Source organism: Corynebacterium sp. UBA4397 (genome assembly GCF_002390965.1).
GTDB classification, from domain to species: Bacteria; Actinomycetota; Actinomycetes; order Mycobacteriales; family Mycobacteriaceae; genus Corynebacterium; species Corynebacterium flavescens.
In genome coordinates, this window is the sequence record NZ_DGRD01000025.1 from 1 (window position 1) to 57,671 (window position 57,671).

The following is a 57,671-nucleotide window of genomic DNA, read 5'->3' on the forward strand; positions in this document are numbered from 1 at the left end:
GGCCCCGCCACGCGGTACGACAATCCCCAACCCGCACCCAGTAAGGAAAACTGTGGATAACTCGCCCGCACCGCCCCGGTTATCCACAGCCGGGCCGCCTCGCCAGAATTACCCCGCGCGCTAGCAAGGCCATCCGGTCTATCCTGAATGATCGGGCTCAAGCGGCAACAAAATCAGTGGGCGTCCTCAGGCCGTGAAAGTTAGCGGAGACGGCGGTGTTCGTGTTCAAGACATAGTCGACATCGCTGTTTTGGGAAGCCCCGAATGATAGGTGACAGATCAGTCACGTCGTATCTGACACCATGAACAGCCCCAACCGCGGTGCCATCCGCATTGATTTGGTGCCAGGCCCAGGAGAGCTGCTGGTTTCGCGCGTCGCAGGCCTGTTATAGCAGCAGCTACAAGGCGCACAGAGTCAAAGCGCGGCCGCCTTGAAGCGTGTCCCCACGGATGCGGTTAAGCGGCGCTTAGAGCCCTAGCAGCCGCAAGAAAGACAAGGAAAGGGATTCCTCAACCCGCTCCAACAGATGAAATCTTGGTTCAGAAATGCAAATCCGGCAGCCACTGTTCTCAGAACAGAAACTGCCGGATTTGTCCACCATGTCGCGCTCATATGTCAACGATGACGCGACTGAGGACATTGGCGGAGACGGCGGGATTTGAACCCGCGGTGAGTTTCCCCACGCTGGTTTTCAAGACCAGTGCATTCGGCCGCTCTGCCACGTCTCCATATGCCGCGCGGTCCAAGGCAAGCCTCACGCGCAACAGTCATAGGTTACCCGAGTCGGCCTGTTCCTAGAAACCCGCCCCCGCTTTCCCTAAGCTGGGCGGGCATGAAAGCAATTCAACTCACCAATAATGATGACCCACACTCGCTCGCCCTGGTCGAGGTGGACACCCCCACCCCAGGCCCGGGGGAAGTACTTCTCAAGGTGCATGCCGCGGGAGTCAACCGCGCTGATCTGCTCCAGGCCCGGGGGCATTATCCGCCGCCGCCTGGGGCTTCGGAGATCATTGGCCTGGAATGCGCAGGTACTATTGTCGATTCTGGTGATACTGGGCGCAAGGTCGGCGAAAAGGTAGGAGCCCTGCTCGCAGGCGGGGCTTATGCCGAGTACGTGGCCGTGCCGGAAGGCCAGCTGCTGCCCATCCCCGCGAGCTATTCCCTGACGGAGGCGGCCTCCGTGATAGAGGTGGCCTGCACCGTGTGGTCGAACCTGGTGATGACGGCCAACCTGCACAGTGGGCAGAGGATTCTCATTCACGGCGGGGCGGGCGGCATCGGCACCTTCGCCATCCAGGTGGCCAAGGCGCTGGGCGCGCAGGTGGCCGTCACCGCTGGTTCGCCAGAAAAGCTGGAGGTCTGCCGCGAATATGGCGCCGATATCCTCATCAGCTATCGCGAGCAGGACTTCGCGGCGGAGCTGAAGAACTCCTGCGACGTCATCCTCGACATCATCGGCGCGAAGTACTTGAAAGACAACCTCAAGGCTCTGGCCACGGACGGCCAGCTGGTGACAATAGGGCTGCAAGGCGGCACGAAGGCGGAGCTGAACATGGGAGTGCTCTTGGCCAAGCGCCTGGCACTGCGGGGCACCACGTTGCGCTCGCGCAGCGTGGAGAAGAAGTCAGAGATCGTCGCGGAGACGGTGCGCCACGTGTGGCCGTGGCTGGCGGATGGCACGGTGCGTCACCATATCCACAAAGTGTTGCCGCTTGGCGAAGCCGCCCGCGCCCACACCCTGCTCGACTCCGGCGAGGTCACCGGAAAGCTGGTGCTCGAGATCGGCGAGAACTCAAGCGAGGGCTAGAAGGGTTTAGGCCAGGGAGGCCACGACGCGGGTGAGGTGCTCGATGTCGTGGCGGGTATTGAAGGGGCCGAGCGCGACGGTAACCGCCCCGCCGACCTCATCAACGCCCATCTCCGTGAGCAGTGGGGTGCGCGGGGCCAGGGTGGTCACCAACCCGTTGTCGAAGAGGCGCTGGTGCACGGTCTCAGCGGGCACGCCGCGCACGGCGAAGGTCAGGCGTGGTAGGCGGTCATCGGAGGCTTCGGCAGCGGCCTCCCCAGTAACCCCGAGGATGTGTACGGCCGGCAGCGTGCCCAGGTAGGTATAGAGATCTCCTCCGAGATCGTCGAGGTAGCCGCGCAGCGCGCCCATGGAACGATGCACGCGCACCCGGCGCGAACCGCGCTCCCCGCCGGCTAGAGCAGCGAGGTGATCTACCAGTGGCCCCACACCACCGGCCAAGCCGGAGGAAACAGGGGTCTCGAGCTTGGCAGCGATGTGCTCGCTGTTGACGGGGCTCAAGGCATCAAGCCGGCGGAACATGGCCGTATCGCGGAATACCAGGGCGGCGAGCTGTGGCCCGCCCAGCAAGCCGAGGTCAACGCCGAGGATATCGGCGCCGAGGTCATCGAAGGCGATGGGACGATAGGGGGCGAGCGCAGAGACGTCGAGCAGCGTCCAGGCGCGGGAGCGCGAACGGATGGCCTCCATGATCTCGCGCACCGGGGATACGGTGCCCAAAAGTTCGTGTGCGGCGGAGAAAGCCACGAGGCGCGTGGAACCATCCACCAGCTCGGAGAATTGGAAGCCGGGCAGCTCGCCCGTGCCCAGATCCGGCTGCGCCCAGCGCGTATCGGCGTTGACCTCGGCGAAGGCCGAGTAGAGTTCCGGCGGATCCAGCTTGGAGAGAACTACCGAGGAATTGCGCCGCAACAGCGGGCGCAAAGCGCGCGACAGTGAGCTATACAAAACGGGTAGAGAGGGACCCAGTACCACGCGGTCAGCTTGGGCGCCGACGAGATCCGCTACCGCCATGCGGGCGGCATCGTAGTGGGTGTTTCCCACCAGCCGCCGCGGGCCCGTCGGCGCGGAGTGCGCACCGCCGGAGGACTCGTGGGTGGATACAGCCGCCGACATGCGGAAAGCGCGGGAGACTCCCGCGGCCACACGCTCGGAGATCTGCGGGTCGGTGTGCGCGTTGAGGTAGGTCCAGCCATCAGCCAAGCCGGTGTAGAGACCTCGCACGCTAGCAACGTCATACTGAGGCGGCAAGCCTAGTGGCATCGATCTACCTTTCCCTCACGTTTTAGTTTGGACGACTTCTGCAGTCAATCGCTTATCTACTCTATACGCGTTTAAGCCCCGTTGCCTAAATCTGGATCTTCCCAGCACAGGAGTGTTTTCCCAGTATAGGCGGCGTGTAGATCCCCGTTTGTCTGCACCGCGCGCTAGGGTAATTGACGTGCACGATAACAATCAACAGCGCGCCGACGTCGCGCGCATGGTCGCCTCCACCGTCGAAGGCGAGGTCCCAGCGTCCCAATCCAAGACGTTCCGGGCCGCCTTCGCGGATCTGCTCCAGGGCGCACGTCAACGCGAGTTGTGGTTCATGCTGGGCATCCAAGACATCAAGCAGCGCTACCGCCGCTCGGTGCTCGGCCCCTTCTGGATCACCATCGCCACCGGTGTCATGGCTGCAGCCTTGGGCCTGCTCTATTCCATGCTCTTTCAGATTCCCACTGCACAGTTCCTCCCCCACGTCACGGTGGGCCTTATCATGTGGAACTTCATCTCCGGCGCGATCAAGGAAGGCTCCACGGTCTTCATTGAGAATGAAGGACTCATCAAGCAGCTGCCCGCGCCTTTATCGGTTCACGTGTACCGCCTGGTGTGGCGCCAAACCCTGTTCTTGGCTCATAACCTCATCATTTGGGTCCTGCTTATCATCATCTTCCCGCGTCACCTAGGCTGGGAGTTCCTCCTCATCATCCCGGGCCTAGCCTTGCTGCTTATTAACGGCGTGTGGGTAGCCATGTTCTTCGGCATCGTGGCCACTCGCTTCCGCGATATTGCTCCCTTGCTCGAGGCGCTGACGCAGCTGCTGTTTTATGTCACGCCAATTGTCTGGATGACGGATACGCTGGAAAACCAGGGCGGCGCGGTCTCTGAGCGTGCCAAGTTGGCTCAGCTCAACCCGCTCTATCACTACATGGAAGTCGTGCGCGCCCCCATGATTGGCCAGCCGGTTGAGGCTTATCACTGGTGGATAGTCATCGGCTGCACTCTCGCCGGGATCGGGCTTGCCGCCCTAGCCATGCGCCAATGGCGCTTCCGCGTGAGCTACTGGGTTTAGAAGGAGTTTTAAGCACATTATGGTTTCCATCGATACTTATAACGCCTGCGTTGACTTCCCCATCTTTGATGCGAAGTCCCGCTCCTTAAAGAAGGCCATGCTTTCCTCGGCCGGCGGCGTGATTGGCAAGAACTCCGATAACACCATCGTCGTCGAGGCCTTGAAGGACATCAACCTGCACCTGCGTGAGGGAGATCGCGTCGGCTTGGTTGGCCACAACGGCGCCGGCAAGTCCACTCTTCTGCGCCTATTGTCCAACATCTACGAGCCCACCCGCGGCGCTTCTCGGGTGCGCGGCCGCGTGGCCCCCGTCTTCGACCTGGGCGTAGGCATGGACCCGGAGGTCTCCGGGTACGACAACATCATCGTCCGTGGGCTCTTCCTGGGTCAGACCATCAAGCAGATGAAAAATAAGATGGATGAGATCGCAGAGTTCTCCGAGCTCGGTGACTATCTCGCCATGCCGCTGCGTACATACTCCACTGGTATGCGCGTGCGCCTGGCCTTGGGCGTTGTCACCTCCATCGAGCCAGAGATTCTGCTTCTGGATGAAGGAATTGGCGCGGTTGACGCCGCCTTCATGGCCAAGGCGCGCGTGCGCTTACAAGAGCTGGTCAAGCGCTCAGGCATCCTGGTTTTTGCCTCGCACTCCAATGACTTCTTGGCCCAGCTGTGTAATACGGCGCTGTGGATAGACCACGGCACCATCCGCTCGGCCGGTGAGGTTTCGCAGGTAGTGGGCGAGTACGAGGGCCCCGAGGCAGGCAAGTATGTCCGCGATCTGCGTGTGCGCTTTGCCAACGAGGACGACTCGGCCACTCAAGGTTAGGGCCGGGCTTGACGGGTGGCACAATGGAATCCATGAGTGCCACTTTGAGCAAGGCGGGGACCACCGCCGCCGTGATCGTTACCCACCAACGCGTGGAGCTTTTAGGCGCCTCCTTGGATCAGGTGGTGAACCAGACTCACCCGGTCCAATGGGTCATCGTGGTCGATAACGGCGCCGACCCAGCCGTGCAGGCTTTGGTAGAAGATCGCGCCGGAGATCGCGCGGTCTACATCGCCTCCCACACCAACTTGGGCGGGGCGGGCGGCTTTGCACTGGGCTTTTTGCATGCCTTGGCCTTAGGGGCTGATGCGGTGTGGTGCGCCGACGATGATGGCCGGCCGGCCGATTCCCACGTGCTCGAGGAGCTCTACCGGGTAGCGGAGGCGCATCAGCTCCACGAGGTCTCCCCCGCGGTATGCAATATCGCTGACCCAGGCCGCCTGGCCTTTCCGCTGCGCCAAGGCCTGGTATGGCGGCGGCGTATGGATGAGCTTGAGGGCGAGTTCCTGCCCGGTATTGCCTCTCTCTTTAACGGCGCGCTGATCTCGGCTGAGGCCATGGAAATCATCGGGGTGCCGGACTACCGCCTGTTCATCCGCGGCGATGAGGTTGAATATCACCGCCGCCTGCAGGGCTCTGGCCTCGCCTTTGGCACCGCGCTGACCACGAGCTACCTGCACCCAGATGGCTCTGATGAGTTCAAGCCCATTTTGGGCGGGCGGATGCACACGCAGTATCCGGAGGGCGAGTTCAAGCGTTTCTTTACCTACCGCAACCGCGGTTACCTGCTGTGGCAGCGCGGTATGCGCAAGCTTCTGCCCCAGGAATTCGCCCGCTTTGGCTGGTTCTTCCTGGTTCAGCGCCACGATCCGCGGGGATTTTGGCAATGGCTCAAGCTCCATAACCGCGGACGCACCGAGGATTTTCGCCGCCCTTAGTTAGTCTGTGACCTCGAAGGACTTACGCGTCGAGCGGAAGATCACCCAGCGCTGAATGAAGAAATTGACCAGCGTTGCCGTCAATTGAGCCACGGCAAAGGCTAAAGCCAGGCCGAGGTTGGGGTCCCAGCGTTGATGGGTGAGATGGTCGAAGACGACATCGTAAAGCAGCATGTTGATGCCGAAGGTAAGCGCGTAGGTCGCCGCCACCGCCAGGAAACGCCGGGTGGAGCCTCGGGCGTTGAAGGTCCAACGGCGGTTGAGCCAATAGGCGGTGCAGGTGCCCGCGACGAAGCCGACGGCGCGGGCCTGGGTCTTATCCAGAACCTCGAGGCCGAGCTGCAGGGTCCAGGTCAGTCCGCCGTCGATAAGCGCGCACAGGGCGCCGATGAGGGCGAATTTGAGGCCGTGGGCCTGCAAAGAATGCGAACGTCCCAGACGCCCGGCTACCCGCGCCAGACCTGTGGCCTCCTGCATCTAGTTTCCCCGTCTAATTCTCTCTATTTATCTTTGAAGATAAATATGCGCTGGATGACGAAGTTGGTCACGGTGGCCACCGCCTGGGCGATGACGAAGGCGACGGTGTCTTTGACAACACCGTCGAGACCCAGAGACAAAAGTGGCGCGTTGAGAACCCAGTAGAGGAAGTTCTGCACCACGAAGGTCGAACCATATAGAGCCGCCACGGCACCGGCGGTGCGCCCGGAGACCTGGGCGCCGAAGGTCCACCGCGCGTTGGCGATGTAGGCGGCGATGGTTCCCGCCACCCAGCCCAGGGCCTTGGCCGCGGAACGATGCAGACCGAGCGCGGTGAGGAGCAGCGTCAGGCTGTAGTCGAGGGCGGCGGTGCAGACCCCGACGGAGATGAAGCGGAAGAGCTGCGTCTTGAGCGAGGTGCTCGAGGCCTGTACCTCCACGTCTTCGGCGACGGCGCGCGCAGCGCCCTGCGAAGAATCTTCTGGTTTATCAGTCACGAGAAAGTACTCTACCCATGCAGCAATGCGCGGTACACGTCCAAGCGGTCCACCGGCGAGTCGGCTGCTGGGCCATAGGCGCCCACGCGTTCCAATTGGGACAGCGAAGAAGAGCACAGCGCGCGGATCTTTTCCCCGGTCAGGCTGCGGCCGTCATCATCAACCCAACCCAGCGCTTCCATGGCGGTCTCCACCACGGAATCAGTTAGCTCCTTGCCGCCCAAACACGAAAGAGCCAGCGCCATCGCCCAAAAGGCATCCTGGCCCTCGGTGGTGACCTCGCGGGGAAGGCTACGCAGGGTGTGCCGCGTTGGCCTGCTCACCTCTACCGGACGATTCAGATCCAGTGCTTGGAGGAGGGGAACGAAGTCATAGAGCTTCGTGCGCTCGATCATCCGGCGAACCGGGGGCGCGACCATGTTAAGCACCTCGGCGATGGTTTCCTGGCCGGTGAGCTCGGCGTTGATAGCCGTGAGATCGAAGTTGCGAAAGAGGGAGCCGGAGCCGCCGACGCAGAGGGCCCGCGGCGTGCCGCTATCGCGTGGGTAGATCTCCGCGACGACAATCTCGAAATCCCATAGCCCCCAGGAAAAGTCCACCTGGTCGCCCTCTCTCCACAGGAACTCCGAGATCTGGTGGCGCGGATCGATCCGTGCGCCACGGGCATCGACGTGTTCGAAGAAGTGCCACGGGGAGTCTTCCTTGGGCAGGCTAAAGCATATGCTGAGCACGCGATGCAGCTCGTTGAAGGTCAGTGCATCACTGAAACCAATCTGACGGTGGACTTCCGCATCGGCGCGGATATTGGCAACCTGGCAGATGATGGTCAGCGGTTCGCGCCGCAATTGGATAGGGGTGCCCGCTCGCCTGGCTCGCGCCCGCGCTAGATCGGTCACCCCGTAACTCATGCTGCCCACAATACGCAAAAGCTATTGCGCTAGTTTTTCAATCCGCCGCGCTTCCAGCTCGCTGGTGCTATAAACCACTGCCGCAGCAACGATTCCCAGCACCGTCCAGGGCTTGGCGAAGCCCCGCTTACGCAGGCCGCGCACCACCCGGCGCGATGCCGCCGTGCCCAACCATGTGCTCAGCACCCCGGCGAGCACGACGGCCGCGGACACGGCCCAGGCACCAGGAGCCTCGCCGCCCGTGACGGGCTCGAAGGTGCCTGGCTCGGCGCTGTCTTCCTCCTCGGCCTGGGCGTTGGTATAGGCCACGAGAGCACCGAAGCCGAAGAAGGAGAGCACATATGCCGCAATGCGCCCACGGCGGCTTTTAATCCAGTCCGGGTAGGAGGTGACAATCCCGGCCGCTGCGGCCTGGGTAATGCGCCCGGTTAGTGTGTCATCGAGCGCATAATTATCTTGGCGGTTGTTTGTTGCCTTCTCGGCCCCTGTAGTCATGGCATCTACTTTAAGCGGCGGTACTCTAGAGCGCATGTATGACGCGAAAAAAGAGCACCTCACGCCGGTGCAACAAGCCGCGCAAGATCAGCGCGATAATGATGACCGCCGCAACGGGCACTTCCTAGCCACCGAGCACACCGCGCTTCCCCTAGATGGTTTTATGACGAGGCTCATGGCCCAAGAGCTTCCCATGCTCGATTCCCACTCGCGCGGGAGGGTGTATCAGTTACTGCGTGAGTATGAGGGCCCAGAAATCACTTCCCAGGAGGAGCTCCCCGCAGAGATTCGGGAGCTGATGGATCTGTAGTAAACAACATATTCGGGCAGTACAAGCGTCCGTTTTGTTCCGAATGTCACTTAATTCGGTCCCCTCCCCGCGCCACCTACGTGAGTAGGCTAGGAGCGATACATCACGTCGAGCAAAGAGTAAGAGATGGAACTACATACCACCGAAAAGTCCCTGTACGGCTGGGGCCGCACCGCCCCAACAACCGCACACGTCGTCTCGACCGAAGACGTCGACGTCATCAAGAAGGCCGTCGCCCAGGTTGCTGACGATAACTCCACCAAACCAGGCCACCTGCGCCGCGGCGTCATTGCCCGCGGCATGGGCCGCTCCTACGGCGATCCTGCCCAAAACGGCGGCGGACTCGTCATCGACATGCAGCCGCTGAACAAGATCCACTCCATCGATCCGGAATCCGCCATCGTTGACGTCGACGGTGGCGTCACCCTGGACCAGCTGATGAAAGCCGCCATCCCTTATGGCCTGTGGGTACCGGTTCTGCCCGGCACCCGCCAGGTCACCATCGGTGGCGCCATCGGCCCTGATATTCACGGCAAGAACCACCACAGCGCCGGCTCCTTTGGCAACCACGTGGTTTCCATGGAGCTCCTCGTTGCTGATGGCCGGGTCCTGCACCTCGAGCCTGAGGGCGAGAAGTCCGAGCTCTTCTGGGCCACTGTAGGCGGCATGGGCCTGACCGGCATCATCCTGCGGGCGAAGATCCGCATGACCAAGACCGAGACCGCCTACTTCGTGGCCGATACGGACCGCACCGACAACCTCGAAGAGACGGTGGCCTTCCACTCCGATGGCTCGGAGAAGAACTACACCTATTCCTCCGCGTGGTTCGATGTCATCTCACCAGAGCCCAAGCTGGGCCGCTCCACTATTTCGCGCGGCTCCCTGGCCACCCTGGCGCAGCTCGAGGAGCTGGCTCCGAAGCTGGCGAAGGATCCGCTCAAGTTCAATGCCCCGCAGCTGATGACCGTGCCGGACATCTTCCCCTCATGGACCATGAACAAGCTCACGCTCATGGCCATCGGCGAGGCCTACTATGCCATGGGCGCGCCGGCCTATAACAAGGTCAAGAACCTCACGCAGTTCTATCAGCCCCTCGATCTCATCGGCGAATGGAACCGTGGATACGGCTCCAAGGGCTTCTTGCAGTACCAGTTCGTTGTGCCGACCGACGCCGTTGAGCCCTTCAAGGAGATCATTCGCGATATGCAGCGCTCCGGGCACTACTCGGCGCTCAACGTGTTCAAGCTCTTCGGCCCAGGCAACAAGGCTCCGCTGTCTTATCCCATGCCTGGCTGGAATGTCTGCGTCGACTTCCCCATCCGTCCCGGCCTCGGCGCCTTCCTCGACGATCTCGATCGCCGAGTATTGGAATTCGGCGGCCGCCTCTACCTGGCCAAGGAATCTCGTACCTCGCCGGAGACTTTCCATAAGATGTACCCAGGTATGGAAGGCTGGCTCAAGACCCGCAACGACATCGACCCGACCGGGGTCTTTGCCTCCGACATGTCCCGCCGCCTCGAGCTGCACTAATCGAAAGGACTACTAGACAATGCTTAACGCAGTAGGCCAAGCACAGCACATCTTCCTCCTCGGCGGTACCTCCGAGATCGGACTGGGAATCGTCGAGGAGTTCCTCCAGCGCGGCCCCGCCAAGGTGACCTTGGCCGCCCGCCACGATTCCCCGCGCATCGCTCAGGCCACCGCGGACCTTAAGGCCCGCGGGGCAGACGTCGAGGTCATTGACTTCGACGCCACCGATTTCTCCTCTCACCCGCAGGTCGTAGCCAGCGCCTGGGAGCGCGGCGATGTCGACGTCGCCATCATCGCCTTCGGCACCCTCGGTGACCAGGAAGAGCTGTGGCAGGACCAGGCCAAGGCAGTCGCATCTGCGGAGACCAACTTCACTGCTCCCGTCTCCCTCGGCGTCTTGCTGGGTCAGTACTTCAAGGAGCAGGGACACGGCACCATCGTGGCGCTGAGCTCCGTGGCCGGCATGCGCGTGCGCCGCTCCAACTTTGTCTACGGTGCCGCCAAGGCCGGCGTCGATGGATTCTTCATCAACCTTGACGAAGCCCTGCGCGGCACCGGCGCCAACGTCCTCGTTGTCCGCCCCGGTCAGGTCCGCACCAAGATGTCCGCGGAGGCCGGCGAGGCGCCGCTGACCGTCAACGTCTCCGACGTAGCCGAGGCCACCGTGAAGGCCGTCGTCGAGCACAAGCAAGCGATCTTCGTGCATCCGCTCTTCCAATATGTCTCGCTCGCCTTCAAGTTCATCCCGCAGGCGATTTTCCGCAAGCTGCCTTTCTAAGCTCAGGCGCTAGCGGATTTAAACGCGGGGGGCATGGTCGCCCAGCACAGAGTGTTTCTGTGCCGAGTGGCCGTGTCCTCCCTTCGTTTTCCCTCGTGCAGCAGGCGAGAAGTCTCAGGAATCTGGCGTGGAAAGCCCCGCTGGTTCTTAAACCGAACTGCATTTGTGGGAAACTATGGGACATGACAAGTCCAGCTGCCGACATCTTTGCACGCCCCACCCCTCCCGCGCTGCAGGAATACGCTCCCGACCGTCTACCGCTTAGGACCGCCCTCATCGGGATAGCGGTCACGGCTTTGGGCAGTGGTCTACTCACCTTGGCTGGTTGGTACATCTTCCACAGGATTTCTCTGCCTGCTTTCAATACCTCCATGGTCACCCGCGCTCTATGCACCGTAGGAATAGTGGCCACGGTTGTCCTCGTCGCTGTCTTGGCCACGCTATGGATCCGTGATGGGTATAAAGAAAAAGAGGGCGGCCGTGTCCCGCGTCCGCGCTGGCGCACGTGGCTGACTTATGTGGTCAGCTACCTCTCCCCCGCGCTTTTGATACTCGCCGCGCTCGGACTACCGCTTTCGGCAACGCGCCTGTGGCTCGACGGAGTCCAGGTGGATCAGGTCTTCCGCACGCAGTTCCTTACCCGTTCGGCCGACCAGATGGGCTACGCCGACATGAACTACGAGGGCCTGCCCACCTTCTATCCTCTGGGCTGGTTCTGGATGGGCGGGCGCCTAGCGCACCTGTTGGGAATACCCGGCTGGGAAGTCTTCCAGCCTTGGTCCCTCATCTCCATCGCGGTTGCTGGCTGTATCCTCGTGCCCATCTGGCAGCGCCTGACGGGCTCGCTGCCGGTAGCCACCGCCATCGCCTTGGTCACCACCGCGGTAACCGCGACCCTCGGTGCTGAGGAACCCTATTCCGCGGTCATCGCGATGGGCGTTCCCGCAGTCGCCGTGATGTGCGCACATGCTTTCGCCGGCTCCTGGGCCTCGACCATCGGCATCACCTTGTACCTGGGGATATCCGCCACCTTCTATACCCTTTTCACCGGTGCAGTTGCGCTGACCGTCGTGTGTTGGCTGGCGCTGCTTACCGCTATCTACAGGCGGCAGTGGCGCCCGATTTTCCGCACTATCATCATCGGGGTTGGCTCCATTGCCATAGCCTCCATAGCGTGGGGCCCTTATGTCTTGGCGGCGCTGCGGGCATCGACGCCGCTGGAATCGACCGCGCAGCACTACCTGCCCCAGGAGGGAACGCAGGTTCCGGTTCCCTTCCTCTCCTTCAGCATCATTGGCCTGCTCTGTCTTATCGGTCTGGTCTACCTGATGATAAGGCTGGAAACGCCGGAGATCCTCTCCCTGACCTGTGCTCTCATTGGTCTCTATCTGTGGATCCTGGCTTCCATGATTGTCACGCTCATCGGTTCTACTCTGCTGGGCTTCCGTTTGGAGATAGCCGTCGTTCTAACTTTCGCTACGGCGGGCATCCTCGCACTTGCGGAGCTTCGGCTGAGCGGGTTTAAGGCGCTCTATCCTCAGGTTGTCGATCTCAAGCTACGCCAGCGCCTCAACGCTGCCTTCCTCGCTGTGCTGGCACTGGGCGGGATCCATTACGCCCAGCAGATCCCCGAGGCCAATGAGTCTGCGCTCGACCACGCTTATTCCGATACGGATGGCTACGGCGAGCGCGGCGACCGTTTCACCAGTGATTCCAGCCGCCACTTCATCGACATCCGTGACTTCATTGATTCCCATGGTCACCCCGCAGATGACACCGTGGTGCTCACGGATGAGAAGCTTTTTATGGGCTATAACCCCTACTTCGGATTTAATGCTTTTACCAGCCACTACGCCAACCCCTTGGGCGAGTTCAGTGTCCGCAATGAGCAGATTCAACAATGGAGCAAAGACTCCTGGGAGCAAGACCCCGCACAGTTCCGGCAGGCCTTGGAATCTGCGCCATGGCGTGGGCCGGATGTGATGATCTTCCGCGGCAACCTGGAGGATCCGGGCGATGGTTTTAAGACTCACTTGGCCGATGACATCTACCCGAATCAGCCCAACGTGCGCTATCGCTCCGTGTTCTTTAACCCGGAGGTCTTCACGGAAGGCTGGGACACCAAGCAGATAGGCCCCTTCGTGGTCGCCGTGCGCAGTGACGCCTCTTGAGGCCCCAATAGCACTCAATAGCACTCAGTAGCACTCAGTAGCACTCAGTATTTCACGCTCCGCGCGGCGACGAGTCCCGAAAACCCCAAGCGGTGACGTAGACTATTCGCCGTGTCAGTTAGCCTCGCCTCGAAGAAAAACGAGCCTCGCCCAACCATCGCGGCATCCCCGCGTTGGCTGCGGCTGACGGCGATAGTTGCCGGAATCATCGGTTTTCTGTGTTTTGTGGCCACGCCACTTCTCCCGGTGAATCAAACGCAATCCTCCTTCGACTGGCCGCAGAATGATTCCCTGCAGTCAGTCAACGCGCCGCTCATTTCGGTGGCTCCGGAGGCGATTGAGGCGGACATTCCGCTTTCCGCGATAGCGGATCTGCGGGAGGGCCAAAACCTGCTCTACGGCACCGTCCCGCCGGAATCACCAAAGGCCTCCAATCGCGGCATGTTCGTGCGCGCTGATACGGAGGGCCTTTCGGTCACTTCCCTAGATGAGGTGCTCCTCGCGCTCAATGCCAAGGAGGTCTCCGAGCTTCCCAGCAACGCGATGCTGCATATCTCCGCGACTGGGGAAGAAACCTCCGTGAGCGTGGGCAAGCACAAGGAAACCACGGACGAGGACAAACGCCCGCAGGTCACCGGTATTTACACCGAGATCGATGACTCCCCGGCAAACGCCGCAGCTCTCGCCGCGGATGGAATGAACGTCCACGTCGAGGTCAATTCGCGTTTTACCTCCTCCCCATCAGTGATCAAGACTGCGGCCATGTGGCTGGGCATAGCGATGGTTATTCTCAGCTTGTTCTGCCTGTGGCGCATCGATCGCCTTGATGGCCGCCGCCTCGGCTTTATGCCTCCTACCTGGAAGCAAATTCGCCCCCTCGACGCGGTGGTTGCGGCCGTCTTGGGCTTTTGGCATATCTTCGGCTCCAATACCTCGGATGACGGCTTCATCCTCACCATGGGCCGTGTTGCTGATCACGCCACCTATATGGCGAACTACTACCGCTGGTACGGCGTTCCCGAGGCGCCTTTCGGCTCACCCTTCTATGACCTGATTGCCTTCCTCGCGGGCATTTCTAGCTCCTCGATGTTTGTGCGTTTGCCCGCATTGGTCTCCGCGCTCATAGTCTGGTTCATCCTCTCGCGCGAGATTCTCCCGCGCTTCGGCGCGGTGGTCAGTGATCGCCGCGTGGCCCAGTGGACCGCCGCTTTCATGTTCCTAGCCTTCTGGCTGCCTTATAACAACGGCACCCGCCCAGAGCCCATTGTGGCTCTCGGCGTCATGCTCACCTGGGCTTCTTTCGAGCGCGCCATCGCCACCCAGCGCCTTTTGCCCGCTGCATTCGGCACGCTTTTCGCCACCATCACCCTAGGCGCAGGCCCCACGGGCCTCTTCGCCGTCGGGGTGTTCTTGGTCTGCTTGCCGCGCCTTTTTGCCATCATGTCGCAGCGCGTAAGCGCAATGGGCGGCGGGGTCCGCGGCTGGCTGACCATGGTGGCGCCTTTCCTTGCTGTCGGCACCGCGATCATGGTCGCCGCCTTCGGGGACCAGACGCTGGCCACGGTCCTAGAATCCACCCGAGTGCGCTCGGAGGTAGGCCCTTCGCTGCCGTGGTACTCGGAGTACGTTCGCTACACCACCTTGTTCCAGCAATCGGTCGATGGCTCGATGACAAGGCGTTTCGCCATGTTCACCATGCTCTTCTGCCTGGCTCTCATTGCCTATGCCTTCATCAAGGATCGCCGCGTTGTCGGCGCCGAGGTCGGCCCGACCCAGCGCCTGCTCCTCATCGTGGCGCTGTCCATGTTCTTCCTGATGTTTACTCCCACCAAGTGGACCCACCACTTCGGCATCTACGCCGGCGTGGCCGGGGTCATCGCCGCGCTCGGGGCGGTGGTGCTTTCCCAGATTGCGATGCGCTCGCCCCGCGCGCGAACCTTCGCCATCGCCTCGGTGGTATTCCTCTTGGCCATCTCCTTCGCCGGCTGGAATGCCTGGTGGTACGTTTCTTCCTTCGGCATCCCGTGGTGGGATCGCACCGTGCAATTCAAGGCGGTGGAGGCGAATACGATCCTCCTCCTCATCGCCATTGTCATCCTGGCAATCGGGGTCGGCCAGTCCCTGGTGCACAATCACCGCAAATCCAAGGCCAGCGCCAAGGATAACATCGCGGAATTCGAGCGCTCCGCCGCCGCGAAGGCCTCGCGTTGGTCTGGTTTGATGTCCGCTCCTATCGGCATCGCCTGCGTCCTCATGGTGGCCTTCTCCTGCGCCTCCTTTGCCAAGGGCTACGTGGCCCAGGCGGATTCCTATTCGGTGGGCAAGGGCAACCTCGCTTCCTTGAAGGGAGACGTATGCTCCTTGGCGGATGCCACCATGGTCGAGACCAATACCAATGATTCCTTCCTCGCCCCGGTCCGCGGTGATCTCGGTGATTCCCTCATCAATCCGGACGAGGATTTCCGCGGCTTCGATCCCAATGGCATCCCTGATTCCATCGAGCCGGAGAACATGAACTCCGCATCCGTCGGCGCCATCGGTGGCGGCGGTGCTACCGACAGCGGCAGCGCCACCTCTGGGACCGATCCTTCACTGGGTGGCAACGTCAACCGCGATGATTCCACCGGTTCTGCAAACCAAAGCAACCAGGGTTCCGGCTCCGCTGGCGGCGCCACCAACGCGCAGGATTCGCGCGAGGGAAGCAGCAAGAGCGCCAACGAGTCCAGCGGCTCCAACTCCACCTCCGAAGGCGGGGTACGCGGCACTGAGGGCGTCAATGGCTCCCAGATGCACCTGCCCTTCAACCTCGATTACACCAAGGTCCCTGTCCTCGGCTCCTACGCTGCGAACCAGCAGTCCACCGCGGAAGTCACCACCCAGTGGTACCGTCTGCCCGAGCGCAAGGACAACGCGCCTGTGCTGGCCGTGTCCGCCGCCGGCGACATCTACCACCACGACGTCAACGGCGTCGAGCAGGAGGGCATGGAGCTGACCCTGGAGTATGGCACCGTGGACGCGCAGGGCAAGGCCTCCGACACCGGGGAGCTTGAGCTTTCCGACGTCGGGGCCACGCCCAAGTGGCGCAACCTGCGCATCGCCATGGATAAGATCCCCGCCGAGGCAAATGCGGTACGCCTCGTCGCCGTCGATGATTCGACTGATGAGGACGATTGGGTGGCCTTTACCCCGCCGCGCGTCCCTGAGCTCGCCGCCCTCAACTCCCAATTCTCCTCGGAGACCCCGGCCTTGCTCGACTGGTCAGTGGCACTGCAATTCCCCTGCCAGCGCACCTTCAATCACTACGCCGGCGTGACTGAGATCCCGCAGTACCGCATCCTTCCGGACGCGGCAGCGCAGACCTCGCTCACGGATTTCCAGTCCTTCTCCGGCGGCGGAGCCATGTCCACGGCTGAGGCAGTGAACTACTCCTACGAGATCCCCAGCTACCTCAACAATGATTGGGCGCGGGATTGGGGCGCCGTCGAAAAGTACGAACTGCGCACCAACTCCCAGGGCCAGGCGCCTGCCGACGCCGCCATCCAGCACGACACAATCTCGCGCGCCGGATGGTGGCAGGAATCGAAGATGAAGGTTCGCCCCGAGGGCTCCGACGACAAGTAGCTACACCGACTTGAGGAACTCCGCGGTATCGATGATGCGCTGCCGCGCCACAGCCGGGGTGGAGATACGGTGCTGGGAAACGTAGTCGGCGCGCTCGGCACTGGGTATGGTCACCGGGCTGGCCACCTCGTCATAGAGCGCGGTCTGCACGAGCGTGCGGGGATAAGAATCGACAGCGGGCAGCTCATAACCTGCACGCAGAGTATCGGGAAGATTACCCAGGGCGGCGAAGTCGGGGAAGGTAAGCGCGAGCGCATCGACGTCCTTCGATAGCAGCGCCGCCAAGGCACCGCCGGAGGAATAGCCCCACACAGTCACCGATTCCGCGCCTTGGGCTCGGGCATGCTCGACTGCGCGGCGCACGCTAGCCACCATTTCGTCGACGGTGTGCTCGGGCGCGAGCGGGTAATCGACATCGATAAGCGTGGTACCGGACAGCTGCGCTGCGGCGGCCACCTCGGGGCGCCACTGCATCTCCAGAGCCTGGCCATTGCCCCGCCACCAACCGCCAGAGTGCAGCGATACCGCCCAGCGCCCAGTCGGGGTGGGCGGTACAAAGATGGCACCGACCTCGCTGTCGTGGCGGGTTATCTCAGCGGTGAACTTAGTGCCCGGCAGGCTGTGATCTACGCCTGCGCCGAGGACCATCATGGCGGCATGCGTAATGCGGTCCGGCAGGAGTGCGCAATAGCGATCCGCCGCCGGCGAGCCTCCCCCGGCCCACGGCGGACGGAAATCCGGGAGCGGATAATGCGCCTCTAGGTAGGAGGCGAGCTGTTCTAGCTGCTCAGGCTCGCTGAGCTGGCGGTCACTGCCGCCGATGTGCCATTCCTGGCCCTCCTCGAGGGGGCGGTGCGGGTCATGAGCGGAAGTTTCTTCTTTAGCCATGACCCCGAGATTACCCGCGCCGCTTCTCTCGTTCCCGGAACTACCAGATGGTCACGCGGTTCTCAGGCGCAATGTACATCGGTGAATCTTGTGACACGTCGAAGGCCTGATAGAACTCGGCGACATTGCCGGCGATGAGATTGCAGCGGAACTCGGCCGGTGAGTGAGGATCAATGGCTAGGTACTGCGTAGCCATTTCCGGGCGGATGGCTGTGCGCCATACGCGTGACCAGGAGAGGAAGAAGCGCTGCAGGCCGTTCCATTCCTGGGCCGCCAATTCCGGCTGGGCGCCCTCGGTAACGAAGGGAGCCTCCGCGCCGGTGAGATCGATGCCGTTATCCGCGCAGTACTTCTTGTAAGCAACCACGGCGATCCCTAGTCCGCCAAGGTCACCGATGTTCTCCCCCAGGGTGAACTTGCCGTTGACCCCGGTAGATTCGATGCCCTTGTCGCGCAGGACGGTGGGCACCTGACCATTGAATTGCTCGACGAGCTTGGCGGTGAGCTTCTCAAAGGCAGCGCGGTCTTCATCGGTCCACCAGGAGTTGAGGTTGCCGTGTCCGTCATACTGCGAGCCCTGATCATCGAAGCCGTGCCCGATCTCGTGGCCGATGACGGCACCGATGGCACCGAAGTTCTCTGCGGCGTCGGCTTCTGGGTTAAAGAAGGGCGGGCGCAGGATCGCGGCTGGGAAGGTGATGTCATTGACCACCGGGTTATAGAAGGCGTTGACGGTCTGCGGGGTGGCAAACCACTCGTCACGGTCGGCAGGTTTGCCGATCTTGTTAAGCTCGAAATCGTGGGACCATGCACAACCGGTGCGCACGTTATCCACCAGATCCGCACCGCGGGGTGAGAACTCCAGGCCGGAGTAATCGCGCCACTTCTCCGGGTACCCGATCTTGGCCTTGAACTGCGAGAGCTTTTCCAGCGCACGCTCGCGGGTGGCGGGAGTCATCCACTCCAGCGTGCTGATGCGCTCGCGGTAGGCTGCGATGAGGTAATCCACGAGGGTGTCCATCTCGTCCTTGGATGAAGGCGGGAAGTACTTCTCCACGAAGACCTTGCCGGTTTCTTGGCCCACAAATCCTTCAGCCAGGGCGAGGGCCCGCTTCCAGCGATCCCTTTGCACCGTGGCACCAGATAGGCGGGTGCCGTAGAACTCAAAGTTCTTTTCCCCGACCTCTTCCGGCAGGTAGGCCGCGCGTGAGCGCAGGATGCGCCAGGTGGCCCACAGCTGCCAGTCCGCCATGCGCTCGGAGTTAAAAAGTCCTGCTAGGTGCTCAAGGTAGGAAGGCATCATGTTGACCACGCGGTGCTTGGGTAGACCGCCGCCGGCCAGCATCGATTGCACCAAGCCCGGGAGCTCAGCGAATTCGCTGAGGTTATAGGTCTTCACGGCATCACGGGCGGCCACAACGTCCCAGTGACCGGCAGCGAGCTCGGTTTCGAGGTTGACTATACGGGTGGCCGCAGCCTGCACGCCAAGCCCAAAGAGCCGTGCTGGATCCACGAACTCTAGCATTGCTGCGACGTGCTCGCGATAAGCAGCGAGGGTTTCCGCGTGGGCTTCCTCGCGATAATAAGCCTCATCGGGCAGGCCCAGTCCTGATTGGTGGATATAGGCCAGAGATTCTTCGGAGCCCGAGTCCTTTTCCACCCAGAAGGTGACCGGAGAACCCACGCCCTCCCTTTCCAGCGCGCCAAGGTTAAAGGCCAACTCTTCCGGAGTAGAGGCGGCGAGGCGATCGAGATCGGCGTCGAGCGGGGCTAGGCCCGCCGCGTTGACGCCCTCGGTATCCATGAAGGATTGGTAGACGGTTCCCGGGCGGCCCGAGTCTTCCTGAACGATGCCGTGGACAAGTTCCTCGGCCTCATCGCGCAGGGCGTGAAAAGTGCCGTCGATACCGCGGTCATCAGGGATAACGTGGGCCTTAATCCAGGGGCCATTGACAAATTGATAAAGATCTTTCATGCCAGCCACTCTAGGCTAAAGCTTGCAGTTAAGGTATGAGCTATGGCTTTTTATCGCTTCCCACCACCGACTCAGCGGGGAACCTTTCTCGCGGTCTCGGGCTGTGTCTTGGCGGTCCTCGCACTGCCAGCCTTGGTCAACGCCAACATGACTCTGCCGCAGCCCCAGCTCGAGAAGGTCACCCTCGCCGCCCCCGGCAGCAAGTGGGAAGTGCCCGTTCCGGATCTCTATTGCACTCCTAATAGTGACACCATGGCGACTTTGGCCTGGAATTGCGGGAAGATTACCGTGCAGGCCGTCCTCCAGCAGGGCGTAGATGCCGACTCGGAAGAGCTGGCATTGCGGCGCGCCATCCGCGGCTATGGCTTCGGATCCGTGTCCACCGCGCAGGTTTATTCCCCGGATGGTGGGCACCTGCTTTTCGACGAACCCACTGCCACCGCCGCACTATCTCGCGCCGGCGAGGGCGATTCAGCCAATGATGACTACTTGTTGCTCATTGGCCCAGACCCCATGGCAGCCACGGTCACCGTCGACGGACAGATGCTGGGAGATATCGAGCGCATCAGTCAGCGCCTGTGGAATGCCTTTGGCTCCGCAGAGTTACCCGCAGGCTTCACTGGGGATATCGAGGCGCCCTTCAACGGCCAGTTGCCCGCACCTGACTCGGATTCCCTGCTGCAAACGGAGGATGTCTAAGTGAATAAGCTATTCCGAATCGCCCTGTGGGTATGTGTCGTACTCGGCTGCTTAGCTCTCCTGCTCAATATTGCGAGCTTTCTTTTCGTCGCCCCCGCGCTCGTGGTGCCGAGTCTGATTCTGGCCGCCTTCTTCATCGCGGTATTCCTCTTTCTCATGCGGCTTAGTCCCATGTGGGCGCGTCCCGCCACAGGCTGGGTCGCCATGTCTTTGTTGTGGGGAAGCGGCACGGCAGTAGGCTTGGCCTTGCTTTCCTCGGGCTCGGTTCTCACCTTGGCCACCGCTTCGGGCTGGGAAGATTCGCTGATGTCCTGGGCTGGTGCTTATCCGGAGGAGATCGCCAAAGCCTCCGGAGTATTCTTCGTGCTTTTGGCCTTCCGCCAGCTCAACCGGCCATGGCATGGCTGGGTGGTGGGAGCAACCATAGGGATGGGCTTCGAGGCCTTAGAAAACATCATGTATGGAATCACCGGTGGCGTCATGCACCCGGCCTCCGATTGGATCGGCTTGTGGCAGACCTGGGGCATTCGCCTCATCGCCGGGCCGGGCCTGCATGTATTCCTCACCGGCCTGGCCGGATGGGGAATCGGCTGGGCAATCTTTGCTGCTTATCGCCCCCTGCGGTGGCGCTTAGCCATGATCTTTGGATTCCTCTTCTTGGCTTTTGCCCTCCACTTCGCGTGGAACTACACCTTCTCAAGCGAGGTGCTTCTCGTCATCAAGGCGGTGCTGGTGGCGCTGGTTCTTTACCCACTGAGCATCTATCTCATTATCCGCGGAAACCGCCTGGCCAAACAGGACTCAAGCTATAGCTACTCTCCAGGGACGGAGAGCCTGCGCACTGTAGTTTGATTGAGCGACGGCTTAGCCGCGCCTCTGCATCTCCCGCAGTTCCTCGGTATCCAGGCCGTGGCGAGACAGGTCAGCGCGTTCGCCGCGGTACGCAATCCCCTCTTCTTCCCACAGCGCGGTGACTCGCGCGGGGGCGTGGGTTTTTCCTTGGGCGTTGACCACTCGCCACCACGGCGCATCACCAGTGTGGTGGCCAAGTACCCAGCCCACGTAGCGCGCGCCGCAGCCAGCTACCTTGCCCACCTCGCCATAGGTGGCGACGTTTCCCACCGGAATGACGCGCACCACTGAGAGAACGGCGGCAATACGCTTGTGTGCAGGTGGCTGTGGCTGGGCGGGCGTCATCTACAGATCGAGGTTGAGCAGATTATCGGATTCGCGCGGCTCCTCCTGCGGGGCATCTTCTACCTCAGCGAGGGTGATCGTGGCTCCGGTGGAATCCGCCAGCAGGCACAGGCGCCCGAAGGGCGAGTCCCACGCAGGGCGGATGACCTCGCCGCCGAGGCTTACTGCGGCCGCGGCCGCCGCCTCGATGCTGCGCACGCCGAGATAGGTCTGCCAGAAGCTGGGCACCTGGGGGGGAAATGCACCCTCGGCATTCCAGAAGCCGGCGAAGGGAGCGCCCTCTTCCTCAGCCGTGGCATACTCGATGTGCTCGGCAGAGGACTGCCCTGAGCTGCTTTGTTCTGAGCTGCTTTGTTCCGTGTTCGCGGAAAGGGCGCGGATGTCCCAATTGAAAAGCTCGCCATAGAAATCGAGGACGCCACGAAAGTTCGCGGTGGCGCTCAGCTCGTGCCACACGGGCAGCCCGGGCTCGCCTGCAGCGACGAAGTGCTCGGCGCCGCGCGGTTGGATGAGGCCGAACATGCCCCCCGCGACATCGACAAGCAGGGCCATGTCCCCCAACTCGACGGACTGTGCCGGTGAGAGGACGCGCCCGCCTAGTTCCCGGGCACGGGCGCAATCGGTGTCGATGTCCGCGCTCAAGAAATAGGTGATCCAGGTATCTGGGCGCGCGGCCTCCGCCGGCTGCGGGATGAAACCCGCGACCGGCAGGCCCTGCACGCGGGCTAGGCGGTACTCCTCGCCGGAGACCTCCCAGCCCAGGACTTCGTCATAAAAGCGGGTGGACTTGCGGGGATCGGAGGTGGCCAAATCGATCCAATAGGGCATGCCGACCTCGGCCTGGAATGCGGGCATTTAGATATTCCTCCACTTTTCTGGGTCAAAATCATCATCGGCGGTGGCCTCGTCGAAGTAATCCTCATCCTCCGCCGCGGCATTGACGACCTTGGCGCAGGCATCCTCGATGCAGACGATATCGCCCGGGTGCACGAGCGCGCCGCGATGGGTTTGGGCATCACCGTTGACGGTGACTACGCCTTGGGCGATGAACTCTTTGGCCTCGCCGCCCGTGGCGACGAGGGAGGCCAATTTGATGAACTGGCCTAGCTTGATGGAATCACCAGCTATTGAGACTTCTAACATGGCCACTACCTTACCGAGCTACGCTTTTTACCCGCGCGAGTGGGTGGATGAGGGGATCAGGTGCCCTGCAAAGGTGCGCTGCGGGCAATCCCGAAGAAATCGAGGACGGTACTTGTGGCCCACTTTTGGGGCACAAGCCCACGGCTGTCCGAGAGACTGCCGTTCCACGTGTGCGTGCCGCCTACCACCTCATAGTGCTCGGTGGGAGCATCGCACGCGTGCCAGCGATACTTCTTGACTGCTCCGGTGGCTATGGGGCTGTTCACACTGTTGGCACTGCTAGCGCCGTTACGCTGCCTTTCGGGGAAGGGGTTGCAGCCATTGTGCTTGGCTATCTGCTCCATGTCCTGCGCCACGGATTCGTAGTGCTTGCCATGCGCGCTGCCGCCGTCATAGTGCATCACCACATCAGCCGTACCGTGAATATCGAGGTAGGGAATGGGCCCACGCTCACAGTCATCGTTAACGGCATCGTAGTTGGCGGCCGAGATGGCTGCCAGGCCGGAGAACTCCGCGGACCTCTGGCAGGCGAGCACGTGAATGAGCCCGCCACCGTTGGAGAACCCGGCGGCAAAGAAGCGCCCATCGGTGGCATAGACGGCGCGGGTATAGCTCAAGATCGCGTCGATATAGGCCAGATCCTCATCCACCGAGGTGCGCGCATAGGGCGCGGGCGCCCACGCCTTGCCTTTGCCGGTACTAAAAACGGTGAGTGCATCGGCCTCATAAAGTTTGGTATCAAGCAGCATCGAGGCGGCATTGCCCTTGTATCCGTGCAGCGCCAACACCACGGGCAGCGGATGCGAAGGCTGATAGCTATCAGGCACGTGAATGATGAAGGAGCGACCACTAGGCAGGCCGACTTCCTCGTAGTGCCCCGTCTTGGTGCTGCCTGAGCTAGGCGGGTACTTGTTTGCGGCTACCTCTTGCGCTCTGGCCGGCGGGAAGGAGCCATAGGCAGGTTCATCCACCCGCTTTCCCGCACCGGCATAGACGGTGGCAGCAATGAGTGCGGCCGCCACCAGCACTATCAGCACAATAATAAGCGAAGGCCGTGCGAGAATAAGCGTGGGCCTTGCGTGCGCTGTCCTCCCCCGAGTGAGCTTCATGTCTATTGAATAGGCCGAAGCTTAACGGCGGTGCCCGTTGCGGTCACCATGAGCATGTCATTGGTCTGACCCATGGGCGAGTAATCGAAGGAGATGCCCACGACGGCGTCTGCGCCGAGTTCCTGACCGCGGTTCCACAGCTCGTTGAGCGCGGCCTCGCGGGCCTTGACGGCCTCCTCCTCGTAACCTGCGGAGCGTCCGCCGGTGAAATTGCGCAGAGAAGCTCCTAGATCCTTCAGGAAGTTGATTCCGGTAACAGTCTCACCCGCTACGACGCGGAGGTACTGGGTAATCTCGTGTCCGTCAACGTTATTGGTGGTGGTAAAAATCATGAGACCAGACTACCCACGCTTGGCCGGAAGATCCTCCGGAGCAAAGCTTAGGCCCGCGCTTCCGTCCTCGCGCACGAAGGCGACCTTGAGGCCGTCCTTCTTTCCAAAGCCCACCAAGTGCCTGGCGACGACGTTTTCTAAGCCATCCAGATCTTCTTCAGCCGCATCGATGTCGAGCACCAAGGCGCCCGGCTCCACCGCCAAGTCGAGGGTGCCACGCGCACCTTCGCGGTCGAAGACGCAGTGTCCGGTCGCCGAATCAGCGTCCCACCAAGCCTCAATCTTGGCTGAGAAATGGGAGGCCAGCTGCTTGCCGTAGCGGCCTGGGCGTTCGGTGGAAACATGCGCAATAGATTTGGTCATGGCGGGTAGTCTACCCAAACTTAAAGAACTGTGCCCTCAGCCAAGTTAGGTGCCGCTCATGTGCACTGCCTGCCAGTGTCGCTCCAGTGCCGCATTGGCGCCGTGCCGGTGCCGTGCGCGGCCTAGTGAGCACCCTTGGTCGCCTGCGTGTGATCGCGCACGGCCTCACCCTCTGCATACAAGGGCATGTTTTGGCCGGCGCGGTAGAAGGCGACATCGCCAAGCGGGGGCAGCGGAGAGCGCCCCGCGATGAGATCGGCGGCCTTCTCCCCCACCATCATGGTCGGGGCATAGATGTTTCCATTGGTCACGCTGGGGAACACGCCGGCATCCGCAATATAGAGGCCTTCAATACCCCAGACCTGCATGGTCTCCGGATCGACAACAGCCATTGGATCCTCGACAGAGCCCATCTTGGTGGTGCAGGAAGGGTGCAGCGCGGTCTCCCCGTCTTTGCGCACCCACTCGAGGATCTCCTCATCGCTTTGCACCTGCGGGCCGGGGCTAATCTCTCGCGCACCTACGGCATCCATAGCAGCGGTATCGAGCAAGGAGCGCGCGACGCGGACTGCCTCGACCCACTCGCGACGATCCTGATCGGTGCTGAGGTAGTTGAAGATAATCTCCGGCTTAACGTGAATATCCGCGCTCTTGATGCGCACGTGCCCCTTGGTATCAGAAAACATCGGGCCGACATGCCACTGGAAACCATGCTTGACGTCCGCTTTCTGCCCGTCATAGCGCACGGCCATGGGCAGGAAGTGGAACATCAGGTTGGGATAGGCCTCCTTGTCATTGGAGCGCACGAAGCCGCCGCCCTCAAAGTGCGAGGTGGCCACGGGGCCCTTCTTGGTCAAAAGCCACTGCAGGCCCATTGCCGGCCAGCGCCACTTATCCAGGTAGGGCTGGGAGGAGTCGGTGGACTTGGTGGTCTCGTATTGGATATAGACCTCGAGGTGATCCTGGAGGTTCTCGCCCACGCCCGGCAGGTTCTTAACCACGTCGATTCCATACTTACGCAGCAGCGCCTCATCACCCACGCCGGAAACCTGCAAGAGCTGCGGCGTGTTGATGGCACCGGCGGAGAGCACGATCTTTTCCGCATAGACGCGGTGGAACCCACCCTGCCATTCATACTCCACGCCGACGGCGCGCTGGCCTTTGAAAAGAATCCTCGTGCTCAGCGCGCGAGTACGGATCTCTAAGTTGTCGCGGCCCAAGTTGGGGTGCAGATACGCCCGGGCTGCGGACCAGCGCCGGCCGTGCTTGATATTGCGATCGAAGGGTGCAAAGCCCTCTTGGCGGTAGCCGTTGACGTCATTGGTCAGTTCATATCCGGCCTCCTGAACGGAGCGGAACAGCGCCTGAAAGAGCGGGCTGGTGGCTGGGCCGCGGGAAAGGTAAAGCGGCCCGGAATGCCCGCGGCGGGGATCGTCATCCTCAGCAGCGGCCGCGGTCTCCATGCGGTTGAAATAGGGCAGGCAGTGGGCAAAATCCCAGTTCTCCATGCCTGGATTCTGAGCCCACTTTTCGTAGTCCAGGGGGTTTCCACGTTGGAAGATCATGCCGTTGACGGAGGAGGACCCTCCCAGCAGCTTGCCGCGGGCATGGTAGATCCGGCGGTTATTCATCTCCGGTTCGGCCTCGGATTCATATTGCCAGTCGTAGTTCTTGGCACCGATGGGAAAGGAGAATGCAGAGGGCATGTGGACGAAGAGATCCCAGAGTGAATCGGGCCGACCGGCCTCAAGGACGAGCACGCGAGTGTGCGGGTCCTCGCTCAGGCGCGCCGCCACAACGGAACCTGCGGAGCCGCCGCCGACGACAACTACGTCGCAGACTTCATCAGTGACGTGCTTGGCCTTCGTGGCCTTAGCGGCTTTCATGCCGAAGGCGCTGCGGAGGTTTTTGGGGGCGAGTTTCTGCCCGATTATTGCGGTCAATGCGTCCAGTTTTCCCATATACAAACTCCGTTTCTATGACTCAATTCATATTCCAGCCGCGCCTACGCGTGCGTGGAAATGTAAATACTATTCACTTATCCGTATTTTATTGTCTAGGTGCCACGTCCGGCATTGACCCAGCATACAGATTTCATTCGCAATTTGCCCTCATTAAGGTATGTTTGGAATGCCTGGGGGTTGGAATTATGGCCCCGCCGGACGCGGAGATTCCGCATACTCAACCCCGCAGTAATTTGCATCACACGGAGGGCTTCTCCCCCTGTGAGGCAGGAAATTGCCGCCCGCGCCCGCAAGGATTTTCTCATCTTTCATAGACGCAACGAGGAGTAAGTGATGGCGAACTTTGACCCGCACGACAGGGAAGGGCCCGACCCCGCTCCCACACCCCCACAACGGGGTAATGCTGGCGCTGCAGGTGACGCAGGCGAAGTTGGCACCGGAGGAGCTGCAGGCGCTGCAGCCACGGCGGCTCCTGCCCAGAAGAAGTCGCGGCGGCGCCCCAGCTATCAGGTCCACGCACTCGTGGGCAGCTTCAAGGCAGAGACCGGACCAGAAGTCGGCGCGGACACCGTGCCCGCCCCCAAGCCCAATTGGCCGGTTTTCGCCATCTCCGGCGCGCTCATCATCGCCCTTGTCCTCTACGCAGGGCTAGGGCGCGAGTCCGCTGCAAATACGTTGGCCAACGTCACGGGCTGGATTGGCACCAACCTTGGCTGGTTCTACGTTCTCACCGCCACCATCGCCGTGGTATTCGTCCTCTACATCGCTTTCTCCAACGTGGGCAATATCCGCTTGGGGCCCGATCATTCCCGCCCCAAGTTCAACACCTTCTCCTGGGCATCGATGCTCTTCGCCGCCGGCATCGGCGTTGACCTCATGTTCTTCGCCGTGGCCGAGCCCGTCACCATGTATATGTCCCCACCTGTTGGTGAAGGCGAGACAATGGAGGCCGCCAAAGAGGCCGTCGTGTGGGCTATGTTCCACTACGGGCTAACCGGCTGGGCGCTCTATGCACTCATGGGTGTGGCCTTTGGTTACTTTGCTTATCGCCTCAACATGCCCCTGGCCATTCGCTCGGCGCTCTACCCCCTCATTGGCAAGCGCATCCACGGCCCCGTGGGGGACGCGGTCGACGTCGCCGCAATGCTGGGAACGGTCTTCGGCGTAACCGCCTCGCTAGGCATTGGCGTGGTGCAGCTCTCCTATGGCTTCCACCTCATCTTCGGGGTCGAGCAGGGTATCGGGCTGCAGTCCGCACTCATTGTCATCGCCATTCTCATTGCCACCCTCTCCGCCGTATCCGGCGTCGACAAGGGCATCCGTTTTCTCTCCGAGCTCAACGTGTATCTGGCGCTGGCCTTGATGATCTACATCGTCGTCGTGGGCAAGACCGCTTACCTCTTCGATGCGATTACCACCAACGTGGGCGACTACATCTCCAAATTCCCCTCGTGGACCATGGAAACCTTCGCCTTCGCCGATGACCGCGCCTCCACCGCCGAATGGATGCAATCCTGGACCCTGTTCTTCTGGGCCTGGTGGATCGCTTGGGCCACCTTTGTTGGATTGTTCCTGGCGCGCATCTCTCGTGGGCGCACCCTGCGCCAATTCATCCTCGGCACCCTGACCTTCCCTTTCTTGTTCATCTTGATGTGGATGTCTTTCTTCGGCAACACGGCCCTCGATATGGTGCGCTCGGGCGATTACTCTGACTTCGCCGAAGCGGCGATAAACAATCCTGAACAGGGCTTCTACGATATGCTGGCCCAGTTCCCGGGCTCTGGCATCGTCATTTTGATCACCACCTTCATCGGGCTTTTGCTCTACATCACCTCCGCGGATTCCGGCGCGCTGGTCATGTCCAACTTCACCTCGAAGATCACCGATAGCCGCCAGGATGGGCCGCGCTGGATGCGCGTGTTCTGGTCCGTGACCGTCGGCGCCTTAACCCTCGCGCTGCTGCAGATAGATGGCATCGCCACCGTGCAATCAGCAACCGTGGTCATGGGCCTGCCCTTCGCCATCGTGATCTACCTCATCATGTACTCGCTGTGGAAGTCCCTGCGTCTGGAGACCATCCAGCGGGCCGCGCGGCAGACGGCGCTGCACGGAGCAATCTCCGGGCGCACGGAACTGGCACCGGAATCCGGGGAGCGCTGGAAGCTGCGCCTCGACCGCGTCAACGCCTACCCGGATAGGCAAAAGATGGATGACTACCTGCGGCATACAGCCACCTTTGCCCTGGAAAAGGTCGCGGTGCAGATGCGCGCTCGCGGCTACGATGCCATCCTCTTGACCAGCGAACTGCCAGATCTCAAGCTCCCACAGCTTGACCTGCAGGTGACCCTGGAGCACGAGCGAAAGTTCCGCTACCAGCTCTTCCCCGTCGCCGCCGAGCGCCCAGACTTTAGTGAGGGTGAGGAGGCGGAGTACTACCGCCTCGAGGTCTACGATCTCACCGGCTCACTGGGCTATGACGTCTATGGCTATTCCGAGAATCAGATCATCAACAACGTCCTCGACCTCTACGAGCGCCACCTGGCATTCCTCTACATGCAGCAAACCCAGCCCGGCGACTCAGACGTTTCAGACGGCGCCGAGCCCGAGCGCACCTGGCGCGAGGATAGCTAGGCTGGCGCACAGAGGACATCACCGTTTCGCGGTGGCACTGCGCCACCGTGTCACCGCTTCACGTTCGTTTACTTAAACAGAAAGGCAAGCTACTTCTTGAGCACCCCAGACAACCACAACACGCTCTTTGACCCCACCACCACCGAGTTCCTCCACGATGTGCACGCCGGTCCAGCCCCGCGTTCGCTGTTTATCAACGGGGAGTGGGAGGCCGCCGCCGACGGCGAGACCCGCACCATTACATGCCCAGCTGATGGCAGCACCGTCGGCGTGGTCTCGGAGGCCAGCGAGGCCGATACTCTGCGCGCCATCGCGGCGGCGCGGGAGTCCTTTGATTCCGGGGAGTGGGCCACCACACCGGCCATCGAGCGCGGCAAGCTGCTCATGGCAGTGGCCGCCTTCATCCGCGTCAACAAGGAGCTCTTTGCCAGTGCCGAGTCTGCCGATACCGGCAAGCGCTACGCGGAATCGCTGACGGATATGGATGATATCGCCGGCGCCTTCGATTACTTCGGCACGTTGGCCTCCCACCAAGCCGGCCGTGTGGTCGATCCCGGGGACCCGAACCTGCGCTCGCGCATCGACGCTGAGCCCATTGGTGTCTGCGGGCTCATTACGCCCTGGAATTACCCGCTTCTGCAGGTTTCCTGGAAGGTAGCCCCGGCCCTGGCCGCCGGCAACTCTTTCGTGCTCAAGCAGGCGGAGCTAACCCCGCATACCGCGATGTTGTTGATGTATGCCCTGCAGGACGCCGGTCTACCAAAGGGCGTGGCCAACCTGATTACGGGTGCAGGGGCGCGCTGCGGCAACCCCCTATCCCAGCACCCCGACGTCGACATGGTCTCCTTCACCGGTGGCCTGGCCACCGGCAAGATCATCGCCCGCAATGCGGCGGAGACCGTCAAGCGCACGGCCCTGGAACTCGGCGGCAAGAACCCGAACGTCATCTTCGCTGATGCCAACTTCGAGGTTGCTGTCGATAACGCGCTCAACGGCGCATTCTTCCACTCCGGCCAGGTCTGCTCTGCAGGTTCCCGCATCATCGTCGAGGAATCTCTGCACGATGAGTTCATCGCCGCGATCGTCGCACGTACCCAGCGCATCAAACTCGGCGGACCCAGCGATGATATGGCCGAGGCGGGTCCGCTCATCACGCAGGCACAGCGGGAGAAGGTCGCGGCCTACGTGGACAAGGCCCGCGAGCAAGGGGCGGAGATCCTCACCGGTGGGCGCGCCGCCACCTCCGCCGATACCACCGGGCCGCACGGCACAGGGCACAGCGATCTCGGCGCGGGTATCTTCTACCTCCCCACGATTATCGACGGCGCTTCGAGGGACATGGACTGCGTCCACGATGAGGCCTTTGGCCCCGTGGTTACGGTGGAGACTTTTTCCACGGAGTCCGAAGCCGTCGCTATTGCCAACGACACCGAGTACGGCCTGGCCGGAGCGGTATGGACGAGCGATGCCAGCAAGGCCGAGCGCATGGCGCGGGCGCTGCGTCACGGCACCATTTGGATCAATGACTTCCACCCCTACCTGCCGCAGGCCGAGTGGGGCGGATACAAGCAATCCGGCAACGGCCGAGAGCTCGGGCCCACCGGGCTGGCGGAGTATCAGGAGCACAAGCACGTCTACCAGAACCTGCAGCCCGCAGCCTGGAATCAGTTCGGGATGAAGGACTAACCCGGCGCACGCTGGCGCCGGTTGCTTGCACTAGCTCTGTATGNNTGGACTAACCCTGGGTGGACTAGCTCTGCGTGCGCGGCTTGATAGTCATGGTGTCGATGTTCGTGCGCGCGGGCAGGGAAGCCACCCAGCGCACGGCCTCTGCGATATCCTCGGCCACGAGGTTGACCTCGCCTTTATAGACCTCGGCGGCGCGCTCGGCATCCCCGCCGAAACGGTTGAGGGAAAACTCCTCGGTGGCCACGCGGCCCGGGTCAAGCTCCGTGACGCGGACATCGTGCTCTTCTAGGCGCAGCACGCGGGAGATAACCCGCACCGCATGCTTCGCGGCGTTGTAACCAGAGCCGCCAGCATAGGGTGCCCAGCCGGCGATAGAGCCCATGTTGATGATGAGGCCGGACTTATCCGGGGCGGCCTCCAGCTTGGGCATGAGCGCTTGGATCATGCGGACTGTGCCGAGCGCATTGACCTCGTACATCCAGCGCCAATCATCGATGGACGTATCCACGAGGGGCTCCATGCCTTTTGCGCCGCCCGCGTTATTGACCAAAAGATCCACGCGGTCCAGATGAGAAACGAACTCCGCCACCGATTCATCCGAGGTCACATCCAGCGCATAGGCCTCGGCGCCGATTTCCGCCGCGAGGGCCTCGAGGCGCTCCAGCCGCCGTGCCCCCACCACGACGTGCCAGCCATCGGCGGCCAAGGCACGCGCCGAGGCCGCGCCGATTCCAGAGGATGCTCCGGTTACTACTGCTACTTTTTTATCGCTCATAGTGGCGATGTTAGCCCTTGGCTCCCCGCCGCGGGGAAAGAAAAACGATTTAAGGCCACTGCAAATTCTGCAGTGGCCTTACTGTGGTGGATTAAGCCTGGACGGCGTCCTCGACCTCAGAGAGGAGATTCTCCACGAGGCCTTCCTTGAAGTCAGCCGGGGTGAATACATCATCACGCATATCGGTGATGAGGGAAATCTCCACCTGGTTGCGCAGCTGCTTCATCGAAAGGTTGGCTACTGCCAGGCGCCATGCCTCAACCGCGCGGACGCCACCGGAGAAACCGTAGCCAATGAAGGCGACGGTCTTGCCTACCCACTCAGAACCTAGGGAGTCGAAGGCATTCTTGAACGGGCCAGGGACGGAGTGGTTGTACTCCGGGGTGACAAAGACAAAGCCGTCGCAGGAATCGATGGCCTTCGACCACGCCTGAACGTTGGGATCGTCATAGCTCTTGTTGGCGGCCATGGGCACAACTGGGGAGTTGAGAATCGGAACGTTGAAAGCCTTGAGATCGATGAGCTCGAACTCGACTCCGGCCTCGCGGCCCTCCGCTAGGTCTGCGACCCACTTTGCAATGGCCTCGCCCGCGCGGTTCTCACGGGTGGAGCCGAGAATAATACCAACTTTTGCCATTATGAAACATCCTCTCGATTAATCCTTGTTGATTGATCAACATCGAATTCTACTCCAACTCTTCGCCGCCTGCAGCACCTCATCAGCCCCTTCTTAATTCACCCTTTAAGTTTATTACCGTCACTGACCTGGCGAATCGTGATATTTATCCTCCCCTCACGCAAGCCACAATCCGCGGGCAATGTGTGCTCATTGAGACGCACGATCCCGTGATAGGCATAGCGCTTCGGCCCGCCAAAGACAATGAGATCCCCCGAGCACAGCGTCACCTCATCCCAGGGCTTATTGCGATTTTGGCTCCCGCCAATCCGGAACAGGGCCTCATCACCAATGGATAAGGAAATCACCGGTGCGGCAGATTCCTCGAAGGCATCAACGTGCATGCCCATCGATGCCCCCGGCGGATAGTAGTTAATGAGAGCGGCCTCCGGGCTATAGGAATCCGCCCACGGCGCTAGATCCTCTGCAACAGCGGCAGCCGCGTGCAGGGCAGGAGCAGCAATATCACGCAAGGCCTGCGACATCGCCGGCACCCGCGTACCAGACATGACATCCACGTAGCGATGGCTGGCGTAGTCCCAGAATCTGCCCAGGTGCAGCTGATGGACGCTCATCTGCCCCGACTGTAGCTTCGGGCGCACCATCGCCATGGGGCTTCCCGCATAGCGCCACGCAATCTCTCGGAACTCCTCTAGCAATTCGCGCTGCTTGGCAGTGTCTAGCCAATTCGGGATATGCGCCACCCCCGGCGCTACCTGCACCGATGGCCGCGGAAGCGAATCAAAAAGCATGTGTCCACCGTACTCGGACGGGACGGCACAACAACAACATACAATGTCCACTATGGATTTAGGAAGCTACGGAACCTGGCGCAGAATGACAAGCGAGCAGTGGTTCCTGCCCGGGATGCCGGAGACAGATGATGAGCAGCAACGCACCTTGCTCTTGGTCAAGAAACTCAATGATCTGGGCAATACCGATAAGGAGCGTCGCACGGAGCTCCTGCGTGAACTACTGCCGGAAGGCTCCGAGATTCCCGGTCTCCATACCCCACTCAACCTCGAGTTCGGGGCCAACCTGCGCCTCGGCAAGAACGTCTTCATCAACTTTGGGGCCACCATATTGGCCCAAGCACCAGTTACCCTCGGGGATCACACAATGGTGGGGCCGAATTGCTCCTTCATCACCGTGGGCCACCCCATCGCCGACCATGAGATGCGCCGCGGGGGCTGGGAAATCGCCCGACCCATCACGGTAGGCTCCAATTGCTGGTTCGGAACGGGGGTCACGGTATTGCCCGGCGTCACCATCGGAGATGATTGCGTGCTCGGCGCAGGCAGCCTCATCACTCGCGACGTGCCGGATAAAAGCCTCGTACTCGGGGTCCCGGGACGCGTGGTGCGCACACTGGACATCGAAGATACGGCAGGCGGCGAGCCCTCCCGCCCTGGCTCAGGGCTAGAGCGCACGGACCTCGATGGTCCGGTGGAGGGATTCGCCGCGCAGTAATAGGCACCGAAAATAAGCAACGCTTAGTATTGCCCTCATATCATGTTTGACTTAGACAGCATCGGCGCCGGCCTGCCCATCGCCGCGACCATCGGCTCCCTGCCCACTACCGGCAACGTCGTTGTCCAGGCTCCGCCTGGCACAGGCAAGACCACGCTGGTCCCGCCCGCGCTGGCCAATCAATCCACCGGCAAAGTGCTGGTAACTGCGCCTCGCCGCGTGGCAGTGCGCGCGGCGGCACACCGGCTACGCTCCCTGTCGGGGCAGCCGGGGGAAGTGGGCTTTGCCATTCGCGGGGAATCGCGCCACGGCGAATCCGTGGAGTTTCTCACCCCTGGCGTGCTCCTGCGGAGGTTGCTGCGTGACCCGGAGCTCGAGGGAGTCTCCGCCGTGGCCATCGACGAGGTCCACGAGCGTCAGCTCGACACCGACTTGGTGCTGGGCATGTGCCTGGAGCTTGCCCAACTGCGCGATGATTTCCGCGTCATCGCCATGTCGGCGACGGTGGATGCGCAACGCTTCTCGCAGCTCATGGACGCGCCCATTCACCGCACCGAGGCCGTGACCTATCCCCTCGACGTCACCTATTCCCCTGTGCCCGGGCGCGCTGCGGGAAGTCCCGAGTTCTACCGCGGCGTGGCGCGCATCGCCGCCCGGCAATCCGAATCCACTTTGGTCTTCGTCCCCGGCGTCCGCGAGGTCAACCTGGTTTGTTCGGCTCTCTCCGAACAAAGCGAGGCACCAGTCTTCCCCCTGCACGGCCAGCAGACCTCCGCCGAACAGGATGCGGCGCTCTACACCGACGCCCGGCGCATCGTCGTTGCAACCTCCATCGCCGAGTCCTCCCTGACCGTGCCCGGCATTCGCACGGTGGTTGACGCTGGACTATCGCGGGTTCCCCGGCGCGACGCCCAACGCGGTATGTCAGGCCTGGTGACAGTCTCCACCTCAAAGTCGAGTGCCGACCAGCGCGCCGGTCGCGCCGGGCGTGAGGCTCCGGGCACCGTGGTGCGCTGCTATTCCGCCGAGGACTACCAGCACTTTAGCCCGCATATCACCCCGGAGATCTTAAGCGCCGATCTCACCTCGGCGGCACTCTTCCTCGAGTGCTGGGGCGCGGGCCCGGATTTTCCGCTGCTTGATACACCACCAGCACCCGCACTAGAGCAGGCCCAACAAACTCTGCAAGAGATTGGGGCGCAGGGCAAGACCGCTCAGCGCCTGGTGCTTTTGCCCACGGATCCACGCCTGGGGGCGGCGCTGCTCAAGTACGGTTCCCGCGCGGCGGCGACGGTGGCTGCGCTGGGGGACACTCCGCGTGGAGACATCACCCGCGCCCACCCGCCACGCCGCGAGGTCGAGCGCCTCTCCCGCCTGGTGGAGGACAAGGGACCAGCGGATCCCGGGTCAGTGGTCGCCGCCGCTTTTCCCAGCCAGGTGGCCAGGCAGGTCGGCCGGGAGGGCACAGAGTACCTGCTGGCCAGTGGCACCAGGGCCAAGCTTCTCGACGCCTCGGGGCTCACCGGCGCCCCGTGGCTGGCGATAGCGGAGGTATCTTTGTCCAACGCGGGAAACGCCATCATCCGCGCCGCCGCGCGCATCGATGAAGCTGCCGCGCTGACGGCTATCGGCGTGAGCGAAGAGGTCACAGCCACTCTAGAGGGCGGCAAGGTGCGCGGGCGCAAGATCCGCCGGGCAGGTGCCATCGAGCTTTCCTCCACCCCGGTCCAGATAAGCGGCGCGGCTGCGACTGCTGCTCTCGCCGCCGGCATCCGGGAAGAAGGCCTGGGGCTCTTCCACTTCAGCGAGAAAGCCCGCGCCTTGCGGGATCGCTTGCGCCACCTGCACAACTACTACGGTGCGCCTTGGCCGGACGTCGCTAAGTCCGATCCTTCTCAGTGGCTGGGCCCGGAGCTCAACCAGATAGCGCGCGGCACCCTGGCCAAGAAGATCGACCTCTACCCCGCCCTGCAACGCCTGTTGCCCTGGCCGGAAGCCACTCGCCTCGACGAGCTAGCCCCCACCCGCCTGCCGGTCCCCTCGGGGCGCAGTGCCGCCATTGATTGGTCCGGGGATCGCCCCGTCGTCAGCGTCAAGCTACAGGAGTGCTTCGGCCTTGCTTCCTCGCCCGAATACTGCGGGCAGCGGGTGCAATTCCACCTGCTCTCCCCCGCTGGGCGGCCGCTGGCAGTCACCGACGATCTCGCCAGCTTCTGGGATGGCCCCTACGCCGGGGTCCGCTCCGAGATGCGCGGGCGCTACCCCAAGCACCCGTGGCCCGAGGACCCGCGCAGCGCGCAGGCCACCGCGCGCACCAAGAATAGGCAGCACCGGCATTAGCCGGTCTCTCCTATCCCCACTGCTGGATGGAAAGATACACGCTCATCACCACCACCAACGCCAACAGTGCGTAGCGGATGAGCTTGGTTCCGCCGTTGAGGACGGTGCGAGCCCCCAGCTGTGCCCCAATAATATTGGCAATGGCCAGTGTGATGCCTAGCAACCACCACACATGTCCTCCCGCGATGAACACGGCCAAGGCGCCGAGGTTGGTGGCGGTATTGACTACCTTTGCCATGGCCGCCGATTTCAGGAAGTTCTGTTGAAAGACAAAGGTGAAGGCCATGATGAGGAACATCCCGGTACCGGGTCCGAAGATGCCGTCGTAGAAGGAGACCACCGCCACGGCTGCCAGCGCAGCCCAGGTGCGCCATCCCCCGCGCAGTCCCTCCGAGCGGGTGGTACCAAAGCTGGGCTTGAAGGCCACGAAGATACCCACCGCCACCATGAGCATGATGATGAGCGGGCGCATGATGTCCTTGTCGAGGCTGGCCGCCACGCTCGCGCCCAGCCCGGCGCAGAGGAGAGCCACGAGGACATAGCGGATGAGTTCGCCCGCCGGAGGGCGAACCTTGCGCACCAGGGTAAAGGCGGCAGAGGCAGTTCCGGAGACCGCAGCCAGCTTGTTGGTGGCGAGCGCTGCCGCCGGCGGCAGACCGGGCAGCACCGCCATGATAAGAGGAACCAAGATGAGTCCCCCGCCGCCGATGAGCGCATCGATCCAACCGGCACCGGCGGCCCCAATGAGCAAAATGGCCCACTGCCCTAGCTCTAATTCCATGGGTGACATCTTAAACCGCGTTAGACTCGGCAACGGTATTAGTTGGGAGATTGGTTTGGCAGAAGAATCGCATCGGCGCCCCTTTGATAGGAGCCTGGCGTTGCGCTGGGCCTTCGTTGTACCGGTATCGGTCTTGTTGGGATGGCTCTTTGATCGCTGGGGAGTGCCGGCAGCGTGGATTATAGCTGCAATTGTGGTCTCGGCGGGCGTGGCGCTGGTTACTCACCACGAGGTGCCCGTCAACAAGCACGTCTACTCTTTAAGTCGCGGCTTCATCGGCATCCTGGCTGCGCTTCCGCTCACCACGATGTCGATAAGCTCTTTGCTTGGCTACCTCCCCATCGGCATAGCCATCGCCTTGATCACCATCCTCGTCGGCATTGGTGGCGGCGTGCTCTTACACCGCGCGCAACCACGGGCGGTGGGGCGGGAGACGGGCATCTTGTCCATGCTGCCCGGCGGGGCGTCGATGATGCCGGTGTTGGCAGATGAGCTTGGCGCGGACTATCGCTACGTGGCGCTCACGCAGTACTTGCGTCTGCTGGCGGTCTCCATCAGCCTGCCCATGGTGGTCAGCTTTATGTCCACTCCTAGCGGCGGGGAGCACCTCAAGGCTGCCGACGCCGACCCGCACTGGTGGATGGTTCTCATTGTCCTGCTGGTGGCGCTAGTGGGAGAGCCACTGGGCAAACGCATCCACTTGCCGGTGGCAACGGTCATGGGCCCACTGCTGCTCACGGTGATAATCTCCGCATTCTTGCCCCCGGATATGACGATGCAGCCCATCGAGCCTTTCAGGATCCTGGCCTTCTTGAGCATCGGCTGGGTGTGCGGCGGCGGGCTTTCCATGCAGGCCCTCAAGAGCTTTAGCAAACAGCTTCCGGCCACGATCCTCTACATCGTGCTGGTCATCGGCGTCTGCGCGGCATCGGCAGTGCCCCTGGTGTGGATCATGGGCATCTCCTACTTCGAGGCCTACCTGGCCACGAGTCCCGGCGCGCTCGAGACGGTGCTGGCCTTGTCCTCAGAGGGTGGGGCAGGCCCGGCTGTGGTGGCGCTGCAGATAATCCGGCTGCTCTTGGTCCTTGGCATTGCCGGCTACTTGCCGAAGCTTATTTCCCTCTACGACCGCTTCCGCCGGCGCAGGGGCGGAAACGGTGGCAGTGGCGCTACTGAAGGCGCAGACTAGCTGAGCATGTTTTCGCGCTAGTTGAGGATGATGTCGCGCAGGATAGACATGGGCACAGAGCCTAGGGCTAGGGCCTGCGAATGGAAGTCCTTGACCTCCATGCCCTGGGCCACGGCGGAGTCCCGGGTGTTCTGCCACAGGCGCTCGCCGAGGGCATAGGAGGGGGCTTGGCCCGGCCATCCCAGGTAGCGGGTGACCTCGAAGTTGAGGTTGGCATCATCCATGGCGGTGTTCTCCCGCATGAAGGTCTTGACGTGGGATTTATCCCACTTGCCGGAGCTATTGGCATCCGGCAGCTTCTTGCCCAAGTGCAGTCCGATGTCGACCACAACGCGGGCGGCACGCAGGCGCTGCGAGTCGAGCAATCCCATGCGGAAGCCGGGGTCCTCGAGGTAGCCCATGTCCGCCATGAGCTGCTCGGCGTAGAGCGCCCAGCCCTCGCCGTGCCCGGAGTTCCACGTCACCGCGCGGCGCCACAGGTTGAGATCTTCTTGGACGAGTGCGGTGCCGATCTGCAGGTGGTGTCCGGGTACGCCCTCGTGGTGGACGGTGGTCAGTTCCTGCCAGGTGTGGAAGAGGTCTTGGCCTGCGGGCACAGACCACCACATACGGCCCGGCCGGGAGAAGTCATCGGCCGGTGGCGTGTAGAAGATGCCGCCGGTGCCAGCTGGATCGATGCAGCATTCGATGTCCAGGATCTCCTCCGGGATATCGAAGGCGGAGCCGTTGAGCTCGGTGATGACGTTATCGGCAGTTTCCTGCATCCACTTCACCAAGGCCTCGGTACCGCGCAGCTGGTAGCGCTCCTCTTGATTGAGGTTACGCATGGCCGCACGGGTGCTGCACTCCGAGCCATAAAGCTGGTGGGCAATGGCCTCTTGTTCAACGCGGATTTCCTGCAAGCGCTGTAGGCCCCACTCATAGGCCTCATCGAGGTTTACCGTGTCCCCGACGAAGAGCCGGGAGAAGCGCTCATAGCGCTCGCGGCCCACGGCGTCCTCCGTGGAGGACTGGGGCTGGAGCTCGTTGGAGAGCCAATCGGAGAAGTCGCCGAAGGCGGTCTTGGCGGAGTCGATCTCGCTGCCGTGGACGCCTAGGCCATCGAGCATGGAATCGGCGTCTGCTAGGCGCTCGCATTGCACGATGACCTCGGAGATCTGGCGCTGCGGGGGAATCATGCCGCGCGAGGCGGCCTCGACCAGGGAATCGCGGTAGCCGTGGAGCGCCGTTCCGACCTTGGAGAGGCGGGAGCGGATGGCCTCGTGGTCCTCATCCGTCTCCTGCGGCATGAGCAGCAGGGAATCGCGGATGGTCTGCACGGGCGAGGCAATATTATTGAGAGAGCGGATGTCCTCGCCGTGGTGGTGAAGGTCTAGCTCGAGACACAGGCGGTCACGCAGGACTGCGGCGGTGATGTAGTCGACGTCGTCGAAGTCATCCTCATCATCGGACTCATCGGTCGTGTCATCGAGTGCGTCGAGGTCCGCCATCATCTCCCGGGTGCGGTCGGCGACCTCCTCGAAGTAGGCGGGGGAAAAGTCCTGCAACTCACCCTCGTAGCCGCGGATGCCCCAGGCGGTGGCCTCGGTGGGGCTCAACTCTGCCAGATCATGGACAAAGTTGTCGCAGGAAGCATCGAGGAGAGAGGGCTGACGCTTCGCATTTTGCTCTGAACTCATGAGGGTGAAGTCTAACCACCAAACGTATCTCGGTGCCAGCCCCAGCCCGGTCTGTTGCCAGCTTGTTAACTAATTGTTGTCCCACTTATTGCCGGGGTGCCTCCAACCAGCGAATTTATCGAGCACTGTGGCTGGTGAACTGTCTAACACGATAGCTTCCACGAAGCGTTGTTGCACGAACCCGGCGCGCGCCATACCCGCGTACATCTCTAAAAAGGACTGCCAGAAGCCCCCCACATCGACCAGGCCCACCGGCCCGGCGATGGTGCCCAGCTGCTGCATGGTGAGCACCTCCGCCAATTCTTCCAGGGTGCCAACTCCGCCTGGTAGACACACAAATGCGTCCGCGAGTTCCTCCATCCGCGTCTTGCGCTCGGCCATGGTGGGGACCACCTCGAGGCTGCTGAGACCGGGGTGGGAGAGCTCAAGGTCTACCAGCTGCTCGGGGATCACACCCGTCACAGTTCCCCCGGCCGCCAGACAGGAGTCCGCAATGACCCCCATAAGCCCAATATTGCCGCCACCGTAGACCAGGTTGATGCCCCGCGCCGCCAGCTCGGACCCCAGTTGCCGCGCCGCGTCGACGTATTCTTCGCAATTACCCAACGCCGAACCGCAATACACAGCAACAGATTTCATGCCCTTCAGCATAAGACTCCAGTGAGCTAGAGTCGTGGTGAACAAGGAATAGGGTGAAGTCCACCGCATCCACTCATTAATTATGAAGCACAGCACACACCAATCCTCCGGCCCAGCGGCCGCGCGCGCCCGCGAGATCTTCGCATCAGCGCAGCACGTCGTGGTATTCAGCGGTGCCGGGATGTCGGCCGAGTCGGGGTTGAATACCTACCGCGACGCGGACAGCGGGCTGTGGGAAGGGGTGGATCCACTGGACATGGCCTCCATTGACGCCTGGGAGCGCGACCCAGAGCCGATGTGGCGGTGGTACCACAAGCGTCGTCGCCAAGCAGCTCAAGCCGAGCCCAACGCGGGGCACCTGGCCATTGGCGCCTGGGGCAACAAAGCCCAGGTTGTTACCCAGAATATTGATAATCTCCACGAGCGCGGCGGCGCCACATCCGTTGTTCATCTGCACGGTTCCCTCTTTGAGTTTCGCTGCGCGGAGTGCGCGCGGGCTTTTTCTGGGGACGTGGAGACCGAGGTTCCACCCCTTTGCCCGGCCTGCGGGGGTCTCATCCGCCCCGGCGTGGTGTGGTTTGGTGAGGCCCTACCCCAGCGCGAATGGGAGATGGCGGAGGAGGAGATTTCTCTCTGCGATCTCCTCCTTATCGTGGGTACCTCCGGCGTGGTCTACCCGGCGGCGCAGCTGCCCTTCCTGGCCGAAGAGGCGGGCGTGCCCATCGTGGAGATTTCCCCCCAGGAAACGGAGTTGAGCCCTCTGGCCAGCGTGTTATGGAAAAGCACTGCCGCGCGAGCCTTGCCCCAGCTTGCCACAGAACGGGATACACATTAGCCCAGGCAGCGCAGGAGCAACACCGCAGACCACGTGCATACCATGCGGTCTATAACTGGTATCACCCATTAGACAATGCAGTCTATCGAGTTTATACTCCTTTGCATGATCAAACCTGGCCCGGTATTCACACGCCCCCGAACACCTGCGGCCAAGTGCCTGCATTTAATCCGGCACAACCCCATCATCACCCGCAGCGAGTTGGTAGCGGCCACCGGTTTATCTCAGCCCACCATCACCCGCGCCACCGCGGCCCTCATCAAAGCCGGCCTCATCCGGCAACGTAACGAGTTCACCCAATCACGCGGGCGTGGCCGCCCCACCGTGCCGCTTGAAGCAGCGGACAATGATTGGGTGCTCGCAGGCATTGCTGTGGGCACGTCCGTGACCTTCATTGGGCTTTACGACGTCCTCGGCCGCACCATCAAGAACGGCGAATTCGCCACCCCTGTGGCAAAACTGAGCGAGGATGACTTCATCGAACACATCCTGGCCGGGGTCAACCGCCTGATGACGGGGCTAGAGCGCCCACTGGTATCGGTGGGAATTACCACCTCGGGCACCGTCGATTCCCAAGGCCTCGTCACCGCATCCAACTTGGGATGGGAAGGAGTAGACATCGCCGCACGCCTTGACTACCAATTCGGTGTGCCGGTCGTGGTGTCCTCCGCCATCCCTGCGATTCTGGGTTCCGAAACCCAAGCCGCCGAATTCGGCAGCGAGGAAAAGGTCTTGACCCTCTTTGCTGACGATTCCATCGGCGCCGCCTACTCTGCGGGCGATGAAGTCAGCCAAGTTATCCCACTTCCGAGCACAGATTCTGCAGTTTTTGGCTCCGGGGCATCTGAGGATCTGCTCACCACTGCAGCCGTGCTCCGCGAACTCGCAGGCCATGGTTTAAGCGCCTCTTCCCTCCCCGAGGCAGTCACGCTCGCGGAGCACTCCCCCGCAGCACGTAACATCCTCGACGAGCGCGTCCGCCAACTCGGCGCCATTACCTCTCGGCTCATCTCCTCGCATCGACCCGGGGCTGCAGTCATCTCCGGCGGTGCCTTCTTGGACGATCCGGCAGCCCCCCAGCTCTTCGCCGCCGCCGTCCGCGAATCCGTCGGCCGCTCCGTCAAGCTGCGCATGATCCCCTCCCATGAGGAAGTAGTGCGCGCCATCGCCCGCGCCGTGGCCCTCGACCCGCTCCTACGCACCCCGCTGGAGCTGGCCACCTCCCACGTCTAAGCAGCGGGTTTCCCCAGCTTAGGAGGCTAGGAGACGTCCGCTAGGACCCCGCGCAGCGCATTCACCCCAGTAAAAAGATGCGCGCGCAGGCCAGCCTTGGTGGCTGCAGTGACGTTATCGGCGCAATCATCGAAAAAGTAGGTAGCTTTTCCGCCCCCCAGGGCATCAATAGCCACGGCGTAGGCCTCCGGATCCGGCTTGGAGACGCCGATATCACAGCTAAAAACCACCGCCGCGCACTCCTCCAGCCATGGATGCTTCGCGCGCACCAACTCGGCAGCCGTGGCCGGGACATTGGAGAGAATGCCCACCGCATGTTCCCGGGCAATGAGCTGCAGAACCAACTCCACTATCTCCGGATCCGATTCCACGAGAGCGCTGCTATCAATCTCCACCGCGCCGGCAACGTTACATTCGGCGATTCCTGCTAGGGCCGCTACCTGCTCCCAATAGTGGGTGTCACTGAGCTCACCCACGTCATAGGCTGGGCGCAATTCCTCGTAGGCTTCCCAAAACTTCGCCGGTGAGGGTGGGGCGATAAAGCTCTCTAGCTGCTCCCGCGACTGCACCGTTGCAGGGCGCATGAGCACGCCATACATATCGAATAGAAGTTGCGCCATGAAACTAGTTTAGCCGCGGGCGCGGCAAGAGCCAGAAAAATCTCCCACCTGCCCGAAGTGGGGCGAGGTGGGAGATGAAAGAACTATGGCTTAGTGCTTAGCCCACTCGGCGTCTAGCTCTTAGTTGTCACGGGAACCGAGACGAGCATCGATGCGCAGCAGACCAGAGCCGTCATTGCCGACGAGCTTGATCTGGTCAATGATCTCAGAAACGGTGTCCTCTTCCTCGATCTGCTCGTTGAGGAACCAGTTGACCAGCGCGCGGGAATCGAGATCCTGCACCTCATCAGCCAGGCGGGCGATCTCCCGAATCTGACCGGAGACCTTCTGCTCGTGAGCATAAGCAGCCTCGAAGGCATCCAGCGGGGTGGCAGCCTTGATGGAGGGCACCGGAATGTCACCGAGCTCTACGCGGTAGCCGCGGTCAAGCAGGTGATCAGCCAGCTTCTGCGCGTGAGTGCGCTCCTCCTCGGCCTGTGCGTAGAACCAGTCACGCATACCGGGGAAAGAAAGATCATCCATCTCGTAAGCGAGCTGGGTGTAGACAAGAGCAGCGCCGTGCTCGTTGATGACCTGAGTATTTAGAAGGGTCTGTAGCTTCTCGTTCATAAGAAAATACCTCTCTGTGCGAGTGATTTATTAACAACTGCTATTTACTTTACAGAATTATTTGGCACACGCTAGCGAGGCTTGCTTAACCAAACCTGCATGTCAACCACCAATTCCGGTAGGCTCACCTTAGTTATGACTGCCTATATGCCGCCTCTGCCGGACAATTTCGCTCGACAGAAGTGCACTGAACTTGCAGGCCGTTGCCACCTCTTGCATGAACTGCGCGCGCTCACCTTCGCCCAAGCGCAAGGAATCAATCCAAGCAGATCCTGGCCCACACATAACCCCCACGGCAGAATCGCCCACACAGCGTGCACAATGCTGGGCTAAGACCTGCAGAGAAAACTCCGCATCAGCAGTTTCTTCGAGCCGCGCCACATAAGCTGCAGTGGCAGGCAGGAGCCTTAGACGCTCACGCCAGTTACCTCCCCAAGTGCCTTCCAGGTCCTGCTCAAGTTCCCTGCGGCTTCTACCCGCGTAGCCAAAGATGAGCGAACCAAATTCGGTACCAGCCACGGCCCTCGCCGAGCGCTCGAGCGCCTCGTAAATGAACCACAACTGGCCCCGATAGACGGACAAACCTCGATTGCCCGCACTATGCGGAGTCAAACCAAGGTGACTAACCCCGGCACCCATGTGTGCACGGACAGTCTCTTTATACAATGCATCCGACAGGGGCTGTGCCAGGCTGGTTCTTTCCATTGCGATGGTCATCATTCACCCTCCTACGCTTCATAGATATCCTGCAACAAAGTACTGCCAACAGAATAAAGTTAGCCTTACCTAAAGTGCAGCAGGGGGAATGAAAATTGGTTCGAAAGTACTACTCGCAGCTACTCCCCCATCGCCTTGCTCAGGCGCGCTAAACGCCTCTGGCTCGGACCATCGAGGCCGCGAAACTCCACGATGACTCCATGCTGGCTGTACTTCTGCCTCACCGAATCCAGCGCGGCAACGGCCGAAGCATCCCAGATCTCCGCCTTGGAAAGATCGATGATGACCGTGGATTCCGCAGCGCGGTAGTTAAAGCTATAGACCAGGTCATTCGAGGAAGCGAAAAACAGTTGTCCCAGCACTTGATACTTCCCTGGCGCGGTTTCCTCGACACTGACTAGGTGCGCCACCTTCTGCGCAAAGGCCAAGGTGGCGGCGATTACACCCAGAATAACCCCGATAGCAAGGTTCTTTGTCAGCACGGTTCCCACGACGGTGATCACCATACATAGGGTCTCCGAAAGCGGCATCAGCCGCAGCGTGCGGAGCCGTACCGAATGCCAATTCACGGTCGTTGCCGCCACCACGATCATCACAGCGACGAGCCCCGCCATGGGGATCCTGCCCACGAAGTCTCCCAGCCCGAGGCAGAGGATGAGGAGGAAGACGCCGGCGAGGAACGTCGACAAGCGCGTGCGTGCTCCGGAAGTCTTGACGTTGATCATGGTCTGCCCAATCATCGCGCACACACCCATGCCACCAATGGCTGCGGAAAGTATGTTGCCCACGCCCTGCCCCAGCGATTCGCGGGTCTTATCGGAGTGCACATCCGTGATGTCATCAACGAGCTTGGCGGTCAACAACGACTCCATCAAACCCACCAAAGCCACGGCGGCCGCATAAGGCGCAATCACTATAAACGTCTCCATGTTCCAAGGAATCTGCGGCAGAAATAGGCCGGGCAAGCCTCTGGGAAGCTCGCCCGTATCTGCAACTTCGGGGACACGCCAGCCCGCAGCCCACGCCACGGCGGTGACAACGACGATGGCGACTAGGGGTGTCGGAATGGCGGGGTTGAGGCGGGGCAATCCCAGCATCAAGACCAAGCCCAGGCCAACGAGGAGGTAGACCGTCCACGGCACATCGTGCAGGTAGGGCAGCTGCGCCAGAAACATCAAGATGCCCAGACCGTTGACGAAACCTATCATCACGCTGCGCGGGATAAACCGCATGAGCTTGGCAAAGCCGAGCAGGCCCAAAGTTATCTGAATAACACCGGCCAGAAGCACAGCCGCGACCACATAATCGAGGCCATGAGCCTTGGCCAAAGGCGCAATGACCAGCGCCACCGCGCCGGCCGCAGCCGAGATCATTGCTGGGCGCCCACCGGTAAATGCAATGGATATAGCCATGATGACCGAGGCATACAGGCCCGTGCGCGGATCTAACCCGGCCAAGATGGAAAAACTCAAGACCTCGGGGATAAGCGCGAGGGCGACCGCAATGCCGCCGAATACCTCCATCCGCAACCGTGCGGGGGAGGAAAAGGCATAGCGGAAGCTCGCGATGACGCCGGTGGGCGCGGCGTTAGCGTTCGAGCGGGCGGACGCTGATTGCTGTTGTTTAGGCACGCAACAGCAGTGTAGTGCGCTTTAGGCGCCTTCCCTAAAGGAGCCATCAGCGGTGATGACCGGCAGGACCGACCAAGCAAAGTTGATCCACTTATCCGTCTTCAGCCAGGAGAAGTCCGGCTCGAAGATGGTGGTCGGCTTGGTGTAAATCACCGCGGAGCGTACCTCGGACGCGGTCTCCTCTAAGAAGTTGACCACCAAGTCGAGCGTCTTGCCTGAATCCGCCACGTCATCGATGATGAGGACCTTCTTGTCGCGCAAAGAGGCGGTATCTAGCTGTGGGTCGAGGATGACCGGATCCGGGAGAGTCTGACCAATATCGGTATAGAACTCCACGTTGATGGCGCCCATGGCCTTGACACCAATGGCATAGCCAATGGCGCCGGCCGGGATGAGACCGCCTCGAGCAACGCCAACGATCAGATCCGGAAACCACCCCGAGTCAATGATCTGCTGAGAGAGGTTGCGGCTGGCTTCGCCGAACGTCTCCCACGTTAGGTTCTCGCGTTCTGGGTGAACCCACTCCGGGGTGTTATTGACGCTCACGATGCAGCTGGCTCCTTAGAAGAATCCTTTTGGCTTTCCCATAGTGTAGCGAGGCCACGCGTCATGGGAGAAAAGAGCGTCAAAAACTGCCCAAAAGAGTGGCAGGTAGGTACCGGGCGAGTATCAGACGTTTAGCGGAAAGGAACCTCACCCAAGGTTCGGCGCAGCTTGCGCGTGCGCAGCCGCTCCGGATTCTCCGCCAACTGTTCCATCGCGCGTACCGCACACATGACGTGGGCTTCTTTGGAGTTGGAGTAGAATGCTTGGGCTTGGGCGGGCAGCTTCGGCACCGCATGCAAGGGTAAATCCGAGACCGAAAGCAGTGTTCCATAGGGAATGCGATAACGATAACCGTTGGCAGCCAAAGTGCAGGATTCCATGTCCACTGCCACCGCCGTCGAATGCTGGAGCCAACCCCAAAGGTCACGGTTGGTGCGCCACTCCCAATTGCGATCATCGGTGGAAAGCACTGTGCCCGTGCGCATCAGCGGATTGTCACTGCCATAGACCTCGTCCACAGAGGCTTCCAGCATCCGCTGAATCTCCGGGATAGCCGGAATGGGATTCCCCGTGGCCACCCGGTTATCGAGAATATGATCCTCACGCTGATAGGCGTTGCCCAAGATGAGGTCACCGATGCGCATGCGCCCATCCAGGCCTGCACAGTGCCCGATCATGATCCAAGCCTCGGGGCGCAAGACCGCTAGGCAATCCGTGATCGTCTTGGCATTAGAGGGGCCGATGCCAATATTGATCATGGTGATTCCATCCCCTACATCGGTGATGAGATCGAAACGTGGCATCTGGAAACGGGACGTTAAAGTGAGCTCATCAATATCGAGCGCCACCGCATCGTTGGGATGAATGGTCTCCCCAGTGGGCAAGACTAGCGCCTTATACCGAGAGTCTTCCTTCGTTAGCTCGCGCAGCCCGAAGGATACAAACTCGGTGGTATGCATGGCGTAGTTGGTGAAGAGGATGTACTTTTGCACCGAGTCCACCTCAATGCCGGTGTAATGCTCGATGCGCGCGCAAGCAATATCAAAGCGCTGGGGCCCAAAGGGAAAGAGGGGCTTTTCCTCTCCGTGGAATGCCTCCCATTCCCCGTCAATGATCGCGTCATTGACCTCATCGAGAGTGGGGCGCGGAATCTCGGCTGCCTTATCCCCTGCTCTACGCGCCTCGGAGGCATCACCCGAATCACGGATGTACTCAGGCGGGATTCGCTGATCCGAGTAGCCAACAAATATATCGCAATGGTAGTTGCCTGCCAGTCGCGCCAGCTGCTCGCGGAGATACGCCCGGATGAGGTGAGGTTTGGAAATAACCGCGCTATAACGCCCCGCCTCATCAACATAGCCGAAGGGCTCAGAACGATCGATTGGCGTCCACTCCCGGACCTCCACCGCAATCTTGGGATAGGTCACATAACGGTATTCCTCGTAATTTCCAGTGGACAACGCCTGTTTTGCCAAGAGGCACGAGGTGTCATAGAGCTCAATGAGGCGTTCGACGGCCTCATCCACAGAATGGACATGCTGCAGGTCAGTCATGCATACAAGTGTAGTTGCCGGACTGCGATTCAGCAGGGCGGCAGAAAGTAATTGATAGGGGCCCCACAGTAGGCCAAGGGGTGCCGCACATGCCGAGACACCCCTTATTGACGCACGCGAAAAGCGAGCGTCCGACCTTTTCTAGCGCAGCTCAGGAATGAGCAGATCACTCATCGCCGAACCGACCGCGGTGGGCAATTCTACGCCGAGAACCTTGGCAAAGGTCGCGGCCTCCTCGATCATCTCGCGGCGCCCGCCATCCTCCTCCGGCAGAAACGCCGGGCCTTTGGCAAAGAACACCGGCTGATTCCCCTGCGTGGGATGGTGACCGTGGTTCCCGAGGTAGCCACGGAAATCCTCGTCCTGGCGCCGAACGACGACGCGTCTGTCAAGGGCACCGCCCACGATAACGCCCGGCTCGGATTCCACGATCCAGCTAAACGGACCGTCGAGCCCGTAGAGCTCGCGTGCATCCGCTGCCGTGAGGATCTCGCGAATGCGATACTTCGGCTCCGCCACGATCTCATCCAAAAGGTCCTCGATCTCGCGCAGGCGCTGTGAACTGAGCCCTTCCTTCAAGAAGATCTGCCCAGATAGACCCGCACTATGCAGGTAAATATCCCAATCGAGGAGATTGTTTTCCTCATCGGTTTTCAAAAAGCCCCGATCCCGGAAAAGGATATTGAGGTTGGTGTGCTGGAGTGTTTCTAGCTGCCCGTGATCCGAAACAATGACGATATTGGTCTGCTCGGCATGACCTGAATCATCGAGTCCCGCGAAGAGAACGCCGAGACGCTCATCAACGGCCTCGAGTGCGGCATTGACGTGTGGCCCGGTTGGCCCATACTTGTGGCGCGCGCTGTCGAGCTCCACAAAGTGAATGAACATGACTTCCGGATGATCTTCACGCAATATATCCGCCCCCACTGCCGCCGCGAAGGGGCCGTGGTTGGTCTTCGGTTCCGTGATGATCTTGCCCTGATGCCGCTCAAAGAGCTCGAAGCCACGCTCCGAACACACCGAGTGCATCGTTGCCTGCAGTCCCCCGGTGGACTCAACATTTCCGATCTCCGGAATGATGATGTCGAAGGGCGCACCAGCCGTGACTGGCCATTGCACTGCAGCGACGCGACGTCCATCCTCATGCGCGGCATCCAAGATAGAAGGCACATTCAAGAATGAATAGTCCCAAAACCAATCTGGGTGATCGATGCCGGGTTGCATGAGCACGTTATTAAACACTCCGGACTGCGCCGGCGGGCAGCCGGTGAGCTGTGCCGAATGGGCCGGGTAAGTCAGCGTGGGATAAACCGAGCGGATCTGTGCTTGGGCACAGCCCTCGAGCACGCGCGCGAAGGAGGGAAGTGTTCGCGCATAGTTCGCGTCGACATCCTCCATCGCATCGACGGAGATGACTAGGAGGCGTTGCTCATTCACTGCTGTACCTCGGTGATGGTATCAGCGTACTTCTTCATGTTCTCTTCCAACGCGGTCTGGAGCTTCTTGACCTCGCCTGCGGGATCCGCGTTATCGCCATAAACGGCCGCCATTGCCTCGTCGATCTTCTCAACGGGCGCCTCCCACCAGGTGATGGTGTCAGCGGTCTGTGCATTGGGAACCTGGTCGAGCGCGGTCTTGTAGTTCGGATCCTCGGCGACGAGCTTCTTAACAATGTCGGTGTCACGAGCAGCGTTCACGATAGGAAGGTAGCCGGTCTCTTGGTGCCACTGTGCGGATTTCTCAGGCTGAGCCAAGAAACGGAAGAGTTCAGCACAGGCATCCTGACGTTCTTGGGACTCCGACTTCACAATGGACAGGCCGGAACCGCCGGTGGGAACCTTGGGGCCGGCAGTGTCTTTGCCCAACATAAAGGCGGTACCAATCTCGAACTCCGCAGTCTTCTTTGCTCCTGCGAGCGAGGCAGTAGAGCCGTGGCAGGCTGCAGCAATTCCGGTAGTGAAATCAGTGAAACCGGACTTCGCCATGTAGCCGAAGTGGTCGGTGTGGATGAACTTGCGCTTCCAGTCGAGCCACTCAGTCATCGGCCCCTCGTCGACAGTGATGGTGGTATCGCGGGAGAAGTTGCCGCCCCAGGCCCAGATGTGGGACTGGCCGTACCACTGGTCACCGTTGCTGAAGGCGAAGGCGCTTAGCGGGTTTCCGCCGGCATCGAGACGCAGCAGGTCCGGAGCCATCTCTGCGTACTCGTACCAGGTCTTCGGCCCCTCTTCAGGAAGGCCTGCCTCGCGGAAGCGATCCTTGTTGTAGTAGAACAGCGGGGTCGAGCGAGCGAAAGGCACCACGTAGGTTTGGTCCCCGACCTGGCCCTCTCCGACGTAGTTCTCCATGTAGACGTCGAGAGACCAGGAATCATCGAAGTAACCGTCAAGCGGTGCCAAAGCATCGGCCTCCCAGTACTGGAGCCAACGGTGCTCGGGGAAGCATACGATGTCCGGTACCTTGCGAGCGCGCAGTGCAGCAGTGAACTTTTGATAGAGATCGTTGTAGCTGCCTTGGGATTGAGCTGCCGCGTAGATGTCGCTCTGGGACTTGTTGAACTCGTCGAAAAGCTTCGTTACCGCGTCGAAGTTGACGCCGGTAAAAGGTGCCCAGAACACGATGGGGGTGCGATCCTTATACTCCGCAGGGATTTCGACCGGAGCCTGCTGGAAATCGGCGCGTAAGCTACTGCCCTCGGCGGCGTCTGCGCCCTTCGAGCCTTCACTGGAGACGCCCACGCAGGCGCTCAAGCCGAGGCCGGCAGCGCCAAGGCCCATAGCTGCGAGTATGGAACGACGGCTCAAAATGAGATCACGGTGGTTATGCATGATGAAAATGTGCTTCTTTCTTGAATCTTGAATGATGGGAGTACATGAGAGGTGAAAGGCTTAGCCCTTGAGTGCACCGGCGCTGATGCCGCCGATGATGCGCTTCTGTGCGAGGAAGAACACGATGAGCATCGGTGCGGAGACGATGACGGCACCAGCCATCACCGAACCCCAGTTGGTATAGCCTTCTTGGCTCTGCAGGAACTTCAGCCCGATTGGCAGGGTGCGCATCTCCACCGTGCTGGTGACGATGAGGGGCCAGACATAGCTGTTCCACTTACCCATAAAGACAATGAGTGAGGCCGTGATGACCATCGGAGAGCTCATCGGCAGCACGATCGAAAACAGGCGGCGCAAGTGGCCGGCACCGTCGATGCGGGCGGAATCGATCAGTTCCTTCGGTACCTGCTGCATCTGCTGATGCAGGAGGAACATCACAAAAGCGGTACCAATGCCGGGCAAGATTAAACCCTGATAAGTGTTGAGCCAATCCAGCTTGGCAATGGTGATGTAGTTGACCAGCAAGGTCACGTGACCGGGAAGCATCATCGAACCCAAGAGAATGACGAAAAGCGTGCCTTTAAACGGCGCGCGGATGAACGCGAAAGCATAGGCACAGAAGATGGCGAGGGTGACTTCTAGGACGGTACCGATGGTGCTGGTGATCACCGAGTTAAGGAAGAAGCGGCCAAAGGGCGCTGTGGTCCATGCATCGACGAAGCCCTGCCACGAGATGGAGCTGGGAATCCAAGAGATGGGCCAGGAATAGATTTCTGATTCCGGCTTCACCGCGGAACTAAACATCCAGTACAGCGGAATGAAAAACGCCAGCATAGTCAGCACGAGGAGTGCGTAGAGAACAACCATGACCGCGATGTTCGGTGCCGACAACTTCTTGTTCTTAGCCACGGAGCTGCCGAGAGCAGGGCTCGATCCCGCAAGTGAACGCTTTACCTGAGGCTGCAGCGCGTTAGGGGTGCTGAGAGTCATGATTAATCCACGCTCCTTTTGACGTATCGCATCTGGAAGGCGGTGAGTGCCATGAGGATCAAGAACAGAACCATGGATTGTGCAGCTGAGGAACCGATATCAAAGTTGTGGAAGGCCTCTTCATAAATTGACCACGTCAAGGTGGTTGAGGAGTCACCCGGGCCGCCCTCCGTGAGGGTGGCAATGATGTCGAAGGCCTGAGCACTGTCGATGATCCCGGTTATGAGCAGGAAGAAAGTCACCGGACGCAGGAGCGGAATGGTCATGTTGGTAAAAAGCTTCCACCCCTCCGCCCCGTCGACCGCCGCTGCCTCGTACAAGGGCTTGGGAAGGTCGATGATGGCGGTGTAGTAGATGATTGCCACAAACCCAATCTGCTGCCAGGAATAGGCGATGATGATGGCCCACAGCGACCACGTAGACGTTGAGGTCCACTGCGGGGAGGCCTCACCAAAGAGGCCGAATGCCCAGCGGCTAAGACCGTAATTAGGATCGAACATGAACAACCACAAGATGCCGACGACGGCGCCGGGAATCATGTGCGGGGCGAAGGTTAAGGTACGCGCCATTCCGCTAAACCGGAGCTTCTTAGCCAACAACAAGCCGATACCTAGTCCGCCGACCAAGGTGCCCACCACAGTGAACAGCGAGAAGATCAGGGTGTTAGCAAGGATTTTGGGGAACTCGGGGTTAGTGAATAGGTCGACGTAGTTCTGCAATCCCACCCACGTCATAGTGGGTTGAACAAAGTCCCACTCTACGAGGCTGAAGAACGCGTTATAGATGGTGGGCCAATAGGAAAAGATAAGGATGACGGCGAGGTTGGGAAGTACGAAAAGGAAGAAAGCGAGGCTTTCTTTCCAGCTGTACTTCTGCTTCCTCTGCCTCCGCTTGGGAGACTTCGCGCGCGCCTGCGGGGGTTGCGCGAGCGGATCCCGTGGTGGTGCGGTGATGGACATACGGAAATTCTCTTTCAAAGAGGGGGTTAGAAAGGACACGAGAGGCAAGGACACAAGGGGTTCCTGCAACGAGGTTCCCTCGGCGATTTATGGCTGCTAATACAGCACTTCTCGTGGGCCGTAGAACACCATATAACCGCTCTAGATGCTCCGCTTGGCGTGCAAGGGATTGTTCATCAACCCTTTGCCTAGGCATGCGAGATGGCAGTTTCTATTCATCTGGCAATCTTTTGCGCCCCTTGGATCTCGCCGCGATTTTGCCCGGCGTTAACCTCCGGTATCGCGTTTGACACCGCCACACAACGACTCTCTACTCAAAGCCTCTCGGCACTCATGCAAGGCTTCGCACAAGAGATCCACGAAGCCTGGGGATTTCATGATTTGTACGGCTTCCATAGGAGAGATCACAAAAGCGGCAAGGGCCATACACAATGAGAAATGGACCTTGCCGCCGAGGCGTTGGCTAACTTCTAAACAGCAGCAACGTAGATGTTGTTTGAAAGGCGCTCACCCGTGGATGCGTCAAAGAAGTGCAGGTGATTTTCGTTGAGTTCCACTGGAACGAGATCCCCAACCTCAGGGTGCTGGCGGCCATTGGTGCGGACGGTCAGCTGAATGGGATCTGAGTTGGGGGTGACCTTGGCGGTGCCATAGATATAGGCCTCAGAACCGAGAACTTCCACCGCAGTAACTTCCATGTCAAAGTAAGAAGTGTCACGGCCGGCGCTGATGGAAAGATCCTCCGGACGCACGCCCACGGTGATCTTCTTTAGTCCCTCAATCCCCTGCAGCTCCTCAGGCAAACGCACCGTATTGCGCCCCAGAAAGATTCCCTCCTCGTAGACCGGCGCATCAAAAAGGCTCATAGAAGGCGACCCGATGAACCCCGCCACGAAGGTATTGGCCGGGTTATCGTAAAGCTCCGCGGGGCTGGCTACCTGCTGGAGCACTCCATCCTTCAGCACGGCAACGCGGTCCCCCATGGTCATCGCCTCAGTTTGATCGTGGGTGACATAGACCGTGGTCACCCCGAGCTGCTTGGTTAGACGCGAGACTTCAGCGCGCATCTGCACACGTAGCCGGGCATCGAGGTTAGACAGCGGCTCATCCATGAGGAAGGCCTTTGGCTCACGAACTACTGCTCGGCCCATGGCAACGCGCTGGCGCTGACCGCCGGAGAGCTCCTTGGGTTTGCGCTCCAAGAGCTCATCGAGGCCGAGCAGGCGGGCTGCTTCTTCCGCCTTCTTGCGGCGCTCCTGCTTGCTGACTCCGGCGATCTTCAGCCCGAACTCAAGGTTCTCCGCAACGGTCATGTGCGGGTAGAGAGCGTAGTTCTGGAAGACCATCGCAATATCGCGGTCTTTGGGTGAGACGCCGGTGACGTCTTGGCCGTCAATGCTGATGTTTCCCTCGGTGACATCCTCCAGCCCGGCGAGCATACGCAAGGTAGTGGATTTTCCGCAACCAGAAGGGCCGACAAGGACGAGGAACTCTCCGTCCGCGATATCGAGGTTGAGATCGGAGACTGCGGAACGGTCCGCACCTGGATAGTCACAAAAAACATTGTGGAAGCTGATTGCTGCCATGAGGAAACTCCTTGCAAGTGATGTTGGGGATGCGATAAGCAACCGGCAGGTACGTGCCGGACGATCCGAGTGCGCTTAAAACCGCAACGCTTGCGGGGCACCTGTGACAACATAGCGGCGCGCGGTGAACCCAGAGGGGCGCTGACATAGCTTGCTGATGAACTCGACGTTTCATTCAGTAGCGCGGTCTAAATCAGGGTGAGGGGGCTAAGGTGCAGGAAGTGTGTCTAGATCTTCCTCTTTACGCTGGTGAGCGTGCGTAAATCCCGGATTTATATTCCCTGTTGGAATATAAACGCCCTTTATGCGGTCAATACCGCGCTTTAGGCCAAGAGCATGCTAGTAGCTACGAGTTCCTGTTCTTTGTTCCAAAAGCCAGCCTCTATGCCGCGTGTGTAAAGGGAAAATTAAACAGGACGCTGTCCAAGGAGGCAACTAGATGGCGCTGCAAAACAACACATTCTGAGCATTAGCCCGCACAACGTGTCTAAGATACAGAAATAATGAAAGCCCGCTAGCTGCACACTAGCGGGCTCTCTCCCCATGACTAATCTTCGGTGCTTAGCGGAGAAGTGGAGCGCATCTCCCCCCAAACAACGACCCGTGATTAGGCAAGCCTTAGTTTATAAACCTTTTGGTTGATGGTCAACCCCTCGGGCCAATCTCTTTTAATCTTGCTTTAAAAAAGATCCCACAACAGGCACCTAGCAGCAACAACAGGTAGGATGGCGGCGATGCCAACTGATCCGATCGCGGAACTCCGCGCCACTATCTCCGAACAACTGGGCCGATTTTGGCGCGCCGACCCCAGCGAAGATGCTTCCAACGACACGGAAGTAACTGCTCCCCCGGCAGTTGATTCCCCGCGCATCGGCATAGTCTCCCCGGCGCCGCCGAGTCGCCTCCGCGAGGATGTGGCCGCCGAAATCGCTGGCCGGCTGCGGCAAGAGCGGCGTGGCTTTGGGGATCTCCTCCACCAGAATAGTGACGAAACCCCTGGTGAGGCAGCCCTCGGAATAGCCACGGCGGCGAGCCTCCCCCTAGGCGCGCGCTTCAAACCGCGCGGCATCTTCGAGGATGATTGGGCAGCCCGCCCCAGCAAGGAGCGCCCATGGCCGGTCATCTTGATCCACGGAACCTGCGATACCAAGGGGATCTGGGAGATTCTCGGCATCCAGCTTCGCGCCGATGGCTGGGCGGTCTTCGCCCCTGACTACGGCAACCGTGCCACGCAACCCCTCCCGCAATCTTCGCAGCAGCTCGGCGCTTATATCGAGGCGGTACTTGAGGTCACTGGCGCCGAGAAAGCGATTCTCATCGGCCACTCCCAAGGTGGCCTGCTGGCTCGCTATTGGATGCGCATAGACGGCGGTGCGGATCACGTGCGCCACCTTATCTGCATCAGCTCCCCGAACCACGGGACCACCCAAGGCGGCATCGCCAGCCGGCTCGTGCGAGGACCACGCCAAGAATCGGTGATGCGCTCGATCATCGACAGCTGGTTCGGTCCGGCTGGAATGGAGCAGATTGTCGGCAGCGAGACCCTGCTCGCAGTCAACCGGGACGGAGACTTGGAACCAGGCGTGAGCTATACCTGCATAGCAACCCGCAGCGATGCCGTGGTCGTGCCCCCTGAGACCTGCTTTCTTGATCCACGCCATGCGCCCGAAGGCACGGTACGCAATATCTACGTCCAGGACTTCGACCGCCGAGCAGTGGTCTTGCACGAAGACATGCCCATGGACAAGCGGGTACATGCCATCGTGCGCACGCTGCTCGAGCAGATCAACTAACTCCCTGGACATAACAGCGCAACCCTAAAGCCTCAACTCATCAATAATGGCGTCGAAAGCCGGGCCCAGCTGCGTGCGCCACAAGGTATCGACGCGTTCATCGCCACGGCCCGGGCCACCGTTGATGACGGAGACCCTCTTGCCAGCCTTGCGGGCATTGAGAAGGAAGCGCAGGCCACTCATCACGGCCAGGGAAGAACCGGCCACGAGCAGCGAGTCCGAGTCCTCCAGGAGCTTGTCGGCGGCCTGTTTCACGGGGGCTGGGACCGATTCGCCGAAGTAGACCACGTTGGGCTTGAGCAATACCGAGCCGCAATTCCTACAGCCCACCATGTTGAAGCGGGCGACGTCAGCGGCACTGAGCGTGACATCGCCGTCTGGATTAACCTCTTGGGAGGCCACGATGACGCTGTCGGCGTAGCCGGGATTCGCCGCCGCAAGCCGCGCGTCGAATACACCGCGCTCCTCGCGGTAGCCGCAGTTGAGGCAAACGATTTCCTCCATGTCACCGTGGACAGCGATAAGATTGCGCGTTCGGGCTTGTTTATGCAGGCCGTCGACGTTTTGGGTAACCACACCGCTTATTAGCCCGGCGCGCTCCAGCTCAACGAGGGCGAAGTGGCTACGGTTGGGACGCGCCTGCCGCATGACCCGCCAGCCCAGGAAGCTGCGCGCCCAGTAGCGGTGCGAGGCCGCCGGATCGTGGAGAAACTCCTGGTAGGTCATCGGGCGGTGCCTGCTGAGGCTACCGTTGGGGCCGCGGTAATCGGGAACCCCAGAATCGGTCGAGATGCCTGCCCCGGTGAGCACCATGACCCCGCCGCGGCGCAGTTGCTGGGTCACTTCCTGCAAGGCCTGCGCGCTGGGGGTGTGCGGGGCAGTCTCTTTAACTACGCGCGCGATCGAACGCAGCGCGGATTGGTGGGCATGATCTACTGCCGCATCCTCGAAAACCATGTCCCCCAGTCTAATCACGCTGGGGTGAAACCCTAGTCCGGCAGTTTCTCCTCATAGAGCCACTCGGAATCGAGTTCACCGTGCCGAGAGCATTGCGCCAGCCAGCCATCGGGGCGCACCTGAACCATCATGCGCCGCCCGCACAGCTGGCAGTAGCGCGGCACGTCTAAACCGGCGGCGGCCGCCGGGTGCAGGTGCGTGACTTCCCCGAAGGGCTCGCCTGTATTGGGGTGGAAGATTGGGGTCTCCCCCGCCAGGACGGCGGCGGCCAGCTCGGTGGATGAGCTCGTGCGCATTAGAGCGCCTTGATCGGCAGATCGATGCGCCCCAGCATGTCGACGTCCTTTTCAATCTGGCGGCCCAGGGTGGTCAGGTAGTTGCCGGCGATGATGGCGTTGATGCCACCGAGCAGGCCCTTTTCCGTTCCGTCGTCACCGAGGGAGAGCTCTCGGCCGCCGGCGAAGCGCAGGGTGGTACGCGGCATCGCCAAGCGGAAGGCCGCCACGGCGCGCAGCCCCTCGCCGAGGGGAACCAAGGGACGATCCGCGAAGGGGGTGCCAGGCCGCGGGTCGAGGAAG

53 protein-coding genes and 1 tRNA gene (1 of these 54 running past the window's edge) are annotated in these 57,671 nt (G+C 61.0%); 19 read left to right on the forward strand and 35 right to left on the reverse strand.

The window, feature by feature from the left end; genetic code table 11:
• Positions 1-641: 641 nt before the first annotated feature.
• Positions 642-729 (reverse strand) — tRNA-Ser (locus B2696_RS05290).
• A 104-nt stretch (positions 730-833) separates the two neighbouring features.
• Here B2696_RS05290 and B2696_RS05295 point away from each other — a divergent pair.
• Complete coding sequence (locus B2696_RS05295) at positions 834-1,811, forward strand: NAD(P)H-quinone oxidoreductase (RefSeq protein WP_286954316.1); 978 nt, start codon at positions 834-836, stop codon at positions 1,809-1,811.
• A 6-nt stretch (positions 1,812-1,817) separates the two neighbouring features.
• Here the strand turns inward: B2696_RS05295 and B2696_RS05300 are convergent, their stop codons facing one another.
• Positions 1,818-3,074 (reverse strand): aminotransferase class V-fold PLP-dependent enzyme, encoded by a 1,257-nt coding sequence (locus B2696_RS05300; RefSeq protein WP_286954317.1) that lies wholly within the window; start codon positions 3,072-3,074, stop codon positions 1,818-1,820.
• A gap of 217 nt (positions 3,075-3,291) precedes the next feature.
• Here B2696_RS05300 and B2696_RS05305 point away from each other — a divergent pair, with 217 nt between their 5' ends.
• The 3 genes from B2696_RS05305 to B2696_RS05315 are packed head-to-tail and all read left to right on the forward strand — an operon-like array spanning position 3,292 to position 5,910.
• A complete protein-coding gene (locus B2696_RS05305) occupies positions 3,292-4,143 on the forward strand; it encodes an ABC transporter permease (RefSeq protein WP_084559244.1) in 852 nt (283 codons plus the stop codon).
• A gap of 19 nt (positions 4,144-4,162) precedes the next feature.
• Positions 4,163-4,972: an ABC transporter ATP-binding protein gene (locus B2696_RS05310; protein ID WP_075728905.1), complete on the forward strand. Its 810-nt coding sequence runs from the start codon at positions 4,163-4,165 to the stop codon at positions 4,970-4,972.
• 23 nt (positions 4,973-4,995) lie between these two features.
• Positions 4,996-5,910, forward strand: coding sequence for a glycosyltransferase (locus tag B2696_RS05315; RefSeq protein WP_276622522.1), 915 nt, complete (start codon positions 4,996-4,998; stop codon positions 5,908-5,910).
• On the opposite strand, the gene B2696_RS05320 is transcribed toward B2696_RS05315, so the two are convergent.
• From B2696_RS05320 to B2696_RS05335, 4 genes are all read right to left on the reverse strand, one after another.
• Complete coding sequence (locus tag B2696_RS05320) at positions 5,911-6,387, reverse strand: GtrA family protein (RefSeq protein ID WP_075728903.1); 477 nt, start codon at positions 6,385-6,387, stop codon at positions 5,911-5,913.
• Between the two features lie 23 nt (positions 6,388-6,410).
• Positions 6,411-6,827, reverse strand: coding sequence for a GtrA family protein (locus B2696_RS05325; protein WP_075730953.1), 417 nt, complete (start codon positions 6,825-6,827; stop codon positions 6,411-6,413).
• A 68-nt stretch (positions 6,828-6,895) separates the two neighbouring features.
• Positions 6,896-7,792, reverse strand: coding sequence for a hypothetical protein (locus tag B2696_RS05330; protein ID WP_286954318.1), 897 nt, complete (start codon positions 7,790-7,792; stop codon positions 6,896-6,898).
• 21 nt (positions 7,793-7,813) lie between these two features.
• Positions 7,814-8,287 (reverse strand): hypothetical protein, encoded by a 474-nt coding sequence (locus B2696_RS05335; protein WP_286954319.1) that lies wholly within the window; start codon positions 8,285-8,287, stop codon positions 7,814-7,816.
• A 34-nt stretch (positions 8,288-8,321) separates the two neighbouring features.
• Here B2696_RS05335 and B2696_RS05340 point away from each other — a divergent pair, with 34 nt between their 5' ends.
• From B2696_RS05340 to B2696_RS05360, 5 genes are all read left to right on the forward strand, one after another.
• Positions 8,322-8,597, forward strand: a complete 276-nt coding sequence (locus tag B2696_RS05340) for a hypothetical protein (RefSeq protein WP_075728901.1) — start codon at positions 8,322-8,324, stop codon at positions 8,595-8,597.
• Between the two features lie 126 nt (positions 8,598-8,723).
• Positions 8,724-10,127 carry an FAD-binding oxidoreductase gene (locus B2696_RS05345; protein WP_286954320.1) on the forward strand — a complete coding sequence of 468 codons (1,404 nt, stop codon included), beginning with the start codon at positions 8,724-8,726 and terminating at the stop codon, positions 10,125-10,127.
• 19 nt (positions 10,128-10,146) lie between these two features.
• The gene (locus tag B2696_RS05350; RefSeq protein WP_075728899.1) at positions 10,147-10,905 is read left to right on the forward strand and encodes a decaprenylphospho-beta-D-erythro-pentofuranosid-2-ulose 2-reductase; all 759 of its coding nucleotides are present in this window, start codon (positions 10,147-10,149) and stop codon (positions 10,903-10,905) included.
• 182 nt (positions 10,906-11,087) lie between these two features.
• Complete coding sequence (locus tag B2696_RS05355) at positions 11,088-13,076, forward strand: galactan 5-O-arabinofuranosyltransferase (protein WP_286954321.1); 1,989 nt, start codon at positions 11,088-11,090, stop codon at positions 13,074-13,076.
• Between the two features lie 111 nt (positions 13,077-13,187).
• Positions 13,188-16,697 (forward strand): arabinosyltransferase domain-containing protein, encoded by a 3,510-nt coding sequence (locus tag B2696_RS05360; protein ID WP_286954322.1) that lies wholly within the window; start codon positions 13,188-13,190, stop codon positions 16,695-16,697.
• Here B2696_RS05360 and B2696_RS05365 read toward each other — a convergent pair whose 3' ends face one another.
• Both B2696_RS05365 and B2696_RS05370 read right to left on the reverse strand, forming a co-directional pair.
• The gene (locus B2696_RS05365; RefSeq protein ID WP_075728897.1) at positions 16,698-17,585 is read right to left on the reverse strand and encodes an alpha/beta hydrolase; all 888 of its coding nucleotides are present in this window, start codon (positions 17,583-17,585) and stop codon (positions 16,698-16,700) included.
• Between the two features lie 40 nt (positions 17,586-17,625).
• Positions 17,626-19,560, reverse strand: a complete 1,935-nt coding sequence (locus B2696_RS05370; protein ID WP_286954323.1) for a M13 family metallopeptidase — start codon at positions 19,558-19,560, stop codon at positions 17,626-17,628.
• Between the two features lie 42 nt (positions 19,561-19,602).
• Here B2696_RS05370 and B2696_RS05375 point away from each other — a divergent pair, with 42 nt between their 5' ends.
• Positions 19,603-20,259: a hypothetical protein gene (locus B2696_RS05375; RefSeq protein ID WP_286954324.1), complete on the forward strand. Its 657-nt coding sequence runs from the start codon at positions 19,603-19,605 to the stop codon at positions 20,257-20,259.
• Positions 20,260-21,111, forward strand: coding sequence for a PrsW family intramembrane metalloprotease (locus B2696_RS05380; RefSeq protein WP_286954325.1), 852 nt, complete (start codon positions 20,260-20,262; stop codon positions 21,109-21,111).
• A gap of 12 nt (positions 21,112-21,123) precedes the next feature.
• Here the strand turns inward: B2696_RS05380 and B2696_RS05385 are convergent, their stop codons facing one another.
• From B2696_RS05385 to betA, 7 genes are all read right to left on the reverse strand, one after another.
• A complete protein-coding gene (locus B2696_RS05385) occupies positions 21,124-21,456 on the reverse strand; it encodes an MGMT family protein (RefSeq protein WP_075728893.1) in 333 nt (110 codons plus the stop codon).
• Entirely contained in the window at positions 21,457-22,311 is an 855-nt protein-coding gene (locus B2696_RS05390; RefSeq protein WP_286954326.1) for a VOC family protein, read from the reverse strand. It lies immediately after the preceding gene.
• Entirely contained in the window at positions 22,312-22,599 is a 288-nt protein-coding gene (locus B2696_RS05395; RefSeq protein ID WP_075728891.1) for an RNA-binding S4 domain-containing protein, read from the reverse strand. It lies immediately after the preceding gene.
• A 56-nt stretch (positions 22,600-22,655) separates the two neighbouring features.
• Positions 22,656-23,708, reverse strand: a complete 1,053-nt coding sequence (locus B2696_RS05400) for an alpha/beta hydrolase family esterase (RefSeq protein WP_286954327.1) — start codon at positions 23,706-23,708, stop codon at positions 22,656-22,658.
• Positions 23,709-23,710: 2 nt separating this feature from the next.
• Positions 23,711-24,040 carry a YbjQ family protein gene (locus B2696_RS05405; protein WP_286954328.1) on the reverse strand — a complete coding sequence of 110 codons (330 nt, stop codon included), beginning with the start codon at positions 24,038-24,040 and terminating at the stop codon, positions 23,711-23,713.
• Positions 24,041-24,049: 9 nt separating this feature from the next.
• Positions 24,050-24,403, reverse strand: coding sequence for a DUF2218 domain-containing protein (locus tag B2696_RS05410; RefSeq protein WP_286954329.1), 354 nt, complete (start codon positions 24,401-24,403; stop codon positions 24,050-24,052).
• Between the two features lie 122 nt (positions 24,404-24,525).
• Positions 24,526-26,289, reverse strand: coding sequence for a choline dehydrogenase (betA, locus tag B2696_RS05415; RefSeq protein WP_286954353.1), 1,764 nt, complete (start codon positions 26,287-26,289; stop codon positions 24,526-24,528).
• 411 nt (positions 26,290-26,700) lie between these two features.
• On the opposite strand from betA, the gene betT reads away from it, so the two are divergent.
• Positions 26,701-28,998 (forward strand): choline BCCT transporter BetT, encoded by a 2,298-nt coding sequence (betT, locus tag B2696_RS05420; protein ID WP_286954330.1) that lies wholly within the window; start codon positions 26,701-26,703, stop codon positions 28,996-28,998.
• Positions 28,999-29,094: 96 nt separating this feature from the next.
• Entirely contained in the window at positions 29,095-30,684 is a 1,590-nt protein-coding gene (locus B2696_RS05425) for an aldehyde dehydrogenase family protein (RefSeq protein WP_376752375.1), read from the forward strand.
• A 64-nt stretch (positions 30,685-30,748) separates the two neighbouring features.
• On the opposite strand, the gene B2696_RS05430 is transcribed toward B2696_RS05425, so the two are convergent.
• The 3 genes from B2696_RS05430 to B2696_RS05440 form a co-directional block, all read right to left on the reverse strand.
• On the reverse strand, positions 30,749-31,462 hold the full coding sequence (locus B2696_RS05430; RefSeq protein ID WP_075728886.1) for an SDR family oxidoreductase: 714 nt from the start codon (positions 31,460-31,462) through the stop codon (positions 30,749-30,751).
• A 91-nt stretch (positions 31,463-31,553) separates the two neighbouring features.
• Positions 31,554-32,099, reverse strand: coding sequence for an NADPH-dependent FMN reductase (locus tag B2696_RS05435; protein ID WP_075728885.1), 546 nt, complete (start codon positions 32,097-32,099; stop codon positions 31,554-31,556).
• Positions 32,100-32,197: 98 nt separating this feature from the next.
• A complete protein-coding gene (locus tag B2696_RS05440; protein ID WP_075728884.1) occupies positions 32,198-32,890 on the reverse strand; it encodes an alpha-ketoglutarate-dependent dioxygenase AlkB family protein in 693 nt (230 codons plus the stop codon).
• Between the two features lie 52 nt (positions 32,891-32,942).
• Here B2696_RS05440 and B2696_RS05445 point away from each other — a divergent pair, with 52 nt between their 5' ends.
• Positions 32,943-33,608 (forward strand): sugar O-acetyltransferase, encoded by a 666-nt coding sequence (locus B2696_RS05445; protein WP_376778866.1) that lies wholly within the window; start codon positions 32,943-32,945, stop codon positions 33,606-33,608.
• A 42-nt stretch (positions 33,609-33,650) separates the two neighbouring features.
• Positions 33,651-35,948 (forward strand): ATP-dependent RNA helicase, encoded by a 2,298-nt coding sequence (locus B2696_RS05450; RefSeq protein WP_286954332.1) that lies wholly within the window; start codon positions 33,651-33,653, stop codon positions 35,946-35,948.
• A 10-nt stretch (positions 35,949-35,958) separates the two neighbouring features.
• Here B2696_RS05450 and B2696_RS05455 read toward each other — a convergent pair whose 3' ends face one another.
• Positions 35,959-36,729, reverse strand: coding sequence for a TSUP family transporter (locus B2696_RS05455; protein ID WP_276623393.1), 771 nt, complete (start codon positions 36,727-36,729; stop codon positions 35,959-35,961).
• Here B2696_RS05455 and B2696_RS05460 point away from each other — a divergent pair.
• A complete protein-coding gene (locus tag B2696_RS05460; RefSeq protein WP_286954333.1) occupies positions 36,728-37,918 on the forward strand; it encodes an AbrB family transcriptional regulator in 1,191 nt (396 codons plus the stop codon). The genes B2696_RS05455 and B2696_RS05460 overlap by 2 nt on opposite strands.
• A gap of 17 nt (positions 37,919-37,935) precedes the next feature.
• Here B2696_RS05460 and B2696_RS05465 read toward each other — a convergent pair whose 3' ends face one another.
• Positions 37,936-39,597, reverse strand: coding sequence for a DUF885 domain-containing protein (locus B2696_RS05465; protein ID WP_286954334.1), 1,662 nt, complete (start codon positions 39,595-39,597; stop codon positions 37,936-37,938).
• Between the two features lie 69 nt (positions 39,598-39,666).
• On the reverse strand, positions 39,667-40,236 hold the full coding sequence (locus tag B2696_RS05470) for a TIGR00730 family Rossman fold protein (protein ID WP_075730941.1): 570 nt from the start codon (positions 40,234-40,236) through the stop codon (positions 39,667-39,669).
• A gap of 82 nt (positions 40,237-40,318) precedes the next feature.
• Here B2696_RS05470 and B2696_RS05475 point away from each other — a divergent pair, with 82 nt between their 5' ends.
• Together B2696_RS05475 and B2696_RS05480 are read left to right on the forward strand one after the other, a co-directional pair.
• A complete protein-coding gene (locus B2696_RS05475) occupies positions 40,319-41,071 on the forward strand; it encodes an NAD-dependent deacylase (RefSeq protein WP_075728878.1) in 753 nt (250 codons plus the stop codon).
• A 105-nt stretch (positions 41,072-41,176) separates the two neighbouring features.
• On the forward strand, positions 41,177-42,304 hold the full coding sequence (locus B2696_RS05480; RefSeq protein ID WP_286954335.1) for an ROK family transcriptional regulator: 1,128 nt from the start codon (positions 41,177-41,179) through the stop codon (positions 42,302-42,304).
• 26 nt (positions 42,305-42,330) lie between these two features.
• Here the strand turns inward: B2696_RS05480 and B2696_RS05485 are convergent, their stop codons facing one another.
• The 11 genes from B2696_RS05485 to B2696_RS05535 all read right to left on the reverse strand — a co-directional run bounded on the left by B2696_RS05485 (position 42,331) and on the right by B2696_RS05535 (position 54,343).
• The gene (locus B2696_RS05485; protein ID WP_286954336.1) at positions 42,331-42,924 is read right to left on the reverse strand and encodes an HAD-IA family hydrolase; all 594 of its coding nucleotides are present in this window, start codon (positions 42,922-42,924) and stop codon (positions 42,331-42,333) included.
• A 120-nt stretch (positions 42,925-43,044) separates the two neighbouring features.
• The gene (locus B2696_RS05490; protein ID WP_075728876.1) at positions 43,045-43,533 is read right to left on the reverse strand and encodes a ferritin; all 489 of its coding nucleotides are present in this window, start codon (positions 43,531-43,533) and stop codon (positions 43,045-43,047) included.
• Positions 43,534-43,662: 129 nt separating this feature from the next.
• Positions 43,663-44,253 carry a biliverdin-producing heme oxygenase gene (locus tag B2696_RS05495; protein ID WP_075728875.1) on the reverse strand — a complete coding sequence of 197 codons (591 nt, stop codon included), beginning with the start codon at positions 44,251-44,253 and terminating at the stop codon, positions 43,663-43,665.
• A 116-nt stretch (positions 44,254-44,369) separates the two neighbouring features.
• Entirely contained in the window at positions 44,370-45,773 is a 1,404-nt protein-coding gene (locus tag B2696_RS05500) for a SulP family inorganic anion transporter (protein ID WP_286954355.1), read from the reverse strand.
• 129 nt (positions 45,774-45,902) lie between these two features.
• Positions 45,903-46,430 (reverse strand): phosphoribosyltransferase, encoded by a 528-nt coding sequence (locus tag B2696_RS05505; RefSeq protein WP_084559097.1) that lies wholly within the window; start codon positions 46,428-46,430, stop codon positions 45,903-45,905.
• Positions 46,431-46,558: 128 nt separating this feature from the next.
• Positions 46,559-47,980 (reverse strand): AMP nucleosidase, encoded by a 1,422-nt coding sequence (amn, locus tag B2696_RS05510; protein ID WP_286954337.1) that lies wholly within the window; start codon positions 47,978-47,980, stop codon positions 46,559-46,561.
• Between the two features lie 141 nt (positions 47,981-48,121).
• Complete coding sequence (locus B2696_RS05515; RefSeq protein ID WP_286954338.1) at positions 48,122-49,417, reverse strand: alkaline phosphatase family protein; 1,296 nt, start codon at positions 49,415-49,417, stop codon at positions 48,122-48,124.
• Positions 49,414-50,808 (reverse strand): ABC transporter substrate-binding protein, encoded by a 1,395-nt coding sequence (locus tag B2696_RS05520; RefSeq protein WP_286954339.1) that lies wholly within the window; start codon positions 50,806-50,808, stop codon positions 49,414-49,416. The genes B2696_RS05515 and B2696_RS05520 overlap by 4 nt, the downstream gene beginning before the upstream one ends.
• Positions 50,809-50,868: 60 nt before the next feature.
• A complete protein-coding gene (locus tag B2696_RS05525; protein ID WP_286954340.1) occupies positions 50,869-51,798 on the reverse strand; it encodes a carbohydrate ABC transporter permease in 930 nt (309 codons plus the stop codon).
• Between the two features lie 2 nt (positions 51,799-51,800).
• A complete protein-coding gene (locus tag B2696_RS05530; protein WP_276623385.1) occupies positions 51,801-52,757 on the reverse strand; it encodes a carbohydrate ABC transporter permease in 957 nt (318 codons plus the stop codon).
• Positions 52,758-53,227: 470 nt separating this feature from the next.
• Complete coding sequence (locus tag B2696_RS05535; protein ID WP_286954341.1) at positions 53,228-54,343, reverse strand: ABC transporter ATP-binding protein; 1,116 nt, start codon at positions 54,341-54,343, stop codon at positions 53,228-53,230.
• A gap of 734 nt (positions 54,344-55,077) precedes the next feature.
• On the opposite strand from B2696_RS05535, the gene B2696_RS05540 reads away from it, so the two are divergent.
• Entirely contained in the window at positions 55,078-56,136 is a 1,059-nt protein-coding gene (locus B2696_RS05540; RefSeq protein WP_084559095.1) for an alpha/beta fold hydrolase, read from the forward strand.
• A 24-nt stretch (positions 56,137-56,160) separates the two neighbouring features.
• Here the strand turns inward: B2696_RS05540 and B2696_RS05545 are convergent, their stop codons facing one another.
• The 3 genes in view from B2696_RS05545 to bioB are tightly spaced (at most 32 nt apart) and all read right to left on the reverse strand, a layout consistent with a single transcriptional unit that may run on beyond the window.
• A complete protein-coding gene (locus tag B2696_RS05545) occupies positions 56,161-57,093 on the reverse strand; it encodes a Sir2 family NAD-dependent protein deacetylase (protein ID WP_286954342.1) in 933 nt (310 codons plus the stop codon).
• 32 nt (positions 57,094-57,125) lie between these two features.
• Complete coding sequence (locus B2696_RS05550) at positions 57,126-57,389, reverse strand: hypothetical protein (protein ID WP_075728867.1); 264 nt, start codon at positions 57,387-57,389, stop codon at positions 57,126-57,128.
• Positions 57,389-57,671 carry the 3' portion of a biotin synthase BioB gene (gene bioB / locus B2696_RS05555; protein WP_276623382.1) on the reverse strand. Its footprint extends 698 nt past the window's final position, so 283 of the gene's 981 nt are visible here — the last part of the coding sequence; its start codon lies beyond the right edge, outside the window; the stop codon is at positions 57,389-57,391. Before bioB ends, B2696_RS05550 begins: the two co-directional genes overlap by 1 nt.

Coding starts and splice junctions, on each gene's coding strand:
- B2696_RS05295 (WP_286954316.1), top strand. CDS start 834: ATGAAAGCAATTCAACTCACCAATAATGATGACCCACACTCGCTCGCC.
- B2696_RS05300 (WP_286954317.1), bottom strand. CDS start 3,074: ATGCCACTAGGCTTGCCGCCTCAGTATGACGTTGCTAGCGTGCGAGGT.
- B2696_RS05305 (WP_084559244.1), top strand. CDS start 3,292: ATGGTCGCCTCCACCGTCGAAGGCGAGGTCCCAGCGTCCCAATCCAAG.
- B2696_RS05310 (WP_075728905.1), top strand. CDS start 4,163: ATGGTTTCCATCGATACTTATAACGCCTGCGTTGACTTCCCCATCTTT.
- B2696_RS05315 (WP_276622522.1), top strand. CDS start 4,996: ATGGAATCCATGAGTGCCACTTTGAGCAAGGCGGGGACCACCGCCGCC.
- B2696_RS05320 (WP_075728903.1), bottom strand. CDS start 6,387: ATGCAGGAGGCCACAGGTCTGGCGCGGGTAGCCGGGCGTCTGGGACGT.
- B2696_RS05330 (WP_286954318.1), bottom strand. CDS start 7,792: ATGAGTTACGGGGTGACCGATCTAGCGCGGGCGCGAGCCAGGCGAGCG.
- B2696_RS05335 (WP_286954319.1), bottom strand. CDS start 8,287: ATGACTACAGGGGCCGAGAAGGCAACAAACAACCGCCAAGATAATTAT.
- B2696_RS05340 (WP_075728901.1), top strand. CDS start 8,322: ATGTATGACGCGAAAAAAGAGCACCTCACGCCGGTGCAACAAGCCGCG.
- B2696_RS05345 (WP_286954320.1), top strand. CDS start 8,724: ATGGAACTACATACCACCGAAAAGTCCCTGTACGGCTGGGGCCGCACC.
- B2696_RS05350 (WP_075728899.1), top strand. CDS start 10,147: ATGCTTAACGCAGTAGGCCAAGCACAGCACATCTTCCTCCTCGGCGGT.
- B2696_RS05355 (WP_286954321.1), top strand. CDS start 11,088: ATGACAAGTCCAGCTGCCGACATCTTTGCACGCCCCACCCCTCCCGCG.
- B2696_RS05365 (WP_075728897.1), bottom strand. CDS start 17,585: ATGGCTAAAGAAGAAACTTCCGCTCATGACCCGCACCGCCCCCTCGAG.
- B2696_RS05370 (WP_286954323.1), bottom strand. CDS start 19,560: ATGAAAGATCTTTATCAATTTGTCAATGGCCCCTGGATTAAGGCCCAC.
- B2696_RS05375 (WP_286954324.1), top strand. CDS start 19,603: ATGGCTTTTTATCGCTTCCCACCACCGACTCAGCGGGGAACCTTTCTC.
- B2696_RS05385 (WP_075728893.1), bottom strand. CDS start 21,456: ATGACGCCCGCCCAGCCACAGCCACCTGCACACAAGCGTATTGCCGCC.
- B2696_RS05390 (WP_286954326.1), bottom strand. CDS start 22,311: ATGCCCGCATTCCAGGCCGAGGTCGGCATGCCCTATTGGATCGATTTG.
- B2696_RS05395 (WP_075728891.1), bottom strand. CDS start 22,599: ATGTTAGAAGTCTCAATAGCTGGTGATTCCATCAAGCTAGGCCAGTTC.
- B2696_RS05400 (WP_286954327.1), bottom strand. CDS start 23,708: ATGAAGCTCACTCGGGGGAGGACAGCGCACGCAAGGCCCACGCTTATT.
- B2696_RS05405 (WP_286954328.1), bottom strand. CDS start 24,040: ATGATTTTTACCACCACCAATAACGTTGACGGACACGAGATTACCCAG.
- B2696_RS05410 (WP_286954329.1), bottom strand. CDS start 24,403: ATGACCAAATCTATTGCGCATGTTTCCACCGAACGCCCAGGCCGCTAC.
- betA (WP_286954353.1), bottom strand. CDS start 26,289: ATGAAAGCCGCTAAGGCCACGAAGGCCAAGCACGTCACTGATGAAGTC.
- betT (WP_286954330.1), top strand. CDS start 26,701: ATGGCGAACTTTGACCCGCACGACAGGGAAGGGCCCGACCCCGCTCCC.
- B2696_RS05430 (WP_075728886.1), bottom strand. CDS start 31,462: ATGAGCGATAAAAAAGTAGCAGTAGTAACCGGAGCATCCTCTGGAATC.
- B2696_RS05435 (WP_075728885.1), bottom strand. CDS start 32,099: ATGGCAAAAGTTGGTATTATTCTCGGCTCCACCCGTGAGAACCGCGCG.
- B2696_RS05440 (WP_075728884.1), bottom strand. CDS start 32,890: ATGCTTTTTGATTCGCTTCCGCGGCCATCGGTGCAGGTAGCGCCGGGG.
- B2696_RS05445 (WP_376778866.1), top strand. CDS start 32,943: ATGGATTTAGGAAGCTACGGAACCTGGCGCAGAATGACAAGCGAGCAG.
- B2696_RS05450 (WP_286954332.1), top strand. CDS start 33,651: ATGTTTGACTTAGACAGCATCGGCGCCGGCCTGCCCATCGCCGCGACC.
- B2696_RS05460 (WP_286954333.1), top strand. CDS start 36,728: ATGGGTGACATCTTAAACCGCGTTAGACTCGGCAACGGTATTAGTTGG.
- B2696_RS05455 (WP_276623393.1), bottom strand. CDS start 36,729: ATGGAATTAGAGCTAGGGCAGTGGGCCATTTTGCTCATTGGGGCCGCC.
- B2696_RS05465 (WP_286954334.1), bottom strand. CDS start 39,597: ATGAGTTCAGAGCAAAATGCGAAGCGTCAGCCCTCTCTCCTCGATGCT.
- B2696_RS05470 (WP_075730941.1), bottom strand. CDS start 40,236: ATGAAATCTGTTGCTGTGTATTGCGGTTCGGCGTTGGGTAATTGCGAA.
- B2696_RS05475 (WP_075728878.1), top strand. CDS start 40,319: ATGAAGCACAGCACACACCAATCCTCCGGCCCAGCGGCCGCGCGCGCC.
- B2696_RS05480 (WP_286954335.1), top strand. CDS start 41,177: ATGATCAAACCTGGCCCGGTATTCACACGCCCCCGAACACCTGCGGCC.
- B2696_RS05485 (WP_286954336.1), bottom strand. CDS start 42,924: ATGGCGCAACTTCTATTCGATATGTATGGCGTGCTCATGCGCCCTGCA.
- B2696_RS05490 (WP_075728876.1), bottom strand. CDS start 43,533: ATGAACGAGAAGCTACAGACCCTTCTAAATACTCAGGTCATCAACGAG.
- B2696_RS05495 (WP_075728875.1), bottom strand. CDS start 44,253: ATGATGACCATCGCAATGGAAAGAACCAGCCTGGCACAGCCCCTGTCG.
- B2696_RS05500 (WP_286954355.1), bottom strand. CDS start 45,773: ATGGAGGTATTCGGCGGCATTGCGGTCGCCCTCGCGCTTATCCCCGAG.
- amn (WP_286954337.1), bottom strand. CDS start 47,980: ATGACTGACCTGCAGCATGTCCATTCTGTGGATGAGGCCGTCGAACGC.
- B2696_RS05520 (WP_286954339.1), bottom strand. CDS start 50,808: ATGCATAACCACCGTGATCTCATTTTGAGCCGTCGTTCCATACTCGCA.
- B2696_RS05525 (WP_286954340.1), bottom strand. CDS start 51,798: ATGACTCTCAGCACCCCTAACGCGCTGCAGCCTCAGGTAAAGCGTTCA.
- B2696_RS05530 (WP_276623385.1), bottom strand. CDS start 52,757: ATGTCCATCACCGCACCACCACGGGATCCGCTCGCGCAACCCCCGCAG.
- B2696_RS05535 (WP_286954341.1), bottom strand. CDS start 54,343: ATGGCAGCAATCAGCTTCCACAATGTTTTTTGTGACTATCCAGGTGCG.
- B2696_RS05540 (WP_084559095.1), top strand. CDS start 55,078: ATGCCAACTGATCCGATCGCGGAACTCCGCGCCACTATCTCCGAACAA.
- B2696_RS05545 (WP_286954342.1), bottom strand. CDS start 57,093: ATGGTTTTCGAGGATGCGGCAGTAGATCATGCCCACCAATCCGCGCTG.
- B2696_RS05550 (WP_075728867.1), bottom strand. CDS start 57,389: ATGCGCACGAGCTCATCCACCGAGCTGGCCGCCGCCGTCCTGGCGGGG.